Consider the following 57,671-nt stretch of genomic DNA (forward strand, 5'->3'; position numbering starts at 1 on the left):
TTATCGCCTTCGGTAAGAATAAAATAATTAAAATATCTATTCTTCTTTTCTGCCTTTGCAAGTTTCACAGGCAATTGATTTACTACATTATTTCTGTAGGCAAAGCAATCTATGTTTAAAGGGCAAATACTACACTTAGGCGATTTAGGTTTACACTGAATGGCGCCAAATTCCATAATGGCCTGATTGTACAAGGCAGAATCTTCTCTAAAAAGTAATTCATTGGCTAACTTAAAAAACTGTTTTTTACCTTCAGGGGTATTAATTGCCGTATTAATACCAAAATATCTTGCCAAAACTCTAAAAACATTTCCATCTACAACTGCCCTGGCTTCGCCTGATGAAAAAGAAGATATTGCTGCGGCAGTATACTCACCAATACCTTTAAGTTTAATTAAATCATCATGTAAAGTTGGAAAAGTGCCATTATAATTATTCACGACCAATTGAGCAGTTGCGTGCATATTCCTTCCCCTGGAATAATAACCCAGGCCTTGCCAAAGGTTTAGTACTTGGGCTTCGGTTGCTGATGCAAAATCGCTTACGGAAGGGAAATTTTCTAAAAAAGTATTAAAATAAGGCAATCCCTGTTCTACACGGGTTTGTTGTAATATAATTTCTGAGAGCCAAATGGTGTATGAGTCTTTAGTATGCCTCCAGGGCAAATCTCTTTTATTGATTAGGTACCAGTTTATAAGTTCGTTTTGGAATGTCATTAATGCAAATTACGGTGTAATTATTTGTTTAAAAAAAAACTTGCAATAGCCTGATACGACAACTAATAAAAAAATCATCTTTTATTTCCCTATCTCATTAAAAAGCAATACTTTTGCAACCCCAAAACACTGATAATTAAAATACACAATATATAATAAATAATAAAATATGACTAAGGCAGATATTATTTCAGAAATATCAACAAAAACCGGAATTGAGAAGGTTGATGTGCAGGAAACAGTTGAGGCATTCTTCAAGGTTATCAAAACCAGCATGATTGGCGGTGAAAATGTTTATGTTAGAGGCTTCGGAAGCTTTGTTGTTAAAAAGAGGGCTCAAAAAACAGCCAGAAATATCTCGAAAAACACTGCAATAATCATCCCAGAACATTTTGTTCCAAGCTTTAAACCAGCAAAAGTATTTGTTGATAAAGTGAAGAATAACTCAAAAAAAATCCAGGTAGAAGCTTAAATCAAATCAAGTGAACAGCAGCATCAGATTAAAACAAACCATCATTATCGGAGCGATTTTATTGCTTGTTGCCTTCCTGTTTACAAGAGATATTAAAGGTTTAGTAAAACCTACCGAAGAAAATGGTAAGATGCCTTCATCAGGTCAAGTACCGGAAACAGCATCAATTTCATCGGGTTTAAGCATTCAAACAACATCTGAAGCTGCTAAAAATGTAATTAATAAAAGTTTAGCCACTGATATTACAACCTTAGAAAACAGCTATAAAGGTGCAACAGGTGCAGAAAAAGTAGATTTGGCTCAACAATTAGCTCAGAAATGGGATGATGTTGAACAACTAACTCCATCAGCACTTTATTTAGAAATTGTTGCAGAAGCAAAACCATCACCATCAAGCTGGTTAGCATCAGGCAATAAATTCTTAAAAGCTTTTGAAAGCACACAAGATAGTTTAGCTCAACCTGCTTTATTGCAGAAAGCAAATACATCTTTTACAAAAGCACTAGCGTTAGACAAAGAAAATATAGATGCTAAAACAGGATTAGGGGTAACAATAGTGAATGGCTTAGGCGCTCCAATGCAAGGTATTGCAATGTTGCTTGAAGTTGTAGCTAAAGACCCTAAAAATATTAAGGCAAATATGAATCTTGGTTTATTCTCTATTAAATCAGGTCAGTTTGACAAGGCAATTCCTCGTTTTAATACGGTAATTGCAACAGCTCCAACGCCTGAAGCCTATTTCTATTTAGCTACGGCTTTAGAAAATTTAAACAAGAATAAAGAAGCCGTTGAGGCTTATTTAAAAAGTAAAAAATTAGCAGCAAATCCAACTTTAACATCTTTTATTGATAAAAAAATTGCTGAACTAAAGAATAAAAATTAATTAACGGATTAATAAAAACATTTAAAACTAAAAATTATGCCAAGCGGTAAAAAAAGAAAAAGACATAAAATGGCTACGCACAAACGTAAAAAACGTTTAAGAAAAAACAGACATAAGAAAAAATAGTTTCTTATCTTGATTTAGCCTTTTAAACCTCATAGTAAAAACACTATGAGGTTTAAAATATTTATATAAATTTTTATATGAACTTACGCTACATCAATGTTTCTTATTTACTATCCATTTGTTAATAGGCGAAAGCCTTAAATCTGTAGCTGTTGGTAAAAGAATTAATTATAAATTCGACTCCTGCCGGAGTTACCATAGCTTTGATTGAAGACAAACAACTTGTTGAGCTTCATAAAGAACAAATTAATAATAACTACGCCGTAGGCGATATTTATTTAGGCCGCATTAAAAAAATTATGCCAGGTCTGAATGCTGCCTTTGTGGATGTAGGTTATGAAAAAGATGCATTTTTGCATTATTTTGATTTGGGGCCTCAAGTACAATCTTTAATTAAGCTAACTAAGATCAAGCGTAATGGCTCGGTTACAGGCACATTATTAGATAATTTAAAGCTAGAAGCCGATATAAACAAGGCGGGCAAAATTTCTGATGTGCTAAGTAAAAACATGCTCCTTCCTGTACAAATTGCAAAAGAACCAATTTCTACAAAAGGACCTCGTTTAAGTTCCGATCTATCTATCGCCGGCAGGTATGTGGTACTGGTGCCATTCTCCAATACCATATCCATATCAAAAAAAATAAAAAGTAATACCGAACGTAATCGATTAAAAAAGATTATAGAAAGTATTAAGCCTCAAAATTTTGGGGTTATTATTAGAACCGTTTCAGAAGGAAGAGGTGTAGCCGAACTGCAAAAAGATCTTTTAGATTTAGTTGCTAAGTGGGAAAACTTTATTAAAAAACTTCCAACAGCTGAACCTTCAAAAAGGGTTTGGGGCGAAATGGACAGATCATCTACGTTAATTCGTGATATTCTGAATCCTGATTTTACGAATGTTTACGTTAGCACACCTGAGCTGTTCGATGATATCCGTTCTTATGTACATGATATTTCTCCAGAAATGGAAAAAATAGTTAAACTGTACAAACAAAAAGAACCAATATTTGAACATTTTGGAATTGAGAAGCAAATTAAAAATGCTTTTGGAAAAACGGTAAACTTACCCGGTGGTGCTTATTTAGTTGTTGAACATACTGAAGCATTACATGTAGTTGATGTTAACAGCGGTAACCGTACTGCCAGTAAAGAAAATCAAGAAGAGAACGCTTTACAGGTAAATAAAGAGGCGGCTAAAGAAATTGCCCGTCAATTGCGTTTACGCGACATGGGCGGTATTGTGGTAATCGATTTTATCGATATGCATAAACCAACAAACCGTAAAATGTTATTCGATTATTTACGTGAGCTGATGTTGTTAGATAGGGCAAAGCATACCATTTTACCTCCAAGTAAATTTGGTTTGGTGCAAATTACCAGGCAACGTGTTAGACCGGAAATGAATATTGTAACTGTAGAAAAATGCCCTGCATGCGATGGAACGGGTACAATAAAAGCAAGTATTGTTCTTATGGATGATATAGAAAATAACTTAAACTATATTTTAAGAGAGCAAAATGAAAAAGGAATTACACTTTGTGTTCATCCTTACATTGAAGCTTATATAACTAAAGGAATTTTCAACTTACAACGCCGTTGGTATTTTAAATATGGCCAATGGGTAAAAGTAAAAGAACAGTCTGCATATTACTTAACCGAGTTTCATTTCATTTCATCAAAAGATGAAGAAATAAAATTATAAATTATTTTATTTAAAAGGAAGCCTGATTTTTTAAAAAGTCAGGCTTTTTTGTGCATAAATGATTTAGCTTTTGCCACCTATAAAATCTAAATTCGTAAATCTAAAATCTAAAATCAATTGGCAAAAACTAAAACTGCATATTTCTGTCAGAGTTGCGGATATGAATCAGCAAAATGGCTGGGTAAATGTCCATCTTGTAATCAATGGAATACTTTTGTAGAAGAAATTGTAGAGAAAAGTCCTACAGCGATACCAACCTGGAAAAATGATTCTGCTCCAGCAAGAAAACTTAGCAAACCGAGTAAGGTTAATGAAATTCAAAGTTCACCAGAACGTAGAATGCTTACAGGTGATAAAGAATTAGATCGTGTTCTAGGTGGTGGCTTGGTTGAGGGATCTTTAATTTTAATTGGCGGTGAACCAGGAATCGGAAAATCCACACTGATGCTTCAGCTGGCTCTAAATTTAAAAGGCAAAAAGCTTTTGTATGTTTCTGGCGAAGAAAGTGAACAACAAATTAAAATGCGAGCTGAGAGGATTACCGAATCGCCATCTGCCGATTGTTATATTCTTACCGAAACGTCAACTCAAAATATTTTTAAACAAATTGAAATTCTCGAACCTGAAATCGTTGTTATAGATTCTATTCAGACTTTACATTCTGCACATATCGAATCTACACCTGGAAGTGTCTCTCAGGTGCGAGAGTGTACAGCAGAGCTTTTACGTTTCGCAAAAGAAACCGGCACACCTGTGTTTTTGATCGGTCATATTACCAAAGATGGTGCAATTGCCGGACCGAAGATATTAGAACACATGGTTGATACGGTACTACAGTTTGAGGGCGACAGACATCATGTTTACCGAATTTTGCGTTCGATTAAGAATAGATTTGGAGCGGCGGCAGAATTAGGAATCTATGAAATGCAGGGAAGCGGTTTAAGAGAAGTTTCAAACCCTTCAGAAATACTGCTAACCCAACGCGACGAACAACTTAGTGGTATTGCCATTGCAGCAATGCTAGAAGGAGCCAGACCTATGCTTATTGAAACACAGGCATTAGTTAGTACCGCCGCTTACGGTACACCGCAACGATCGGCTACAGGTTTTGATACCAAAAGAATGAATATGCTTTTAGCAGTTTTAGAAAAACGTTGTGGTTTCAGGCTAAGTACACAAGATGTTTTCTTGAATATTGCTGGTGGTATAAGAGTAGAAGATCCTGCGATTGATTTGGCTGTACTTATTGCAATTATTTCATCTCACCAGGATATTGCTGTTTCCTCAAAAAATTGTTTTGCAGCAGAAGTTGGTTTATCTGGCGAGATTAGGGCAGTTAATAGAATAGAGCAAAGAATTGCTGAAGCGGATAAATTAGGTTTTGAAACCATTTATATTTCAAAATATAACTTAAAAGGCATAAATATTGAAAAATATAATCTTGAAATTAAAGCAGTGAGTAAAATTGAAGAAGTTTTTGGCCTAATTTTCGGTTAAAACCGCTAAACAAACGGGGAATACTATCAACAGATTTCCACAATTAGCAGATTAATTTCCCCAATTCCCCAAGCGCTAAAACTTTAGTACATTATTTAAATATTTTTAATTAACTGTAAATCAATAAAATACAATACATTACATTCACATCAAAATTTTGGATTAACATTTGTCTAATACATTAATGTTGTACATCATGGGATGTGATCTATAACAATAGGGATGATTTTCCTCGTTAGTGAGAGCTAGCGAGGATTTTTTTGTATTCACTATTTATAAAAAAATTTAAATAACTTTGAAACAGATAATTACGGAAGTTCAAATTAATATAGTTTCTAAAAAATAAGGTTATGAAAAAAATCATTTTAAGCTTAGGATTTTGTTTAATAGCAGCATTCGCTTTTGCACAAACAGAATTTAGTGGTCAAAAATTTGGCGAACCTGTAGCACCCGGCGACATTAAACCAGCTGCCAAAATGGAAGCTGCAATGGGCGATAAAACCGCAGCTAATATGAAAATTGAAGGTAAAGTTGTTGATGTTTGCAAAAAAAAAGGCTGTTGGATGACTTTAGAAATGGCTAATGGCGAGCCAATGCGTGTTACATTTAAAGATTATGCATTCTTTATGCCAATGGATATTGTTGGTAAAAAAGTTGTTTTAGACGGTATTGCTAAAAAACAAACCATCTCTGCAGAGACATTACGCCATTATGCTGAAGATGCAAAAAAATCTCCTGAAGAAGTAGCCAAAATTACTGACCCTAAAAAAGAACTGGCATTTGAAGCTAAGGGTGTTGTTATACTTGATAAATAATAAGTTTAAAGCAAAATAACCCCCGATACAATTATGCATAGGAGGTTATTTTTTACTAATAGTTTTTATAATTTACAGAACCCAGTTCCAACCAAATTCATCAGGTGCCAGGCCATAACGTAAATCATTTAATTTTTTGGCGATACCATTAGAAATCGTTCTTGTTGAAGAATCAGTTAATTTATAAGTATTTCCTAAATAACCAATCTCACCAATTTGAGTTACAGTTGCAGCAGTTCCAGCAGCAAACGCTTCAGTTAAGCTACCATTTTCTATTCCTTCTATTACTTCTTTAACAGACACCCTGCGCTCCTCAACCTCTATTCCTGCAACATTTGCCAGTTTAATAATTGTATCTCGGGTAACGCCATCTAAAACGGTGCTACGAACTGATGGGGTAACCAATTTTCCATTAATTACAAAAATCAAATTAGCCGTTCCAGCTTCTTCAATATATTCATGATTGATAGAATCTGTCCATATTAACTGGTCAAAACCTTCTTTTTTTGCTTCCTCAAAAGGATATAGCGAACGGGCGTAGTTACCTGCTGTTTTAGCAAAACCAACACCTCCTTCATCTGCCCTTGTATACTCGGTCTCGATTTTAACTTTTAACGCCTTACTGTAATATGGGCCAGTTGGTGTAGTAAGCAATGCAAATTTGTATGTATCAGATGCCTTTACACCTAAATAAGGATCAGTTGCAAACATAACCGGACGAATGTACAATGCGTAATCTTCTTGAGAAGGCACCCATTTTTCATCGATGTTAATTAACGCAGCTAAGCCTTGCATAAAAAGCTCCTCTGGTATAGTTGGCATTGACATTCTCGTAGCTGATTTATTAAAACGTTCGAAATTCTTATCAGCACGAAATACACTAATTTTTCCATCAGGTTGGCGATAAGCTTTTAAACCTTCAAAAATTGCTTGCCCGTAATGAAGTGCAGAAATTGCCGGACTCATTAGAATTGGTCCATAAGGTAAAATTTGCAAATTTTTCCATTCGCCATCTTCAAAATCGGCGGTAAACATGTGATCGGTAAAAACTTTACCAAAAGGTAATTTCGAAAAATCAGTAACCGATAAACGTGTTTTATCAGCCTGGGTGATTTTTATATCTAAAGTATCGGTCATTTTTTAGGAATTTTGAATGAGTGATTGATAGAATGATTGAATGTGCATTACCACATTCTCTAATTCACTAATTCTATCATTAATTATTTTTCGCAAATTAAGAAAAAACCAGTTATTTTGGTAGCGTTTTAGAATATTAATCTTTGTTCTTTAGTGTTTTAAGCACACTAAGTACCCAACCTTTACCCCATTCTTCCATCTGTTCATCCGTCCACAAGAGAGGATAAAATATTCTTCTTTGAAAACGTGGTGGCAAATATTGTTGCCAGTTGGTTCCGCCTGTTGCAGCAACATCAATAGGATCCTTTTCTAAATAACGAACTGCAGATTTATAATGTGCTAGTGGCCATTCTACATTAACATACAAATCGAGTTTACGAAGCTCTTGCGCTAGTTCAGAAACATCGCAACCAGTTGTTTGAAACTGCTTGTACAAGGATGAGAAATTTGTTGTTATTCTATCCTTCGCCAGCTGCAGGAACTGTGCAGCATATTTTTCGATGAATTGCTTTAATGTTAAAGTTTGCTTACCTGATGCAAGTTCAGTTGCACCAAATTTCCAATAAATATTTTCAAACTGTTCTTCTAGCGTAGCTGTAATTAATTCAGCTCTTTTAGTTTTATCAACTAACTGAATAAAATCGGTAGCACAAATTTCTATCATTCTATATTGGCCGGATTGAAACCCACTCGCCGGCAAAAGCGACATCCTGAATTTTAAAAATTGCGCTTTCTCCATTCCATTAACCATAACCTCAAAAGAAGTAGTTAATGCGTTAAAATAAGCATTAATTCTTTTTATTCTGTCCGTAAAAAAATCAACCGTCAGGTTTTCATGCTCTGCAATTTGCTTGCATTCATGTAAAGCAAGCTTAAAGTAAAGCTCCGTAATTTGATGGTACATGATAAAAATTTCTTCATCAGGAAACGGCGTTTTCGGGCTTTGTAAGCTTAAAAGCGTATCTAAATGAATGTAATCCCAGTAAGTCAAAAAATCTGCATACAACAAACCATCAAGATAGGAAGCCATATCCTGCCCCATAGCTGTATATTTTTCCTGGAGTTGATTAAGTTTATCTTTTATTTCGGGTGTGAAATCCATATCACAAAGTTAATATTCCTAATTGATAAACAAATTTTGGTAGAAATAGTAAATTTTATACATTTGAAAGATGGCGATGGAGTACCGCCAAAACCGCCCAAACAGGCTGATGACTCCTACGATTTTTAATTAAAATTGATTTTCAATGCCTGTTAAAAAAATAATAGAAGGTTTTCTTCTGTCTGCTACCCAATTTATCAAGTTAGAATTTAATCTACTATTAAAGGATAGTTTGAAATGGTTTTTCTTTTCTGCTTTAATTGGGGTTGCTGTGGGCTCAGCTTCAGCATTATTTTTGGTAACTCTAAATCTGGCAACCGATTATCGAGAGCAACATTTATGGATAATTAGTTTTTTACCACTAGCGGGTTTATTAATTGGCCTTGCCTATCATTATTGGGGTAAAGATGTAGTAAAAGGAAATAATCTTTTAATTGAAGAGTTGCAAAGGCCTAAAAATGTTATTCCTTTAATCATGGCTCCTTTAATTTTTGCAGGAACTATAATTACACATTTATTTGGAGGTTCTGCAGGTCGAGAAGGAACAGCTGTTCAAATTGGAGGTGCTTTTGCCGATCAGTTTACGAAACTGTTTAAGCTTAAACCCAGAGACAGGAAAATTATTTTAATTTGTGGTATTAGTGCAGGCTTTGCTTCGGTATTTGGTACGCCACTAGCAGGCGCAATCTTTGGCCTTGAAGTTTTTATAGTAGGCAGTTTGATGTACAATGCCATTTTACCATCCTTTATAACCGCAATTATTGCCGATTATGTTTGTAAAGCCTGGGGGGTTGGCCATACACATTACTCTATATCCTCTGTACCACAAATAGATGGCATTAATCTTTTACTATCGCTTGGTGCCGGGATAATTTTTGGTTTAGTTGCCCGTAGTTTTTCTGCATTAAATCATGGTTTATCCAATATTTTCGGAAAAATTAAATATCCACCTTTACGCCCGGTAATTGGCGGTTTTATTTTGATAGGAATAATTTATTTACTTGGCACAACAAGATATATCGGATTGGGTATTCCTGTAATTTCTGAATCATTTAACACCCAGGAACCCATTTATACTTTTGCTCTTAAATTATTTTTAACTGCATTAACGTTGAGCGCAGGGTTTAAAGGTGGTGAAGTTACTCCGTTATTTTTTATTGGTGCAACACTAGGCAGCTTTTTGAGCTTTTTTGTGCCATTGCCTGTTGGTTTAATGGCAGGGATGGGATTCGTAGCTGTTTTTTCAGGAGCCGCAAACACGCCTTTAGCGTGTATTTTTATGGGTGTAGAATTATTTGGAACTGAATCGGGAATTTATATTGCGCTCGCTTGTGTAACCGCTTATTTATTTTCTGGTCACACTGGCATTTACCGCTCACAAAGTATTGGAAGTCCGAAGCATCATCTTTTAAAAAGACATCAGTTTTTTAGATAGCTGCAGGGCAATAAGCGCATTAAAGCTAATACAAAACCCGAAACTTTATGGTGTGCTCAATTTTTTTCAAAGCTTTAAATAGTTGCTTATCGTATTCTGCGTTGATGTCTGTAATGGCGTAACCAATTTCATGGTTTGTCATTAAGAACTGGCTCACAATATTGATGTTATGGGCCGCAAAAACAGTGTTAATTTGCGCCATAATCCCAGGTACATTTTTATGAATGTGAATCAGGCGATGGGATTTATCTATTTTGGGCAACTGTAAATTTGGAAAATTACTGCTTAAATACGTCGCTCCGGTATTCATAAAATCAGCAACACGTTTTGGTATAAAATCAATATTCCGAGGATTGCTTTTTTGATCATCAAAAATAACGATCCCTTGTTTTGTACAAAGATCAAAGTCGATTTTGTTCTTGGCACTTCCTAAATAACCTATGGTCTTCAATTTGGATGCATTTTTCAATTGCTGCCTGTCCATTTTTTCACCATCGGCAAAAAGAATTATTCCAACATCTTTTACATATTTTTCTTCAAAAGATGTTTTATGTCTGATTGATAAACCATCATTTTTAAGGATGGCTATACTTGTTGGATCAACATCGCCAATTACCAAACATAAAATTCGGTTTTTTGGATAAGAAATCGCTCTTGGCAGATCATTTACATATAAAAATTCATCAAAACTTGGCGTAACATGGTCGGCTTTTGAAACTATACTTTCGCGGGCAATATTTTCTGTAAAAGCAAAAAATTTATTAATCATTCCACTTTCCCGAAGCTGAAAATCTGAATAACCATCCCCGATTCCAAATAATTCGCCCTCTAATTTTAAATGCTGAAGCAGTTTTACTTTTCCCCCTTCTTCGCTTAACGGATTTGCATGATCGTAATCGATAATTTTCCCATCTCCTGTTGTTACAAAAGTATTAGCATAGATATTTTCTTTTTTAATATGATACTGGCTTACTACGGGTGTAATAAACTCCTTAAAACCACCTGAAACAATAAGAACTTCATCAGCATGTTTTTTAAAAAAATCGGCATTACGCGAAAACGACGTTGACACCTTTTTCTTTAAATGTTTTATAAGTTGCTTTAAATGGTCTTCATTTGCTTCGAGCAACCTAACCCGTTGTGCAAGGCTTTCAGAAAATGATAGTTTTCCTTCCATTGCCTGATTGGTATAATCCTCAATTTTTTGAAAAATAACTTCTTTATCAGGGTGTTTTTTTAACGAAATTCTGGCAAGCTCATCTAAAGCTTCAACTTGGGTGAAAGTGCTGTCAAAATCAATTATGTAGTAGGCTTTTTGCTTAGGCATTATTTTAAATATTGTATAATCTCTTGAATACTTTGTGCTACAGGTTTAAATCGAATACCTGTTTCATTAATTACTTTTTCGTTGTTGTAGTAGTTTAAAGACAAACTGCTCTTTGCTGCATCTTTAGTAATTGAAGGTTGACTGCCTGTAAAGATAGAAAAGAATTTAAGCGTTCTCCAGGCAATCGCAAGCATCCATGGTTTTGCTTCTTTTGTTGGCGGTTTAAGCGTAAAACCCAATGCAATTTCGGTAAATAAATCTTTATAGTGATAATTATCTGAAGAGATAATATAGCGTTCGCCACTAACTGTATATTCCATTAAAAGCATCATGGCCTTTGCTACATCTTCAACATCTACAAAACCCGAAGCACCATCTGTATAAAATGGAAAACCGCCCTTTACTAATTTAAAAATTGCTCCGCTACCTTCAAAACCCGCATTTCTACCAATAATTATTGAAGGATTAACAATCACAGCATCCAAACCTTCGGTAATGCCCCGCCAAACTTCCATCTCGCCTTCGTATTTTGATAAACCATAAGCGTGTGCTGTAGCATCATAAACCCAAAAGTTTTCCTCCGTAATTTGTTTTCCTTTCTTAGCCTCGCCTAGGGCAGCAACCGAACTGACGTGCAATAATCTGCAATTATGTTCTACACAAAGGTTTACAATGTTTGATGTTCCATCAATATTTACGTGAAAAAGTTGTTTCTTATCCTTGGGGTTAAGCGAAACAAATGCTGCACAATGAAAAACTTTGGTTATACCTACAAAAATATCTTCCAAAGTAGCAGGTTCATTTATATCGGCTTCAATCCAATCAATCAAATTACTATTTTCGATAATTGCAGGAATTATAGAAGTTTTTCGTTTCAATGCCCGAACGGCCAAACCGCTATCGGTTAACTGTTTTATTAATTCAGATCCTAAAAATCCCGTGCCTCCGGTTACCAGTATCATTTATTTTTTTCAAGCTACATGTGAAAATACGCATTCAAAAATAGATATTTGGGGCGATAGTTTTAAATATATGTCATTATCCGATTTCTTTTCTCCCTTAAATGCCGAGCAGTTTACACCTACAGATGGTTTTTATACCAGCCAGCTTGGTTTAAAAACACTATTCTACACCGAATCATTTCCTGATTTGGAAGAAAACAAGTTCGACATTGCTATTTTCGGTGTGCTTGATGGAAGAAATGCTATTAATAATGAAGGTTGTGGTATAGGTCCTGATTATTTCAGAGAAAAATTTTACAAATTAAACGAAGGCGCTTTTACCAGTCGCCTTGTCGATTTAGGGAATATTCGCCCTGGAGCAACTTTAGCCGATACTTACATCGCTGTAAAAATGGCTGTTTCCGAGTTAATAAAAAACAACATTATTCCGGTAATTATCGGCGGTGGGCAAGATATAACCTATGCTCAATATTTAGGTTACGAAGATTTAGAACAAAAAGTAGATTTAGTTATCGTAGATAACCAATTTGATATCGATGATGATAATAATGAAGGTATTGCAACGCGTTCTGATTGTTATTTGAATAAAATTTTCCTTCATCAGCCAAACTATCTTTTTAATTTCAGTAATATTGGCTATCAAACTTATTTTGTAGATCAGGAAAGTTTAAATGTTATGGATAAGTTATATTTTGATGTTCATCGCCTTGGTGAATTTGCCCAGGACATTACTTTGGCCGAACCAATTATCCGCAATGCGAACATGATAAGTTTTGATATTGGAGCAATTCGCTCTGCCGATGCCAAGGCAAATGCCAATGCAACACCAAACGGTTTTGATGGTGAAGAAGCTTGTAGAATTGCCCGTTATGCAGGCATGAATGATAAGTTAACATCAATAGGTTTTTACGAATTTAATCCGGCTTATGATAGCAACGGACAAACGGCTTTCCTCCTTGCAGAAATGGTTTGGTATTTTGTTGATGGTTTTTACGCCCGAAAAAAAGACTTTCCGCTTACCCCAAAATCTCAATATATTATTTACCGAACGAGTTTAAAAGATGGTTCAGGTGAGATGACTTTTGTTAAAAGCAAAAAATCAGATCGCTGGTGGATGCAGGTTCCATACCCGATAGGTCAATCTAAAAATGAGAGGTATCATCTTGTGCCATGCCGTTATGATGATTACCAGACAGCGGTTAATGGAGATATGCCCGACCTTTGGTGGCGAACTTATCAAAAGCTATCATAATTTTACACAACCTGTTACGTTTAAAAACTACAAATATTTACCTTTACTTTAACGATTAAATTAAGACCATGAAAAAAATACTCTTATCTGCAATGGCTTTGTTGCCTTTAGCAGCATTAGCTCAAAAGCCATTCACCATAAAGGGCGATGCAAAAGCATTAAAAACGGGTGAGAAAATATATTTTGTTTATACATCGAATAGCGAACGCAAAACAGATTCTGCTATTGTAGCTAATGGGAAATTCGAATTTAAGGGAACTGCCTCAGACCCCGTTATGGGAAATTTGTTTAAAAACATAAATCCATACATAAAAGGAACCAATACCCGCAATATGGATTATGCGAGCTTTTATGTAGAGCCTGGAGATATAATCGTAAGTTCTGTTGATTCAATTAAATCAATGTCAGTTAGCGGAACACCGGCAAATAACGATAACACAAAATTAAAGGCAAGCTTAAAACCTGTTGCTGATAAAATTGATGCAATTAATAAAGAATACGAAAAGCTTAGCCCTGAGCAGCAAAAAGATAAAGCTGTTGTTGCTGGCATAAGAGAAAGATACGGAAAAGCATCTGATGAGATGACTCCGATTTACCTTGCTTTTGCTAAAAACAATCCTAAATCTTACGTTAGCCTTATTTCCTTATCGCAGCTTGCCAGCGACCCTGATGCTGCTGCACAAGTTGAAACTTTGTATGCTGACTTAAGTGCTGAATTAAAAGCAACTAAAACAGGAATGAATTTAGGCAAAACTTTAGAAGCATCGAAAAAAACTGCTATTGGTGTAATGGCAATGGATTTTACTCAAAACGACGCAAACGGCAAACCAGTTAAATTATCTGATTTTAAAGGTAAATATGTTTTAGTAGATTTTTGGGCTTCATGGTGCGGTCCATGCAGAGCAGAAAACCCTAATGTTGTTGTAGCTTATAATAAATTTAAAGATAAAGGATTTACAGTTTTAGGCGTTTCTTTAGATGGTGGAACAACTAAAACGACAAAAGAAGCATGGTTAAAAGCTGTTGAAGATGATAAATTAACCTGGACGCATGTTTCAGATTTACAAGGATGGCGTAATGAGGTTGCCTTAACGTATGGTATTAACTCTATCCCTGCTAACTTTTTAATTGACCCAACTGGCAAAATCATTGCAAAAGGTTTAAGAGAAGAAGCATTACAAACTAAACTTCAAGAACTTTTAGGAAGTAAAACAAAATAATAAACACAAAAACAAAGCCCCGATTTTTTAAGTCAGGGCTTTGTTTTTTAAATATAAATTTTAACTTTCAGGTGCTAAAAAATCTAATACGTTTATAAAGTAGTTTTCTAGGCCTTCGTAATCATCCTCACCAGGAATCCAGGTAGCGAATTTCCAGTATTTCCAATCTGCATTTTCGATTATTGGGGGAATAAGCAAAAAATATTGCTCTTCGTTGATTCCACCAACTAAAATACTCCTTGATAGTTGAACAACGATATCGAAAGATTCATCATGAACCAGCCATTCTTCGATAATTTTAGGATCAATATCTTTCAAAAATCCTATTTCACTCGTTTTTGCAAATGAAGGCTCGACATGTTCATTAGGCGAAGCAAAGCCATTTGCAATCAGCAGAAATGCCTTATAATCTGAAGGCAGTTGAATGCCTAATCGTTCTTCAGCCTGTTTTATTTGCGCTTCGTTAGCAGGTTCATTACCTAACCATTTAGATTTTTTCTGGTCATCATTAAAGGTAAAAACTGCTTGACGAATTGCAGTTTCTGAAATCTTTTTAAGTATCTTTTTCAAATCGGTTTTCTTTAAAATTTAAATTAAATCGAAACCAATATCTTCTCTAAAGTATTTGCCGTCGAAATAGATTCTACCGGCATCAGCCGTAGCAGACTGTAATGCAGTAAACATATCCTCCTGTAAACTGGTAATTGCTATAACGCGGCCACCATTGGTTTTAACCACATCATTTTCTAATAAAGTTCCGGCATGGAAAGCATTTGAATGACGAAGATTTTCAATTCCTGAAATGGCTTTTCCTTTTAAATATTCTCCAGGATAACCTCCTGCTACAATCATAACTGTTGCAGCAGTTTGCTCAGAAATAACCAAATTTACCTGATTTAACTGTTTGTTAGCTGTAGCCATAAACAATTCAACCAAGTCATTTTCAATTCGTGGAATAACGCTTTCCGTTTCAGGGTCGCCCATGCGAGCATTGTATTCAATTACAAAAGGTTCTTCACCAACCTTTATCAACCCAAAAAAGATGAAGCCTGTGTAATCGATGTTATCTTTTTTTAACCCATCTACAGTTGGCTTAATTATTCTTTCTTCTACCTTGGCCAAAAATTCAGGTGTTGCAAAAGGAACCGGCGAAACTGAACCCATACCGCCTGTATTTAAGCCTGTATCACCCTGGCCAATTCTTTTATAATCTTTAGCCGAAGGAAGTGTAACATAATTTTCACCGTCAGTTAAAATGAAAACAGAAAGTTCTATTCCGCTTAAAAATTCTTCGATTACAACGGTTGCACCCGCAGCCCCAAATTTACCGTCAAGCATAAGTTTCAGTTCTTCCTGAGCTTCTATAGTTTCAGTACAAATTAAAACTCCTTTACCTGCAGCCAATCCATCTGCTTTTAAAACTACAGGTAGTGTATGCGTTTGTAAGTAAGCTAAACCATCTTCTAAGGTTTGAAGAGTAAAAGACTTTGAAGCCGCTGTTGGAATGTTGTGACGATCCATAAACTGCTTAGAAAAATCTTTACTGCCTTCTAATATTGCACCTTCTTTTTTTGGCCCAATAACAGGAACGTGAGCAATTGCTTTATCTGCAAGGAAAAAATCATGAATGCCATTTACTAAAGGTTCTTCAGGGCCAACAATAACCATTTCAATGTTTTCGGCAAGAACGATTTTTTTAATAGAATCAAAATCGTTTATACTGATGTTGATATTAGTACCAAAAGCACCTGTACCGCCATTTCCTGGTGCAATAATTAATTTATTACAATGTGAAGACTGGCTTATTTTCCAAGCGAATGCACTTTCTCTGCCACCTGAACCTAATAGTAAGATATTCATATCGGCAAAGATAATTAAAAATAGAAGATGGAAAATGGAAAAAGATGTACGATGGAAAGGTAATATGGAAGATGGGTTAGCGATCGAAAAATCTTACGCTTTTCAATCATCCATTTTACATCTTACATCATTTAGCACTTCTTGTCATTTGCTCCAGCATATCCCACATTTCGTTCGGTATAGCTTCCAAACCGTTCATTTGACCAGCACCTTGAAGCCATTCACCACCATCAATTGTTATCACTTCTCCATTAATGTAGCCTGAAAAATCGCTAACTAAAAAGGCTGCTAAATTTGCTAATTCCTGATGTTCTCCAACTCTTTTTAAAGGCACACGATTTTTAAAATCGAATTTCTTGGCTAAGTCTCCAGGTAATAATCTTTCCCAGGCACCTTTTGTAGGAAATGGTCCAGGCGCAATTGCATTTGTTCGGATGCCATATTTACCCCATTCTACAGCTAATGAACGTGTTAAAGCTAAAACACCACCTTTTGCACATGCTGAAGGTACAACGTAAGCTGAGCCCGTGAAAGCATAAGTTGTTATAATATTCAGAACCGTTGCGGTTTGTTTTTCTTTTATCCAGTATTTGCCAAAAGTTAATGTGCAATTCACGGTACCTTTTAAAACGATATCTATAATGGATGAAAAAGCATTTGCAGATAAACGTTCGGTTGGTGAAATAAAATTCCCTGCGGCATTATTCAGAAGTACATCAACCTGCCCGAATCTTTCAATCGTTTTTACAAGCACATTTTCTACCTGCTCAATTTCGCGAACATCACAAGCAACGGCCAAAACCTTACCGCCAGTTTTTTCTTCCATTTCATCAGCAGTTTTCTGCAAAACATCTTGCTTACGACTGGTAATAACGAGGTTAGCACCTAATTTTAAGAAATAAATGCCCATAGCTTTTCCCAGCCCTGTTCCGCCACCAGTAATTACTATGGTTTTACCTTCTAAGGAACCATCTCTAAGCATGGGTTGATTGAATGCGAACATAATATCTGGTTAATTTTAATGGTTAATTATTGGAATTGATTAATTGTTTAAACTCGTTAATTGAAAATTATAAACTATTAACCGATTATTTCCTCTGAAGATTTTCTAAAATGGTTTTCAAAATATGTCGTGTTGCAGGCGACCACCATTGCTTAAGCATCTTATCTAAGGTTGCTGATTGATCTGCAGATACGGCCGCGATTAATTCTTGGCGAATATTTAATTTACTCTGCGACCAAGTGTTGCTTTCCAACTCCATAAACTTTTTTATTTTTCTTTCTGCAGTAGTTAACAAACTTTCGCCCTTTACCAATTCATCAATTAAACCAACTTTTAAAGCATCTTCCGGCTTATACAATTTTCCTGTAAGTAAACTTCGTGTAGCTTCGGCTTTACCTATCCAAAAAGAATATAATTGAAAAATGCTGTTAGGAACGATGATGCCAACAGGAACTTCGTTTAAACCAATTATATACGAGCCTTCTGCCATTACACGATAATCGCAAGCTAAAGCCATAACGCAACCCCCTGCCGGGCTATGCCCGCTAATTGCAGCAACAATTGGTTTTTTAAATGCAACTATGTTAGCCGTAAAGCCTAAAAATAAATGCCAGAATGATTTAACTTCATCTTCATTATAATTATAAAGTTCTACCAAATCTAAACCTGCAGAAAAAAATGGCGTGGTTCCTGTTAAAATTACCCCACCAATATTGTCATCGGCAGAAATATTTTTAAGCATATCATCCAATTCGGTAACCAATTCTCGGTTAAGGGCGTTTGATTTTCCTCTTTCTAATGTTATGGTTGCCAGCCGATCTTTTACACTAACTTTTATTGTATTCATGTTTAATAGTATCTAGATTTGAGTATTAGCAGCAAGCACACTAAAGATTAATAAATTATGCTTGCATACTAATTCAAATTTATTTATTTTTTCCTATTTAACATCATAAGTGTAAACTTTCCTAGCCAAATGCCCTTCAACATCTATTCCCTCAATTACTATTCGATAAGTTCCCGCTTCATCAGCATTATAAAAATCAAATTTCGCTTTACCGTCTTCACCCGAAACAACCTGTGGATTCCAATAAATGGTGCTTCGGTAATCGCCTTTATTATTGGTTGTTTGAGCATCGTATTTAGGCGAATAAAAATCTCTTGATGCAGAAAAACCAATCTGATTAACCACTACAACACCAGGAGCGTAATTATTATAAGAAACACCGCTTCCGCCGCGCTTGGTTGTTATTACTAAAACACCGCTACCACCCTGACTTCCGTATATTGCAGTATTACCTGCAGATCTTAAAACTTCTATAGTTTCTACATCATTTGCATTTATATTATCTAAAAATTCTGCTTCTACTTGCATGCCATCAAGTATAATTGTCATTGGTGTATTAGGACTCCGAGTGGAATAGGGAACACCGTTTCTAAATAGCACAAAAGGAATGCGTCCGTTTAAACATTGAGAAAGCACAACGCAATTGGATAAATCTTTGGCGGCTAGCACAAAATCAGCATTACCGGCACCATTTAGGTTTGATGAATTTTTTGCAATGTTTCTTTTTTCGGTAATAACAACTTCATCCAATTTAATAGTTCTTTCCAAAAGCCCTAACCTTGTCATTTCGTTAAAATAATTATCGCTTTCTTTAATGTATTTCATTAATGTATTGTTAACATTTACATCTATATCAGCTCCATTTTTATTTTTTGTTACAATTTGATAAGGAACCGCATCAACCTTAATATCAACAAATTTTCTATCAGCTTTTGTTCTAGCCTGAACAACAAATTTTGTACTATCGTTAAATACCAGGTTATCGAAATTAAATTTCCCTTCAGCATTTGTTACCGTATCCATTACAAAAAAGCCACCCTTAGTAGACATAAGCATAACTTTACCATTAGGAACGGGCTTACCTCCTTTTGTAATAGTTCCGCTAATTGATGTAGATTGTTCGGGTTTGTAGGTAATAACAGGGCCAACTTCACTTATTACGTTTTTCCATAAAAATCTTCTCCAACCCTGAGTTAGCATGAGGTTATCAAGTTCCCTAGCTGTTTTTAAATCCTTGCTAAGAAAGTAATGATTTGGTTTTTCGACATAACCTGCCAAATCTGACGTAAGCCATAAATTAGCGAAAATATTGCTTTCATTATCTTCATCGGGCGATACTTTGTTGGCATTTGTTACGGCTACTGAAAAACTTCCGACTATGGGTTTCTGGTTATTTGATGCTTCAAAAGTAAAAATCGAATTACCCTTCTTAACACCAGATTCGCCTGATGAATTTAATTTTAAGTCTATAACATCAACATTCATTTTATTGAAAATTAATCGCTCGGCTACTGGCAAATTTGCTGCCGAAAATAAAGTAAACTGGATGATACCTGATGGCAATTTACTTTTAGGGATTGTTGCGATTAATACTTGCTTATCAACTTTTGCTTTTGATACGTAATAAATATTACCGCCTTGCTGTGCAACAATTTTTAATTCATCACTATTGGTTAAATTGGCGCTTGTCAATATTTTAACTACAACGTTCCCGGTATCCAAACTATTAACAGATAAAGCATATCCACTTTTTTGCGCTTGAGGAAGTTTAAAATCTTTTTCAGAGCCATCTTTGAATTTAATTTTAGCTGTATAAGTTTTTCCTGGCTGTGCATTCAATGTAAAATTCCCCATGCCCAGGTATGTGGTTTCAATATTTAAAATTTCAGCACCACTTTCATCTACAATTTTACCTGATATATTTTCTCCATTTCCTGAACCATTTAAAGCCTTAAGCCCAACTTTTTGAGGTAATTCTTCAACTAAAGTTCCACTTTCCGGCAAAAACTGAACATCTATATCATTGCTGGTTGAAGTAATTGGAATTAATTTAACAATTTTCTGTTTATTACCGACAGTAATTGTTGCTATAATTTTTCCTTTTTTATTTAAGAAAGACTGATTATTTGTAAAGCTGACTACAGCATCACCCTTTAAATCTGTTTTGGTTTTACCTTTGGCAACGGTTCTAAAATCTAACTGAACTTCATAACTAACTTCGCTTTCTTTGTAAGCCACACCATTTTTATCTTCGAAATGAATAGTTGCAGTAACTTTTTCGGCATTGTTTTCTTTGGTATATTTATAATCGGTAAAAGTAAAAACCTTATTTGCCCAGCTGTTTCCAATCTTTATCGTTTTGTCAAAGAAGAAATCTGTACCAAAGTTTCGCATATAATTTGTATACGCCCTAATGCGGTAGTTTCCTTCTCCTAATGAGTCGGTAAGTTTAAAGTCGCCCCAGGTTATGCCTCCCATTATTGGCAGTTTCACCAACCTTTTTAAAGAGTCTTTTTCATTAATTAGCTCTACATATAATATTTTACTAATATTGGATGGAGCTTGCGTTTTACTGTTTAAAACATAAGCCTTAAACCAAATATCATCACCAATGGCATAATAAGGTTTATCTAAATGGAGGTAAACTTTTTCCTGCTGATATTTATTGGTGTATTCATCTAGCTTTTTAAGAATCTGAGCAAAAGGATCGTCATCTATTTTAAAGGCAGCAAAACCTATAAGTACGGCGAGAAAACTCAGTAGGAGAGTAATTTTGGATTTCATTTGGCGTATGGTAAAAGTAAATATGCCTCAAGGTACGAAACCCGAGGCATATTTTTATGAAGATAAAATGAATTATTTATGTTAGAAAACGTTCTTCCACATCATACTTTCAACGGGCTTTGTGGTTTTGTTGTTGTATTTGGCATTGTCTTTTCTATTGTACATGGTTTCTATACTTCCCTCTACAACGAAATAAATTAACTGACCGATTGGCATACCTGCATAAATTTTTACTGGTTGAGCCACAGATATTTCTAAAGTCCAGGTGTTGCAAAAACCAACATCGCCTTTTCCTGCCGTTGCGTGTATATCAATACCCAAACGGCCTGTACTACTTTTGCCTTCTAAAAAAGGAACATGACTATGTGTTTCGGTATACTCTAAAGTTACGCCTAAATACAATGTACCAGGATGAAGCACGTAACCATCCTTTGGAATTTCAAAATGCTCTATTTCATTATGTTTCTTTGCATCCAAAACCCTGCTTTTATATGTTGCAAGATATTTCCCCAGGTGCACATCGTAAGAGTTTGTACCTAAGCAAGAGCTGTCAAAGGGTTCTATTATAATTGTTCCTTTCTCTATTTCCTCCAAAATCCTTTTATCTGATAATATCATTATTATGCGTATTTTTGGCCTAAATTATCATTTATTTAAGATAATTTTGCATGCAAACCTCAATTTTATAAATGCCTGTAGTTTATAATAAAAATATTGATGAGCATTCGGTTTTAGCAATCTGGAAAATTGAAGAAACAGAAGCTGAATTGCTTGCCGGCTTACAACTTAAGCAGCATGAATGGGATATTATCTCTTCTTTTAACAATGGAAAAAGAATGTTGCATTGGCTAAGTACTAGATTGTTATTACGCACCTTACTTAACACAGCAGAATATATCGATTGTCAATTTGACCCGGATGGGAAACCATACCTTACCAATTCGGATTACAAAATTTCTTTAAGCCATTCTTATGATTATGCTGCCGTAATGATTAGTAAAGATAATGCGGTAGGTGTTGATATTGAGTTAATTAAGCACAAAATAAAAAGCATTAAACATAAATTTTTGAATGATGTTGAACTTGCTCAAAGGCAAATTGGCGATAATACTGAAGGATTGTATGTTTGCTGGTGTGCAAAAGAAGCAATATACAAATGGCATGGAAAAAAGGGATTGGAATTTAAGCAGCACATCCACATCAAGCCTTTTAAGCTAAAAAACGAAGGAAGTTTAAATGCTTTAGTTGAACTACCAACAGGAACCCGAGAACTCACTGTAAATTATTTTAAAACTAAAGATGGCTATATGTTGGGTTATGTGCAGGCGCCTGAAGTGATAGCTAAAAGGTAGGCAGCAAATAGTGCTCAATAACACAATTCTAGAAGATGATTATACATAACGTTAACAGTGAAAACTCAAGTTTGCCAGTAGTAGCTTCAGCAATTAAGATACCTACCCAATTTGTTGATTGGGGTTTAACCGATTACCAGCAAGCTTGGGATAGGCAGGAAGATTTATTGAATAAAACGGTAGCCATCAAAACCAATAACCGGAACAACGGAACAAACTTACCGACACCAAATTTCCTTATTTTTAATGAGCATCCACATGTTTATACTTTGGGAAAAAGCGGGCATCAAGAAAATTTACTTCTCGATGAAGAAGGATTAAAAGATAAACAAGCTACTTACTATAAAATTAATCGTGGTGGCGATATTACCTACCACGGACCAGGGCAAATTGTTGGCTACCCGATATTAGATTTGGATAATTTTTTTACGGATATTCATTTATATCTAAGAACTTTAGAAGAGGCTGTTATACTTACTTTGAAAGATTATGGCATAGCCTCGGGGCGTTATCCTGGTTATACAGGTGTATGGCTGGATGCAGATAACCATAAAGCCAGGAAAATATGCGCAATGGGTGTTAGATGTAGTAGGTGGGTAACCATGCATGGTTTTGCTTTTAATGTAAATGTAGATTTAGACTATTTTAAAAACATTGTTCCATGTGGTATTGATGATAAGGCAGTAACCTCTTTAGAAAAAGAATTAGGCTATAAGTTAGATATTAAAGAAGTGAAGGGAAAACTAAAAAACTACATTGCTGATTTATTCAAAATGGAGCTGATTTAATGAAAAACGTACCGCTAATCATTTTTCTTTTTTGCTGTTCCTTTTCCTTTGCACAAAACGTTGATGATATGGTGAATTTTATTAAGAATAATCCTCAAAAATCATCCATCGTGATAAACGAAAATGGCAAGGAGACTTTAAATTGTCGTGGCAACCAGCTTATGCCTTTGGCAAGTGCCGCTAAAACAATAATTGCTTTAGAATTTGCCAATCAGGTTGCTTCAAAACAGATAAATAAAACCACCAAAATAGCAGTTAAAGATATCAACAGATACTACATTCCTTTTACTGATGGAGGTGCACATCCGGCTTGGTTAAAATCTTTGAAAAAGACTGTTAACGATAGCGTAACTTTATTGGAAACTGCCAAAGGTATGATTAGATTTAGCTCAAATGCAAATACGGAATACCTTCAAGATTTGCTAGGCATGGATAAAATAAATGCCAATCTAAAGGAGCTGAAAATTAAAAATCATTCTCCATATTATTACTTCACGGCGGGTGCTTTAATGACTTGCTTAAACCCGGATAATATTGAAAAAGATGTTTGGTTAAGCAAATTAAAGAACCTTAATGATGCTGAATATCGAAAACTCTGTGCACAAAATCATCAAAAACTTAAAGTAGATACCAACTTTATCAAGCAATTCAATTTCAAAAATTTACCAATTGAAATACAAAAAATTTGGTCAAATAAAATAGTAGCTTCTACAACCAAAGAATATGCCGAGCTATTGAAAAAAATTAATAGCGAAAACTACTTTAAACCCGAAGTTCAACAGGTTTTACAACAAATTATGGAATGGCCAATGGAATATGCAAGCAACAAAAGCAACTTTCTTCATTTAGGGCAAAAAGGTGGCTCAACGAGTTTTGTTTTAACAGATGCGTTTTACCTGACGGATTTAAAAGGTAATAAAATAAGTTGCGCATTTTTTTTTAATGATCTTTCACCAAGCGAACAGCTATTGATCAATAAAAACTTTAGTAATTTTGAATCGAGCATCATAACCAATTCAAAATTTCGGGAGCGTTTGGTTAAAGAACTAAATTAAAACCAAGTTGTAGCATAATCCGTAAATTGGTTATGAAACTTTTATTCGGTATCATTTTATTTTGTTCTTTATCTTCGGGCTGTACTAAAGAAAATAATATGCCTGTTGTAGAAAACACAGCTAATCCTATCATTACACCTAATAAAACAGGTAACTTCAGCTATTTAGCTTTAGGCGATTCTTATACTATTGGCGAATCAGTTGCTCAGGCAGAATCTTTCCCTTATCAGCTACAAGCCAATCTTAAAAAGAACGGTATTAATGTAGAAAGTCCAAAAATTATTGCCGTAACCGGATGGACAACAGATGAACTTCAAGGTGCAATAACTCAAGCAAAAGTTACAGAAAAATTTGATATTGTAACTTTGTTAATTGGTGTAAATAATCAATACCGTGGATATCCTTTAGACACCTACAAAAAAGAATTTTCTGAATTATTACAAACGGCAATTGTTTTTTCTGGTGGAAGAAAAGCAAGGGTTTTCGTAGTTTCAATTCCAGATTGGGGCGTTACACCTTTTGCAAAAAACAATTCGAAAAGTGCCCAGACCACTGCCACAGAAATTGATACTTTTAATGCCGCGGCAGAACAAATTACTACAGCAGCTGGCGTTAGTTTTACCAATATTACACCAGACTCGAGAATGGCTGCAAATGATGTTTCACTAATTGCAAGTGATGGATTGCATCCAAGCGGCAAAATGTACACGAATTGGGTTAATGCACTTGCGCCAAAAATAATGGATGTAATTAAATAAAAAGCTTACGCATACTTTGTTATTAATCAAAAAGTTATAATTTTAGTTCAAACTATCTAATGTTTAACTAAAATAAAAAATTATGAATGAGTATGAATCAAGCGGGATAGCCGCAGGAATTGGAGCAGGTGTAATATTTGCTTATCTGGCTGTAATTGTTGTTGCAGTTATAGGAATGTGGAAGACTTTTGAAAAAGCAGGCAAACCCGGCTGGGCTGCCATAGTTCCAATTTACAACATAATCATCCTCTTAGAAATTGTTGGCAAACCAATGATTTGGATTCTTTGGCTAATTATACCTTGTGTTAATCTTGTTTTTTCTGTTTGGCTTTATAATTTAGTTAGTAAAAGCTATGGCAAATCCGAAGGTTTTACTGTTGGATTAATTCTTTTACCATTTATTTTCTGGCCTATTTTAGGTTTTGGCGATGCAAAATATTTAGGCCCCTCTGCCGCTGAAGCACAAAATGGTTTCGGAAACAACCCTTTCAACAACCCAAATAATCCATTTGGCAATCAAAATAATCCTTTTAACAATCCAAACGACACGCCGCCAACACCGCCTGTAGTTTAATGTTATCAATAATATTTTTACAAAATTTTTGCAGCTCAATCTTTTTATTTGATTGGCTGCAAAATAATTTAATACCCTGCCCTTTTAAAGCTTTAATGGGATTTGATTGTCCTGGTTGCGGCTTTCAAAGGGCTTTTATTTTTCTAATTGAAGGCGATCTAAAGCAAAGTTGGAATATGTATCCACCAACAGTTCCGTTGATTTTTCTGTTTCTATTTGCTGGTTTTTCTTATCTGGTTCCGTTTAAAAACCGTTCAGTATCCATTCAAATCCTGGCAATTATTATAGGGAATTTTATACTTTTTTCTTATTTATATAAGTTATTTATCAAATAACTCATCAACTTAGTTAACAGTGTTTGCAGTTAAATGATTATAATCTTTAATTACCGTTTCTAAAAACTGTAACTCATTCATACCTGCTGGAATAGTAGCTGAAATATGCTCCTTCGTTTTAGCTGCCATTGCATAAATAAGTTCTGGGTTACCTGTTTGATAAAAGCCTTTTAAAACTTCATAAACCAATTCAGCTTCCCTATCGCTTAAATACAATACCTCTTTAAAAACAGGTTGATAATCATCAGGCAAAGAAAAACTAAATGCAACATTATCTATTTTAGTTCTTGGTACAGTTTTAATCAATATTGTTTTAGCAAGCATATCTCCAATTCGCTGATGGTTTTTTGAAACAGCTACACAAATCAAAGCAATTACACCCCAGCCAAAAATAAATCCAAAATCTATAATTCTAAAAATCCAACGCATTAAATATTGGCCAAAGGTAGGTTGCCCGCCATCAAAGCTAATTACCTTTATTTTCATAATTTTTTTACCAAAAGATTGGCCATCCATAGTCATCTCACATACTAGATCGTAGAAAAGAAAAATCACCAAAAATATAACTACCAATACAACAACTATTGTTTCCGAGCGACTGATTGATGCAACAATCATCAATATTATAGCCACGATATAGAGTACCAGAAATCCGGCCAAATCAATTAACCTTGCTACAATGCGTTCGCCTAAGCCCGCAACTTCGTAATCGATATCTACATTTTGAGCTGTGCTAATTCTGATGGTTTCCATATTTCAAACATAATTTTTTTTAGCCACAATGGAGTTATTTAGCATTTAAAAAGTTATCGCTTTATCCATCTTTTTAAATTTATATCTTTTGCATGCAATTTTTTGTAACCATAAAAAATTAAACTATTTTAACCCAAGATTTGAATAATTAATGAGAGAAGCCTTATTTGTAAAACAGAATACAGAAAAGTGGAAACGCTTTGATGAAATACAATCTGCAAATCCTGATGAACTTGCAGATCGTTTTACAGAGATTACAAACGATTTAGCTTATTCAAAAACCTTTTATCCAAATTCAAAAACCACAGCCTACCTTAATGGTTTGGCTTCGAAATTGCATTATTCGCTTTATAAAAACAAGAAAGAAAAATCGAACAGATTTTTATATTTCTGGCAAAGCGAACTTCCGTTGCTTTTCTTTGAGCATAAAAAGCAAATTATTTACGCACTTGCATTTTTTTTAGTGTCTTGTGCAATTGGTGCTATATCAGCCAAATATGATGATACTTTTATTCGTTTAATTTTAGGCGATGGGTATGTGAACATGACAAATGATAATATTTCGAAAGGCGATCCTTTTGGCGTTTACAAACAAGAAAATCCATTTTTAATGTTTATTAGAATTGGCGCTAATAATATTTACGTTTCGCTGTATACTTTTGTTTTGGGTGTTATTTTCTCTTTCGGCTCGATTACATCGCTTTTCAGAAACGGCGTTATGCTTGGCTCGTTTCAATACTTTTTCTTTAGCAAGGGTTTAGGTTTGCAATCTGTTTTAGTAATTTGGATACACGGAACTCTTGAAATTTCTGCCATAGTTTTGGCAGGCGCCGCCGGATTGGTTTTAGGCAATAGTATGTTATTTCCAAAAACCTATACCAGAAAAGCTTCTATTTTAAAAGGTGCAAAAGATGGATTAAAAATTGTTTTAGGCCTTATACCAATTTTTATTATTGCAGCATTTTTTGAAAGTTTTATAACCCGACATACTGAAATGCCTATGTGGCTAAGCGGCTTTATTTTAACAGCTTCGGCAACATTTATTATTTGGTACGTATTTATCTACCCCATTCAAATTAATAAAAAAACACTCATCTAAATATTATGCTTTTAAAAATAGAGTTTAAAAAGATACGAGACTTTGGTCAGATTATAAACGATACATTCACATTTATTCGCCAGAATTTTAAGCCTTTGGTTAAAAATTATTTCATCTTTTGCGGACTTTTTGTTTTAGGCGGTATGCTATCTATGCTATTACAGCAATACAAAACCGTTAACATGATTAATAGTATTGATTCGAATACAGCAAAAGATGTATTTGGTTTCGCTACGCTTTATGGAATAGAATATTACCTGGCTATTCTATTTTCACTTGCTGGCTATGCCAGTACAACAGTGGTTACACTATCTTATATCGCAGTTTATGTGCAAAAAGGAAATGAAACACCAACAATTGATGAAGTGTGGGGGTATTTTAAGTATTATTTCTTCAGGGTTTTTGGGAGCTCTATCCTGCTGATCTTGCTTCTAATTTTCGGCTTTTTATTTTGCCTGGTTCCGGGTTTTTGGTTGTTCCCATTTATAGCGATGATTTTTCCGATTATGATAATAGAAAATGGTACTTTAAGTTACTCCTTTACCAGAAGTTTTAAAATTATTAAAGATAATTTCTGGTTAACCTTTGGCACCTTAATTATCATTTGGATTATTGTTTATGCTTGCATGTCGATTGTGGTTTTACCAACTACCCTATTTAGTATGATTGGTATGTTTGCATCTAAAAAACCGCACATGTCTTTAACCTTCACTATGCTTACAACCGTTTTACAATATCTTTGCCAGGTATGTACCGTCATTCCGATTGTTACAATAACTTTATCGTACTTCAGTTTGGTTGAGCAGAAAGAAAGTACAGGGTTAATGGAGCGTATTTCTAATTTTGGTATAACAGATAAACCTGCTGATACAAGACCTGAAGAATATTAAAATGCCGAAGTTTTTGTTTAAATTTTTGATGCTTTTTATTTTGCTTTTTGCTTCATCGAATAGTTATGCTCAAAATTTAAAATCACAAACTAAAAAGGTTATTAAAATCGATAGTAGCCAAATAGTACCTAAAAAGTTTGATAAGCAAGCTTTAGAAGATTATGCAGAACAAAAAGAATTTCAATATGATGAAGCTATAACCAGAGATTTATCACTTTGGGATAGATTTTGGATGTGGTTTTGGAATATGATTGGCGATCTTTTTAAAGGTGCAGCTTCTAATCCTGTTTCCAAATATTTCTTTATAGGTATTGGTATAGCCATCCTTTTTTACATCGTTATTAAAGTAGTAGGTGCCGAAAATATTTTTAGTAAAAAATCTAAAGAAACTATTTTACCTTACGATATTTTGAATGAGAATATCCACGAAATTGATTACGAAACAGAAATTCAACGTTTAATTGAACAAGGAAAATATCGCCTTGCAGTTCGTTTATTATATTTAAGAACATTAAAAAAATTAAGTGATTCCGAAATTATCCAATGGCAGCCAGAAAAAACCAATTACAACTATTTAACTGAAATTTCTAGGCCAGAAATTAAAAACGAATTCAGCGTATTGACACATCAATTCGATTACATCTGGTATGGAGATTTCCCAATAGACGGGCAAAAATTCGAACCGATTAAACAATCCTTTAACCATTTTAATTCGCAAATTAAATGAAAGGATATAAAATTTATTTTGCAATCGGCCTCACACTAATATTAGTTTATCTTGTTGCACAATTTAACAAACCAACCCCAACAGATTGGTCTCCATCTTATCTAAAAAAAGATAAGATACCTTACGGCACTTTCATTCTTTACAACAGGATAAAAGATGTACTGCCAAAAGCCAAGGTTAAACCTTCAGTGCTGCCAATTTATAATACCGTTAAAACTCAAAACTTTAAAAATAGCGCATATCTAATCGTGGCGCCAATAATTGATATCAATAAAGTTGATTTCGAGCAATTAAAAAAATACATGCTTGCAGGAAATAAGGTATTTATTGCAAGCTACGATTTAGGTAATTATACAAGAAAAGCCTTAAAATTAAAGGTTGCTACGAGCTTTTCACAAAATGGAAGTTCACTAAATTTCACAAACCCAAATTTAAAAACCGTTGTGAATTATGGTTTCGAAAAAGGAATTGGAAGTAATTATTTTAGTGAAATTGATAAAGATAAAGCAACCATTTTAGGTATTGATGCCAACAATAAACCAAATTTTGTACGATACGATTATGGTAAGGGATCTCTTTTTTTGATAGCAGGACCTGGCTTTTATAGCAACTTTAACCTTCTGGATAAATATGGTGCTGAATATGCGGCAAAAACCTTAAGCTATATTCAAGGTTCGGAAAACTTAATTTTTGACGAATATTTTACCATAGCTAAAACAGGAGAAACCTATATTTTAAGGGTTTTCTTTAAACATCCCGAATTGCAATATGCCTATTACCTGTGCATCTTTAGTTTGTTACTTTTTGTTTTTTACGAAATTAAACGCAGACAAAGGATTATACCAATTTTGGATCCTTATACAAACACATCAGTTGCCTATGCACATGTTGTAGGAAGCGTTTATTATCACCAAAGAAATAATTTAGATATCGCTATAAAGAAAATCAATTATTTAATGGAGCATTTACGCAGCAGATATTACCTAAAAACCAACGATATACAAAAAGACTTCTCAGAAACATTGAAACTAAAAACAGGAATTAACGAAACACTTGCTAAAACATTAACTAGGTATTTTATGCATGTGCCAAACTTAACCGAGTTTAGTGATGCAGATTTAATCGGCCTTAATGATATTATAGAACAATTTTACAAAAACACTAAACCTAATGGAGCAGGAACAGGAACAATTTAACCAACGAACAGATTTAAGTGCATTAAATGAAGCCGTAACTCAGATTCGGAGCGTACTTGGCAATATCATTATCGGTCAAAAACAGGTTATCGATTTTTTAATTGTCGGCTTGCTTGCCGATGGCCATATTTTAATTGAAGGTGTGCCAGGCGTTGCAAAAACTTTAAGCGCTAAATTGCTTGCAAAATCTATCGATGCTCAATTTTCAAGAGTGCAATTTACACCCGATTTAATGCCATCCGATGTTTTAGGAACGCCAATCTTCAACACAAAAACTGGTGATTTCGAATTTAGAAAAGGCCCGATTTTCGGTAATATTATCTTGGTTGATGAAATTAATCGTGCCCCAGCAAAAACACAATCAGCTTTATTCGAGGTAATGGAAGAGCGACAGGTTACTATTGATGGCACAACTTATATAATGGATGAGCCATTTATGGTTTTAGCCACTCAAAATCCAATTGAACAAGAAGGAACTTATCGTTTACCTGAAGCACAACTGGATAGATTTTTATTCAAGATTGAGGTAAAATATCCATCATTGGAAGAAGAAACTGAAATCTTATTGGCGCAACATTCATTGGTTAATAAAACACTTTTAAACGATGTTAAACCAGTGCTTTCGGTTAAACAGATTCAGGATGCGAGGAGTATTATTCGCAACTTACATGTTGAGCCAAAATTACTGGAGTTTATTGCAAAAATTGTTAACGAAACACGCAACAACGCATCACTTTATTTAGGTGCTTCGCCAAGGGCCTCGCTTGCAATTGTGCATAGCGCTAAAGCTCTTGCAGCTATTAAAAATAGAGATTTTGTTACGCCTGATGATATTATTACAGTTGCCGTACCGGTTTTAGTACATCGTATTTTACTATCTCCCGAAAAAGAAATGGAAGGGTTAACAACAACCGATGTAGTAAATCAAATTATTAAAAGAATAGAAATACCAAGGTAGAACTGTGAACAATTTTCAATTTAGCAATTCGAACAATTAACCAAATCAACTTACTTGAAAAAAATATTTCAGCGATATTACACCAACTTATTTTTAACCGACCGTTTATTTACAGCGCTAGGATTCTGTGTGTTGCTTTTTATTTTAAAGTTCTTTTTTAAATGGCTGGGCGATATCCCTGAAATTGTAACAGGCCTTGTTTTTCTTTTATTCCTTTTAGATGTTGTTATTCTTTACCGAAATAAAAAAGGCGTTGAAGCGCATCGAATTACATCGAAAAGGCTGAGTAATGGCGATGATAACCCGATTCAAATAGAGCTTAAAAATCAATATGGCTTTGGTGTTAAACTTCATGTTATTGATGAAGTTCCATTTCAGTTTCAACTCCGTGATAAAGATTTTAAGCTGCAGTTACAATCGGGTAGTATAAAATCCATTCACTATAATTTGCGCCCAACTAAACGTGGCGAATATGATTTTGGATTTATAAGGGTTTACACCGGATCGCCCATAGGTTTGGTTAATAGAAGGTATAATTTTGATGGGGCGAAAGTATTGCCGGTGTTTCCATCTTTTATAAATTTGGGACAATATGAATTGATGGCCATTTCACATCATTTAACTGAATTTGGCATTAAGAAAATTAGAAAAGTTGGACAAAGCGTCGAATTTGATCAGATTAAAAATTATGTTGGCGGTGATGATATCCGAACAATAAACTGGAAAGCCACTGCCCGAAAAGGCGGATTAATGGTGAATACCTATACCGATGAACGCTCACAAAATGTGTATTGTATTATCGACAAATCGCGTGTTATGCGAATGCCTTTCGAGAGCTTAAGCTTGTTAGATTATGCCATAAATGCAAGCGTAGCTTTATTAAAGGTTGCCATGCTGAAACAAGATAAGGCTGGTTTAATTACGCTTTCGGAAACTATTGGTTCTGTTATACTTGCAGAAAGGAAACCTGCTCAATTAGGCCACATCATGCAGGTTTTGTATAAAGAAAAAACACGCTACCTCGAAAGCAATATGGAAGCCTTGTACAGCACCATTCGCTCGGTAATAAAGCAAAGGAGTTTGGTTGTTTTCTTTACCAATTTCGAAAGTTTATCTGCTTTGCAAAGACAACTGCCTTACCTTAAAAAGATTTCAAAATACCACCTTTTGGTTGTTGTATTTTTTGAAAATACTGAGCTTAAAAGTTTAAGTATTGAGCCAGCCAAGGATGTTGAAGGTATTTACCACAAAACCATTGCTGAGAAATTTATTTACGAAAAAAAGCAAATGGCGCTTGAACTGAATAAATATGGCATTCTATCAATTCTTACATCGCCGCAAAAACTAACCATTAATGTAATTAATCAGTATCTGGCATTAAAAGCGCAACAGCGAATTTAGTTTGTAAATTCAATTGCCAGTTTGAACCGAAAATTACAAACTGTTAATTATCTACTCTTCCTCTCCATTTCCTCGGTCTGTGTCCTCACAGAACGAAAGATTAATAAAACTCATCTCTTAAAACAAATCCTCGGTCTGTGTCCTCACAGGCAGAAAGATTAATAAAATTCATTTCTGTAATCTGTTAGAAAGCCAAAATTATCAAAACCAGTCATGTAAAAATTTGCTGAAGAGTAAGGATAATTTTCCGGACTCTCACACAAACTCCACTTTTCTTGCAAAGGATTTCGATGGATATAATCAATTTTTTGCTCAACCTTAACTTTAGAATCCATTAAAACTGCTAGTGGATCTCTTTGCCATAAACGAAATTTCCTTTCTTGATCATCTACTTTAAAACTCATTAATTTACTCATGCTTTTAGATTTCATATCTTCAAAAATTTTGTGAGAGGTGAATTTATTAAAGCTTGCATAAGGCATCTCTTTTCCATTCATTTGAACCATTTTCCAAACGATATGAAGATGATTTGGCATAATTACAAAAGCATAAATAATGACTTTTTTTCGTTCTACCAGTTCTTTCATTGTATTCAATACTACTTGCTTATATAATGGGTTTTCAAAAACACAATACCAATCTTTAATAGTATCAGTCCAAAAATATACTTCACCTTCAATCATTTTTGAATTGCGTTCCTGCTTAAAAATATTTTCAATCATCATAATTAAAAATATAAAAATATTAATGGAACACAATTTTTTCGGTGTGAAGGAGATTTCAACTAATAGTTCATGTTTCGGTATGTGGGGACACAGACCAAGAAGAAGATCAAAATCAAATCACACTTTAATCCATGGTCTGTGTCCGCATAGACCATTATTACCAATCGTTCATGTTTCTGTATGTGAAGACACACCGAGGAGTAGATGAGAATAAAATTAAATTCAACTATAATATTACCCGTGCTCTGTGTCCCCACAAACCATCGTAACAAATCGTTAATGTTTCCGTCTGTGGGGACACAGACCGAGGAGGATTCAAAAACTAACCATTAATGTAATTAATCAGTATCTGGCATTAAAAGCACAACAGCGGATTTAGTTTGTAAATTCAATTGCCAGTTTGAACCGAAAATTACAAACTGTTAATTATCTACTCTTCCTCTCTAAAATAAACCTTGTAGTAATTCATAGATTTATCATCGTCATAACCTTTTTCAATCATATCCTTGTTTCCATGAATATAAATATGAAAATTCTTATCCAACTTTAACACACTTTTATAAGCCCGGGCTTGCTTTTTTACGGCAGATTCAGCAATTTCAAAAGAATCAGCAATTGGCGATTCGTATTCCTGCTCGTAATTTTTCTTATAGCTTTTAAACGATTCTATACCTTCAGCGTTACCAATCACTTCGTTGCCAAATTCCTCAATATCGAAGGTTTCTTTCTCTTTAAAATACTTCATAGAACGATTAAGCAAATCAATTTTATCGGCTTTGCTTATCTCGTATTCATCATCCATTTTTTGAGTTACAAAGCTTTTATAAACACCTAAAACATTATTGGTTTGGTTATAGCTATCGTTGCGGATTTTGAGTTTTAAAAATTCATCCTTCCAATAAACTGCGCTATCATTACTACTCTTTGCTTGATCAAAAACAACAACTTTGTAACCTTCTGTTTTATCAACACTAAAAATTAAACAGCCTTTATCTAACTTATTTATACTAATTGCATCCTGCTCATAACTCATCCCAAAACCATCTTGCTCAGGATAAACTTTTAGATAAGTATCTTTTGTTTCAGATTTAAAAATACCAATAACATCCAACTGTTCGCCTTCAATCTGCACTTTTTCGAAATAAGCCACATAAAGCTCACCTGATTTAATTTTCGGATGATTGGCTACATCATATAAATATTTCACCAATTGCTGAGAATCTTCGTGGAAAAGTTCTTTGTTTTCGAAAATTTCATTTGCAAAGTGAAAGACTTCATTAAGCTGAAGATTATCATTTGGATGATAAAAACGATAAACCTCATTAACTTTTTCGAAAGGTTTTAAAAAAAATTGCATCAATAAATTACCAAGTAATTCATCTTCAATTTTTAAAGGCGAATCAGATAACTTATAATATTCTTCAACTAATTTATTGCCCGTATGGTGGATGGAAAGTTGCTTAAGAGAAGCCTCGAAAAATGAAATCATAGCAACAAAAGTAAGTAAATAATAGGCTTTCTCAGGAAGCAGTTTTCAACTATTCTTTTATTTAAATTAGTTCGCCACTATCAATTTATTCAAAAATTCACCAAATTTTTCATCTGAATAGTTTGCAATTCCTTCATGCTTAAAAGATATTCTTCCTTGCTTATCAAAAATTAATGTTGTGGGTAAAGAACCTGTAAAAATCTGTTCAGGCACATTACTTTCGACTTTGTAAACTGGTAATTCGAATTTCTTATTTAACATAAACTTGTTTGCCTTTGTCAAATCGCCATCCGCATCTACGAAAATAAAAACCACATTTGGGTCGTTTTTAAACTGTGTGTAAAGTTTATTTATAGATGGAAATTCTGCCCTGCAAGGTGGACACCAGGTTGCCCAAAAATTTAAAAAAACAACCTTGCCTTTCAAATCTCCTAAATCAATCACTTCTCCTTTTGAATTGCTAAATTTAATACCTCTAAGATTAACAGCCTCAACTTTACTTTCCTCTATGTTGGGCGAATAGAAACCAATTTCCATTAAACCTTTCAAAAAGACTGCTTTCGCATCGGGTACAAAAATAACCACCAGTAATAAAATGATGAAGATTGTGTTTAAGATGTTCTTTTTAATGAGTTTCATTATCTTTAATAATACCATCGCAATTAATTAATTTCAAATTCTAGTTTTAAAATGGATTTTAAGTACTATAAAAGCAATGTTACCTTACAAAGATATATAATTGGATAGTATTTGTTACTTTTGGAATATTGAAAAAGCATAAGCAAAATATTAACCGGTTATTATCAGCCCTATTGCTGATGGTTTTTGCCATTGCTTTAACACCCTGGAATCTACTACATTATCATCAACCCGTTCCGGTTGTAGCAAAAGAAATTAACTGTAAGCACTTAAGTCATGTTCAGGCACATGCCGATAATTGTTTAATTTGTAATGCAGGTTTTGAAAAAAACTACGTTCAAACTCATCACCTTTATAAAATTTTCCTTTCGGTCAAAATATTCGGACAAACAGATCCGGTGCTTAAAAGTTCTTACACCGAAATTAAGCGCACAAGTTTACGTGGCCCGCCTTTAGCATAATTTTTTCAGCTCAAGTGCCTTTTGCACTTAACAAAATTGTTTATTAATTATGAGATACTAAGGCAAAGCTGCTATTAATTGCTATTGCCTTGGCTACTCGATACGATATAAAATACGCATATCATGAAAAAATTACAGCTCATAGGCTTAGTAATTCTATATACATTATTGAGTACAACAGCTTTCGCCAATGTACTTAAAGACCTAAAGGGTAAAGTTATTGATGCCGAAACCAAACAAACTTTGCCAGGCGCAACTATATTTATTCCCGATTTAAAAGTTACAGCGGTAACCAATAATGACGGCGAATTTGCTTTAAACAATCTGCCATCGAAAGGAACATATATTGTAGAAGTTCATTATATTGGTTATAAAACGGCAACTCAAATCGTAAATTTCGCTACAGCAGGGAACCTGGAATTTACATTAAAATCTACCGCGATAGAAACCAAAGAAGTTGTTATTACTGGTAGTTTAATCAGTAGTACCAGCAAACGAAATAGTGCTTCATCTGCAGTTTTGGGCAAAGACCAACTGCTACAACCTTCTTCTAATTTAATAGATGCACTAACCAAAATTCCGGGTGTATCTCAAATAACTACTGGTCCTTCAATCTCTAAACCTGTTATTAGGGGTTTGGGATATAACCGAATAGTAACCTTAGATGATGGAATTAAACAGCAAGGACAACAATGGGGCGATGAACATGGTATAGAAATCGATCAATTTAAATCAGACAGAATTGAAGTTTTACGAGGAGCAGCTTCTTTAATGTACGGTTCTGATGCGCTTGGTGGAGTTATCAATTTATTAGAGCCAAGTACAGCGCCCGAGGGCCAAGTAAAAGGAGAATTGATTACAAATTATTCTACAAACAATGGTTTATCAGCAAACTCATTAATGCTAAATGGGAATGAAAATGGATTTGTTTGGAGAGCCCGTGGAACTTATAAAAATGCCTACTCTTTTAAAACACCTACCGGATATTTTCCAAACTCTGGTTTTAATGAAACGGATTTAAGTGGAATGGTTGGTTTAAATAAAAGCTGGGGTTATACACATTTAAACGTTTCAAGTTTCCGAAATAACATTGGTTTTTATGAGCCGACTTTAGATGCTGCAGGAAATTTTGTAAAAGAAGATGGTAGCCCTTTTGAAACATCTGACTATAAAAGCAGAGATTTGGAATATCCTCGTCAGGATATAAGGCATTTCAAAATTGCTTTAAATAACAACTTCATTATTGGCAATGGTAATTTAAAAGCAGATTTCGGCTTTCAGCAAAATCAACGTCGCGAGTTAGAAGATGGGCCTGATCCATCATTATTTTTCGACCTAAAAACATACAATGCCGATTTAAAATATTACATACACGAAACCAATGGATGGCAACCGGTATTCGGTTTTAGTGCCGACGCAGGTAACAGTAAAAATAAAGGTATCGAATTTTTAGTTCCAGCTTACAGTACTTATGGTGTTGGCGTTTTTGCTTATGCAAAGAAAAACTGGGAAAATAGCACTTTTAGCTTAGGTGCCCGTTACGATTTCCGTAAAAACACAGGCGAACAATTGTTTGTTGATGGCGATGAGCAATTTGTACCATTCATAAATAAATCTTCTAATGTAAGTGGTGCCCTAGGCTTTACACATCAGTTTAACGAAGAATGGAATTTCAAAGCAAATGCCGGTTCTGCGTTTCGTGCACCAAACCCTGCAGAATTAGGCTCTAATGGTGTACATGAAGGTACATTCCGTTACGAAATTGGAAACTCCAACTTAAGTCCGGAACGTAGTTACCAAGTGGATGCTGCTTTAGAATATGAGGGTAAGATTGTAAGCGCAAGTGCAAGTGTGTACAATAACTATGTTCATAATTTCATTTATGCATCTAACAATGGCGAAACCATTACTGCCGAAGGTGATGAATACCCAGTTTATCGATATGGACAGGTAAATGCAAACCTTTATGGTGCCGAGGCGAGCTTAACCATTCATCCGGTTTCTTTTATTCACTTCGAAAATACCTTCGGTTATGTACATGCGCAAAATAACACTTTGGGCAGACCATTGGCATTTATCCCCGCCGGAACACTAAGAAATGAGTTGCGTTTTGAGCCTAAACTAAAAGGCACAAATGATGCCTATTTATCGGTAGGAATAAATTCTGCATTCAAGCAAACCCGTGTTGATGATGTTTTTGAAACCCCAACAAGCGGTTATACATTATTAAATGCCGGTATTGGCGCTACATTTAATTTAGGTAAACAACCGGTAAAACTATCGGTATCTGCAAATAACTTACTAAATCAAAAATATTACGATGCTTTGAGCAGATTTAAACCAGGCCGTTTCGATTATGAAAACCCTAATTTAGGTGTTTACAACGCAGGCAGAAATATTACTTTCGGTTTATATCTACCTTTTACTTTAGTGAAATAATCCATTATAAAAATAGCCACAGATTTGCAGATTATTGATATAAATTAATTTGCGAATCTGTGGCTAAATTTTAAACTTACTTTTTAAAAGTCTCTCTTTTTGCCCTTACATATTGACTAGGCCATTCAGTATCATCGCCCAAAATCTGTGCTGCGTGTGTAGGGAAATATGCATCGCGTAATGATTCCCGAGCAATGAAAATTAAATCGGCTTTATCATTTTGCAAAATTTCTTCTGCTTGGTTTGCATCAACGATTACACCAACAGCGCCTGTGTAAATGCCAACTTCATTTCTAATTTTGTCGGCAAAAGGAACTTGATAATTTGGTCCAGCAGGAATTTTAGCATCCGGAACATTTCCTCCCGAAGATGCATCTATTAAATCGACACCTTTATCTTTCAGTACCGCTGCAAGCTGAACAGAATCCTCTTCGTTCCATCCACCTTCTGTCCAGTCGGTAGCAGAAATGCGGACAAACAAAGGCAAATTTTCTGGCCAAACAGACTGGACTGCTTCTACAATATCTATCGTTAAACGAATTCTGTTTTCAAAACTTCCGCCATAAACATCTGTACGTGTATTACTTAAAGGACTAAAAAACTCATGTAACAGGTAGCCATGTGCAGCATGAATTTCAACAACTTTATAACCTGCATCTAAAGCTCTTTTTGCTGCAGCCCTAAATGCAAATACGATATCCTGAATTTCTTTAATGCTCAACTCATGAGGCATTACTTGTCCGGCTTTGAACGGTATTGGAGAAGGACCAACTGGTAACCAACTATTTTCACCTTCGGCAATTTGTTCGCCACCTTCCCATGGCAAATCACAGCTTGCTTTTCTACCAGCATGCGCGAGTTGGATACCTGCAATTGCACCATTATCGTGAATAAAAGAAACGATTTGCTTAAGTTTTTCAACTTGCTCATCTTTCCAAATCCCTAAATCTGCATGTGTTATTCTGCCTTCAGGCACAACAGCAGTAGCCTCTTGAATAATTAATCCGGCACCACCAACTGCCCTACTTCCTAAATGTACCAGATGCCAATCATTGGCAAAGCCATCAATTGCTGAATACTGGCACATTGGTGAAATTACAATTCTATTTTTTAAAGTAACATCCTTTAGTTTTAAAGGAGAAAATAATTTTGACATATTCGATTTAGATTTACCACAAAGAACGGCAAGATTGACGCAAAGCAAAATAAGCATTTTGCCTTCGTGTTCGTTGCGAGTTACTCATATCCTTTGCGATTAATTAATTTAAAATCCTGCGTTTTTTAACTCTGTATTTATAAATTGGATTTCTTCTTTGCTCAATTTAACATTAATTGCTTCAGCATTTTGAACCGCTTGCTTTTCGTTTCTTGCTCCAACTAAAGCGATTGTAATTCCTGGGCGCTCTATTGTCCATCGCAAAACCAATTGAGATAAAGTTGCATTCTTTTCATCAGCCAAAGGCTTAATTTTCGCCAAAAATGCATTTGTTTTTTCGATACTTTCTGGGGTGAAGAATTTATTTCCCTGGCGATGGTCGCCTTCTTCAAACTTATAATCGGCTGTCATTTTACCTGTTAATAAACCTCTTTCCATCGGACTGTAGGCTAAGACAGATTTATTATTTTCTATACAATAAGGCACGGTATCATCCTCTACACCGCGATTAACCATACTAAAGGGAATTTGATTAGATACGATTTCTAAAGTTTCACCCGCTTCCTTTAATTGTGCTACATTATAATTACAAACACCGGCATAACGCACTTTTCCTTGCTCAATTAGTTTGCTAACCGCTTCAAATGTCTCGCTAATTGGTGTTGTTAAATCGGGCCAGTGTATTTGATATAAATCGATATAATCAGTTCCTAAACGTTTTAAAGATTGCTCGCATTCATAAATAACACTTTCTTTACCAGCATATTTATAAACATCAATATCTTTACCATCGTTATTTTTTGATTTCATTGCCAGTTCGCCTTTGGCTAAATCCCAGCGCATACCAAATTTAGTTACAATTTGAAGTTTATCCCTGGAAATTCCTTTAATTGCATCGCCAACAATTTCCTCGCTATCGCCCTGTCCGTAAATTGGAGCAGTATCTATAGAGGTTACTCCTAAATCGAAACCAGCTTGAATCGCTTTTATTGCATCATTTCTATCCGCGCTTCCCCACATCCAACCTCCGGCTGCCCAAGCGCCAAAAGTAATTGCCGAAAGCTCTAAATCTGAATTTCCTATTTTTCTGTATTCCATAATTATTTTTTTAAAAGTTTATCAACCGCGTAACTATTAAGCGGCAAGTTTGCTAACAATAAGGATAAAAATGCAACATGAATAAGTTGTGATGGCAGGGCTTCCCAGTTTTCTATCATTGTTGTACCAAAAATTAATGCTAAAGAGATAATGCCAGCAAGCAATAAACCTTGTTTTGTAAACAAGCCTATCAAAATTAATAACCCGGCTGCAAATTCTAAAATTGGTAAAGCGTAACTAAAAGGTAGAACCAAAAAATCTGGCAATAGCGATTTAGAAAATTGTCCCATCATCCAGTTGCTAAAACCTTGCAATTTGGGTAGCCTAACCAAACCATGCCCGAAAAAACTTAAACCAATTGCCAACAGACTTAATAAATATGCCCAATTTTTATCCATAAAAATGTGTTAACACAGTATAATACAAACACAATGTTAATGATGTTTTAGTGCATAAGACATTAAATTTAGATTTTACAAAGAGGTTATAAAAATCAGCCAAATAAAAAATAATTAAGAAATAATTTGGAGGTTATCAAAACGAATTATACTTTAGTGTATTATTTAACTAATACAGTAGGCATGATAAAAATTAACAATCTAAATTTTGGTTACAGCAAGCATAAACCATTATTTAAAAATATGAGCATGCAGTTGAGCAATGGTCATATTTATGGTTTGCTTGGAAAAAACGGTGCAGGTAAATCCAGCCTATTAAAAAACCTGGCAGGCTTGGTTTACGCTCAAAGCGGAACCTTAGAAGTTATGGGCTTTACCCCTGCAAAACGCCAACCCGCTTTGTTAGAACAGATTTGCTTTATACCTGAAGAATTTTATTTACCATCAGTTAAAATAGATTCTTACGTTAAAGCCAATGCGCCATTTTATAAAAATTTTAACCACAGCTACTTTTTCGAGCTTTTAAAAGAGTTTGATATCCCGGCAAACAATAAACTTATTGATATGAGCTATGGGCAAAAGAAGAAATTTATCATTGCGTTTGGTTTAGCTACCGAGGCAAAATTGGTTATTATGGATGAGCCAACAAACGGTTTAGATATTCCATCGAAAGCGCAGTTTAGAAAAATTATGGCTTCAGCTTTAACGGATGACCGTTGCATTATCATTTCTACCCATCAGGTACGAGATTTAGATAACTTAATTGATACTGTAATTATGCTTGATGAAAATGATGTGGCTTTAAAAGCTTCGGTTGAAGAAATTACCAACAAACTAACCTTTAAAAAAGTAAAAGAATTGGATGAAAGCATTATTTATGCCGAACCATCTTTATCAGGTTATAATGCCGTTATGCCAAACTACCATAACGAAGACAGCAAGCTAGATATGGAACTTTTATTCAATGCAATCCTGGCAGAAAAAATCAAATTTAAACCCTTATTTAACTAAGCGATGAATAATACATTTAACATAAACAGGTTTGGCTTATTACTTAAAAGACAATGGCTGGATTTCGGAAAAATCTATTTGATAAGTCTTTTGGTGGTAGCAGGTGTTTTAATTGGGTTTTACTTTTGGAATACACCTTCACTAATAAAATACAAAAACTTTAACAACGTGATGCAATTCCGCTATGGTCTATTTTTAACACTTGGTTTCATTTTTATAAGTGTTGTTGCTAGCAGCTATTTTGCCTTATTGGGTCAAAAGGCCAGAGCCACATTAGAACTGATGACACCTGCTTCTACATTTGAGAAATTTTTAGGAGGTGTATTTTATACAGCAATAATTAGTGTGGCAACTTATTTAGTATTATTTTATGTGATAGACTTATCTTTTGTGAAATATATTAATGCCCATCTTACAGAATTTAAGCTAGATGGAGATAATAATTCTTTAGTAAAACCTGCTGAAAGCATTACTGCAGATATTCTAAATGATGAAAATCATTTAAAATACTTTCTACATTTTATCGCTGTACCTTTTTTAATTACAAGTATTTTTCTACTTGGCTCGGTGTATTTTAATAGATTTCATTACATCAAAACAGCCATTTCAGTAATGATATTTTCTGGAGTTGCGACCTATGTAACTTATAAAACTGCAAGTATTTTAACACAAGGCTTGGTCTATGTTCATCACGAAGGAAATCAAAACAATAGAGATTCAACACTTTTATTCATTCTATTGATTACATCTGCGTTAACATTAATTTTTTGGACGATAGCTTACATTCGCCTAAAAGAAAAAGAGGTTTAATTTTTTAATTGGTATAGAAATGGAATTTAGAGATAATAAGGCAATATACCTACAAATAGCAGATTATGTTTGCGAACATATTTTGCTAGGAAAATGGAAAGCCGACGAAAAAGTGCCTTCAGTTAGAGAACTCGCTGTAGAAATGGAAGTTAACCCAAATACGGTAATGCGTACCTACGAGCTGTTACAGAATAAAAACATTATTAACAATAAAAGAGGCATCGGATTTTTTGTAGATGAAAATGCTACTGAGCACGTAAAAACTTACAGAAAAATTCAATTTATAGATGATGAACTGCCTGTAGTATTTAGAAACATCTATTTATTAAACATTGGCTTTGATGAACTTGAAGCCAAATACAAAACATTTGTTAAAGAAAATTTTAACGCTTAAAATATGAAAACAAGTAATAAACTATTGATATCGCTTGCCATCTCGCTGATATTAATTCCAATAATTGTGATTGCTGTAAATGTTAAAACGAACTACATTCAGGCTGATAAACTAACTCAAAATAATAAAAATTTAGAAGACTTTAATATAGCTTCACCTAATTTTGTTCTTCATAAGTTGGATAAAAGCTTTGATAAAATAAATATAATTGCTTCAAAAAAAACAATCTTAAAAGTCACAATAGTAGAAAATCCTAATACAGGATTAAAGATTTCTGATAATGAAGAAAATAATACTGGGGCTTTTGTTGATAAAAATGGCGTTTTGCAGATTTCGAATAAAAATTTAAAAGATAATCAAACGGTCTTTCTAAGCTTAGTGATCTTCTCGCCAAAAATTAACCAATTATCAATTAAAGATGCACTGCAGTTAGAGTTCCACGCAACGGCTAAACAGCTTAACCTAAATCTAAAAAATTTACAAAGCATGTTTTTTCAGAATACAAAAATTAGCCAACTCAATATAATTGGAGATAACTTAAAGAATTTTTTTCAAGATGATAACAATATTGATAAACTATATTTGAATTTGAACAATAGCCAATTCAAAGCAAGTAAAGTATCTTATAAAATATTGGATATTGTTTTAACGGGAAATTCTAAAATTTCAATCGAAGGAGATGAGGTTAATAAAGAAAAATACAAAATTGATAGTCTTTATATTAATACCAAAGGTAAATCTGATTTGAAATTAGAGAATATAAAAGTAAATAAATCTTCCGGCAACTTATCCGATTCTACAACGGTAAATATGTCGGCCGCTGTTTTAAAAACAATGTTTAAATAAAATTATTCTGCGGTTTATTACGGCAAACCGCAGAATAAAATTAAGGTGATAACTTGCTTAAAAACCAATGATTTAAAATACAATTGCGTTCAAGGTTCACATATAAACTTATTTAAATAAAACCTGCTTTTCTTGAACCAAAATTTCAGGCATGGTTTTTAACCTATTCTCTTCAACCAAATCGAATTAATTATTATTAATTTCGCGAGGTTACCAAAATATTTTAAAATGAAGAGATTTTTAATTCTAGTTACCCTTTCGTTATTATCATTTACAGCTTTAAAGGCGCAAAAAATTGATACGCTATCCATCACTTTAGAAAACATAAAATATCCATATCCTATAAAATTTTTACCCATCAATGTTGAAGGTCAGGATGTTAGAATGGCTTATATGGATGTGCCTCCAACGATTGCCCCAAACGGAAGAACAGTGATGCTTTTTCATGGCAAAAACTTTGGTGGCTATTATTGGAGCCACGTAATAAGAGCCTTAGCCGGAAATGGTTACCGGGTTTTGGTACCAGACCAGATTGGATTTGGACGTTCATCTAAACCGATTATTAACTATAGTTTTAAGCAATTGGCTCAATGGAATAAAAAGTTACTGGATACTTTAGGCATTCAAAAAACTTCAATTTTAGGACATAGTATGGGCGGCATGTTGGCAACACGATTTGCATTAATGTTCCCAGAACGGATGGATAAACTTTTACTGGAAAACCCAATCGGCTTAGAAGATTACAAAACTTTTGTACCGGTTTCTACCGTGGAAGAGCAGTATCAACGAGAACTAAAAAACACCGCAGAAAGCATTCGCCAATATTATAAAAGCTCTTATTTTACAGTATGGAAACCCGATTATGAAAGTTTAGTAAATGTTGCTGCAGGCGTAACGTTTAGTGCCGATTTCCCACGATATGCCAAAGTTGCTGCGCTAACCTATAACATGATTTACGAACAACCTGTTGTAGATGAATTTAAAGATTTAAAAGTTCCAACCATTCTTTTCATCGGCAAAGAAGATAAAACGATCGTTGGCAAAGGTTTACTTTCTGAAGATCAACAAGCCATTCATGGCCTGTACAGGTTTTTAGGAAAAAATACAGCACTCAAAATACCGGGTTCAAAAATTGTTGAATTCGAAGCATGCGGACATATACCACATATAGAAATTATGACCGAATTTTTGGTTGCGCTAACGGGTAGTTTATAGCTAATTGATTTCTTTACCTGTAACCTTATTTATTCCCTCCAAGTTAAAATCTACGGATTGCTCGGCAACTTTCATTTTACCATATAACTCTAAACGGGTATGCGTATTTAATACCATACCTGTTTTTAGGTCAATTTGTGCATCGCCGATGGTCATGCCCTTTAAATCGGTTTCCATTTTGCTGCCCAAACTTTCAAATGCTCCTTTTGAAACAAGTGTACCTTTGATTGCAAGGGTTGCAATTCCGTTTTTTACTTCTTTAAGTGTATAAGTTACCGCAGATTCAATTGGCATTGTAATTACAACTTTGGCATTTACTACCCAACTCTCCCCAATTTTTACTGCTTTATCTGGAAATATTTTTAACGAAGATTCTATTGATTGTTTTATAACTTCAGCATTAAACTGTTTACTAAGAGAAGTTTTAATCTGATTCAGTTGCGCTGTATCTGTTGTCATTTTAGCAGCCATACTATCCACCATTTTATCAATCCCCGATATTGATTTTACTCCACCGTTTGGTGCCATTACCATATTAAATGTTGCATTCCTTAAACCTGCAAATGGATTAGGTTTACCTATTTCTTCTTTATCAGAATCTAAAATCAATTCGTTGCCAGCTCCAACTGATTTGATATTCAATCGTTTGTAAATGACCTTTATATTTTTATCACCAGCCTTTGCTTCCGAAATATCAAAAGTGTAATCGGTACCAACATTTTGTATGTAGTCCAACTCTTTTCCATCTACTTTTTGACTAATAATTTGGTCGGAATTAAATGTATAGCTGTATTTCTTCCCAACCGGATAATTCTGTTTAAGCGAATAAGTTTGCTGAGCAAGAGTGTTTATGGAAGTTAAGCAAAAAGCTAACCATGCAATTATTTTGATCTTTTTCATTTCAGTATTTTTAATTATCCCGCAGGTTGTTGTGCAAATATTTTACTCAACTGATGATACAAATCAGGATGCTTATCTTTTAACAATTCTGGTTTTTCAAAAAAGTATTCTGATACAACTGCAAAAAATTCTGCCTGATTCGTAATTGCATAAGGATTAATATCAGATTTGTTATCTTCAATCTGCTTCATTTCTTCGTGCATCATTTTTATCCACGGCAGGGTATATTCATGGCTCATCAAATTTTCCGGAACGCCGTCCGTAGCCCCGTCAGATTTATCCAAAAGATGTACAAATTCGTGAATCGCTGTATTCTCTTTCCCGGCGCTTTTAGAAAAACCCTGACGTAATGCAGACCGAGATAGAATCATTTGTCCATTCATGTAACCACTTCCAACCATACCCATAATGTTTCTTTCACCTCCTTCAAATTGAAAATCGCTGTTAAAAGTATCAGGATAAAGCAAAACGCTGGTCAGATTTTTATATTGCCAATCTTTAAATCCAAAAATTGGTATAACAGCACTAGAAGCAATTAATAACTCATCTAATGTTGTCATTTCTAATTCAATGCCTTCAATTTTTACGGTGCTGAAAAATTCCGCGACTTTTTGCTCAAACATCAATTTATTTGTAGAATCTAAATGATGATAATAACCAACGTAATCGTTTAAAATTTGTTTATCAGTTTCTGTTAATGGCTCAATAGCTTGCTTCTTTTTTCTTAAGATAAAATAAAGCGCTAGTAGAAATATCGGGATTAAGTAGGCAAAAGGTAGTGAACTCATGAATGGATATACTCGGATTATTTATATTGTTTTGTTTACTTACTTTCTAAAATTTCTAACTGGATTAGCACATCTGCTCTCGTTACGGGATAAGCGATATTTTCGGTTAGCGCCATATGAACCGCATCAAAAAGCGGCAAATAACTTCCTTTTTCTGATGCTATCGCTTCTTCTGTTTTCAAACCTTCGCTATCGATTGTGGTTAATAAGCCATCTTTGCCTTTAGGTTCAATTCCATAACCTTCATCAGTTAATTTCATTCCTGCAAGCAGCTGCTCTTCCTGGCTATCCGCTCTATGCTTGATAAAACTGCCATTAACGCCATGTAGCACAAAAGCTGCTTGTGGATTTACCACCAACATACTTGATGTTACAAACACATTAACGCTATCTTCATAATTTAGTTGAATCGAAAAATAATCATCAACTGCGGTGTCTTTTCTATTCTTCCCTAAAATTTTATGATAACTTAAGGGTTTTCCAAAAACGCTAATCACCTGATCCAATAAATGCGGGCCTAAATCGTATAACAATCCGCTTGCCTCTATTGCCTTTTCTTTAAAAGCTTTCGGACCAATCACGTTTCTGTATCTATCGTAACGTAAATGCATCTCATTCAATTTACCCAATTTGCCGCTTGCCAATACTTTTTTTACCGAGGCAAAATCACTATCCCAACGGCGATTTTGATAGAAGAAAATTTGCTTTCCAACGCTATCTGCTAAATCAAATAATTCTTTTGCCTGGGCTGATGTTGCGGTGAAGGGCTTTTCTACCAAGATATGTTTTCCCTTTTCTAAAGCACCTTTAGCATGTTCGTAATGAAGATTATTTGGGGTATTAACAACTACCAATTCTATTGCAGCATCATTTAGAAGTTCATCAACACTATCATAGCTTATAATATCAGGGTAATCAGTTACTGCATTTTTATTGCTTCGTTCTACAACAGCTTTTAAATTAAAACCATTGTGGGCATTTAAAAAAGGAGCGTGGAAAACTTTCCCCGACATGCCGTATGCCAATAAACCAACAGTAATTGTTTTATTTGAATTTGTAATCATAGGCTATAAATGTAACCAAAAATACAATAATGACATAAGTCTACCACTTAAACCCTATGCCTTTTGCATTATGCCATAAACCTTTTTACACTATCTTTGCAAACATGAAACCGTCGGAGATTAACAGCAAATGGAAAATTTTACAGGAGAAAATTTCTCAGGAATTTGATTCAGATTTCCCTGATTTAAAAGTTATGCTTTTTCTGATTGGCGTTCAGGAATTAGGAAAAGGCCCAAAGAAGTATAGCAAGCGCCAAAAAGAAGAACTAATGCATATTGCTACTTGCCGTTTATTAAGTGAAATGGGTTTCTACGAATTAGAAGGTTTAGACCAGGATGATTGGCCACACTGGAAACTAATTAAAGCGATTCCACCTTACACCATGCTGGAGCAAGAACTGCTAATGAAATCGTTAGTGGTAAGCTATTTTGAAGATATTTATTCTTAGCTTAAATCGTCATCTTAAGGCAAAAAAGAATCTACTTTACAGAAAGGATACTTCATGCTTTACATTGTCGGCAAAAACAATTTTAAATAAAAAACCCCGATGCAAAACATCGGGGTTGGATATATAATGACCTCATAGGTAGAGGGAATTTACAAATACTATCCTTGTTTTTGTGCTGTGCTTTTTAATGCATCATTAGCAACAATAACAATTTCTACACGACGGTTAGCTGTACGACCTGCGTCTGTTTCATTATCAGCAATTGGCTCAGAAAAACCTTTACCAATTGTTACCAATCTAGAAGAAGGAACACCTTGAGAAACGGCATAAGCTTTAACAGCTGCTGCTCTTCTTTCTGATAAACCCATGTTATATTGCTCAGTACCACGGCTATCTGTATGTCCAATTATTTTAATGTCTGTATCAGGATATTGGTTTAATGAGGCAGCCAAACTTTGAACATTTGTTTTCGCAGCATCTTTTAATGCAGTTTTATCAAAATCGAACAAAATGCCACTATCAAATTTTACAATAATACCTTCACCTTCGCGAATAACTTCTGCATTAGGAATTGCTTTTTGAATTTCAGCTGCTTGTCTGTCCATTCTACGTCCAATAAATGCACCTGCCGTACCACCAACAGCACCACCAATCAATGCACCAACTGCAGTATTACCAGCCTTTTTACCGATTAACGCTCCAATTACACCACCTGCTGCTGCACCAATACCTGCCCCTTTTTGTGTTTTAGTTAAACTATCACAACTTTGAAATGCCATTGAACCAACCGCTAATCCTATGCTTAATGTTGCTACTCTTACTTTTGAAATACTCATAATAATTTAGGTTTAATTTCCTGAAGTTCTTTATTCAAACACAATGCCAAAAATTCTTGTGAACATATTTTAAGTTAAATAGCCATCAATAGAGCTAAAAAGAATATTCTTGGAGCAAAAAAAAGCATCCTAATTAGTGAGATGCTTTAATTGTATTATTATTAGTACAAAACACTACGCAGAAAAGTAACTTTCTAATTCCTTAAGGGTGTTTTCATCAGTTTTGAAGTCTTTAATCACGTGTCCCTTTTCCACTAAAATAATTCTGTTACACACATCAGTAACATGATTCAAATCATGACTTGAGATAAATGTTGTCATGTTGCCGGGATGTTCTTTTAAGAGCTTCTTTAAACGTATTTGAGTTGTTGGGTCCAGATTTGCAAAAGGTTCATCAAGAATTAAAATTTCGGGTTTCTGCATCAATGCGGCAGCAATGCCTACCTTATTTTGGTTTCCTTTACTAAAATCGCGGATGTATTTCCCACTGTTTAATATTTCACCGTTAAAGAATTCTGCATATTGAGCTAAATAAGCAGAAACATCGGCAACACTTAAATCGTGCAAACTGCCAATGAAAATAAAATACTCTTCAGGTGTTAAATAATCAATCAGGAAACCTTCATCTAAAAATGATGCAGTATAATTTTTCCAATCATCTTTTAACATTACATTTTCACCTTTTGATAAAACTTCTCCTTCTGTAGGACGAATCAAATCTAAAAGCATACGAAAAAATGTAGTTTTACCTGCTCCATTGTTACCAACTAAACCTATGGTTTCACCTTGTTCAATTTGTACATGTTCTATGTTTACAACGGTTTTATCGCCATAAACCTTTTTCAAATTTTTAATTTCTAAAATCATAATTATTCTCTAAAGCCTTCGGCTATTTTATAACGTTGTTTTTCAAATTTTGCAGTAATCACATCTACCCAAAAACCTCTCATCAAAAGCATAGCTAAGCCAAATATGGCAACTACAATTAAACCCCAATATGGCATATCCATCATCCCAAAAGGAACATACAATAGTATTGGTGTTAGTGCATAAGGAAACATCAATAAAAACTGAGTTGCACTTGTACCTTGATAATTAAAGCTTGCAGCCTTAGTAATATCTAACCGCTTTTTATTAAGTGTTGCCAGATAAAGAACGATAACAGTACCAAAACCAATGTTGTATAAATATGCTGCCAGTTGTAATAAAAGCAACTTCGGACTTAAAAACCCATAAAAACTTGCCAACAATGTTATAATGCTAGATGCTATAGTGAACAGTAAAAATTTTGCTTTAATAAAATCTTTAAAATTAATTTTAGCACTCAACAAACCATCGAAATGTGCGCTTTGCCACGCGAACATGAACTGCCCGTAAATGATGATGGAAACGCCCGTCATAAAAATAGCACCGAACATCATTTGTCCGAATTTATCACCATCAATAGCTGGCGTTTTGTAAAAAAGGAATCCATAAAGCAAAAAGAAGAAACCCAATATTACTGATGAACGCGAACGCTTATGGCGTAAAATTAATTTAAGTTCTAATGCTGCAAGTTCGCCAACTTTACCGAAACGATTTAAGAAAGCATAATCGGTACTCCCTTTTTTCTCTTGCTTACTGCTTAATTCTTCTGTGTAAAGATTTTTCCGAAGGAAATCTGAATTGATTTTAAAGATTAAAAAAGCTGCAATTGTAAAAGCAAATCCAATGTAAGGATGTAATGCTACTGCCTTAAAAACAAAATCGGAAGCAGCCATTATAGATATGACCTTATAATATTCTAAAGCCGCAAAACCTGCAATAATTATTAAGCCAACAGCGGTATAAAGCACATTACTAATGGTTTTTCTTTTGATGTATAATACCAAGTAGTTATTAAAAATGGCAATAGAAAATATTGCGATTATGTACATAATGGTCGCAAATGCGCCATAAGTGGGTGCAATTCGCATAAAAATAAATGGCAGAAATAAAAAGAACGGCCAGAGGTTAAATGCAGAAAACAATGATTTTACATTCAGAAAGGAAATTATCTGACTACGTTTTATCTTTAAATGCAGATAAGGAATTATACTTAACGTTGGTAACTCTTGCAATTGCAAACGCATAATAAAATCAAGTGCAAAGTAATACAGAATTAATCCGTTAAAACTGGTGATTACATTTTGGTTAGCAAAAATTTTAGGCAATAAATATGGCATGCTAAAACCTGCTCCAACCGCCAACACCAGGAAATAGAGCATAAAAAAACCTAGAATAATTTGAGTGGCAATGCTACTGCCTTTGTTTCGCGATCGCCAAAAGGATTTCGATTGATGGCTTAAAAAAGTTTTCAGCATAAATAGTTTTGATTTAGTTCTTTTAGTTAGTGTTCGTTTTTATTGAAATGTTACATCAATACTTGTATTTTTCTTTCCAGTTTTGCCTAAGTTTTTCTCTCAGCTTTTCTTCTGCCGGATTTTTCCCAGGGTCGTAAAGCTTAGTGCCGCTCAATTCGTCAGGAAAATATTCTTGCGCCTCAAAATTGCCTTCATAACCATGCGAATATTTGTAATCCTTACCATAACCTATATTCTTCATTAGCTTAGTTGGCGCATTTCGAATGTGTAATGGAACAGGTAAATTACCCGTTTGCTTAACCAAAGCTTGTGCCTGATTAATGGCCTCGTAAGATGCATTACTTTTTGGCGAACTGGCTAAATAAGTTACGCATTGCGATAAAATAATCCTTGCCTCGGGATAGCCGATAACATTAACCGCAGTAAAACAATTATTGGCCAAAAGCAAGGCGTTCGGATTGGCATTTCCGATATCTTCAGATGAAAGAATCAATAATCTGCGGGCAATAAACAAAGGGTCTTCACCGCCTTCAATCATTCTGGCTAACCAATACACCGCAGCATTTGGATCGCTACCACGGATGGATTTTATAAAAGCAGAAATGATGTCGTAATGTTGCTCGCCAGCTTTATCGTAAAGCGCTAAATTTTGTTGAGCATGTGCTAAAACATTCTCATTGGTTAGTATGATATTATCTCCGCCTATCCCATTGATGGCAATTTCGAGTACATTTAAAAGTTTACGGGCGTCGCCACCACTCAATCGAATTAAAGCCTCATGTTCTTTTATGGTAATTTTCTTTTGAGATAAGAGAACATCTTTTTTTACAGCTGTTTGCAGCAAACCAGCCAATTCTTCTTCGGTTAGAGATTTTAAAATATAAACCTGGCAGCGGGAAAGTAAAGCAGAAATCACCTCGAACGATGGATTTTCTGTTGTGGCACCGATTAGCGTAACTAATCCCCGTTCTACAGCACCAAGCAAGCTATCTTGCTGCGATTTGCTGAAACGGTGAATCTCATCAATAAACAAAATCGGCAAACCCAAAAAGCTGTCTTTCAAAGCTGCTGCCTTATCAATTACCTCACGGATATCTTTAACACCACTGTTGATTGCACTAAGGTTAAAAAACGGTCTGTCTAAAGTTTGAGAAATGATATAAGCCAAAGTGGTTTTCCCTACGCCAGGCGGCCCCCAAAAAATCATTGATGGCAGCTGACTGCTCTCAATCGCCTTGCGTAAAACAGCACCAACGCCTACCAAATGCTTTTGTCCTACATATTCATCAAGATTTTGAGGACGCATTCTTTCGGCTAACGGGGCTTGATTGAGCATAATGGTAAATATAGAAAAATATCTTTTGCCATGGAAATAGGATTTCAATGGGTTGTTTTAACCACAGATTAACATGGATTTTTTTGCCAAAGAAACACAGTTATGCTAGACTTTATGTTCCCCGTAATAATCTTAAAATCCAGCAATCCTTAAATCCTAGCTTAATCCTGGTCAGTCTTCTATTTTCGAGTGATGCTTTGTATCCTTCATTGTGGTATATAAAATCAAGGAAATTAAAATACAGCCAGTAACATACCAGTAAAAGTAATTTTCGTGACCTATATTTTTAAACCAAAGCGCTAAATATTCTGCCGTTCCACCGAAAATGGCAACAGTTAAAGCGTAAGGCAAACCGACACCCAATGCTCTGATTTCTGCAGGAAACAATTCTGCTTTAACAACTGCATTTATACTGGTATAGCCACTTACAATAATCAACGCAGCAATCATCAGTAGAAAAATTATCGTTGTATTGGTTTCATTTGCTAAACCAGTTAAAATGGGTACGGTACATAAAGTTCCTAAAATACCAAAGCTAATTAATAGCGGCTTACGACCGATTTTATCTGATAATAACCCAAATAATGGCTGCATAATGGCAAAAACCAACAGTGAAACGAACGATAATGTTGTAGAGGTCTCCTTACTTAAATGAACGGTATTTACCAGAAATTTTTGCATGTAAGTGCTGAAGGTATAAAATGCAATTGTTCCACCCAAGGTTAAACCAACCACAGTAAAAACCTCTTTCGGATATTTCATCAACACAGAAACTCCACCTTTCTTGTCTTCTTTGTTTTTCTTAAATGCGGAAGTTTCATCAATATGTCTTCTTAAATATAAGGCTATAAACGATAGAATGGTACCAATAAAGAAAGGGATTCTCCATCCCCAGGCATGTAATTCGGCTGGTGTCAGCAACCAGTTTTGCAAAATTAATTGAATGCCCAAAGCCAGTAATTGTCCGCCGATTAAGGTTACATACTGAAAACTTGAATAAAAGCCTCGATGCTTTTTGGTTGCCATTTCACTTAAATATGTTGCCGAAGTTCCATATTCGCCACCCGTGCTTAAGCCTTGAATTAATCTGGCAAAAACCAACAGTAAAGGCGCGAAAATCCCGATTTGTTTATAGCCTGGTGTTAAGCCAATAATTAAAGAACCAATTGCCATAATGAATACCGAAAGCCCCATGGATTTTTTCCTTCCTTTTTTATCGGCGATGCTGCCAAACAGCCAGCCACCAATTGGCCGCATTAAAAAACCCACAGCAAATATTCCGGCTGTATTTAAAAGCTGTGCGGTTGGATTGCTATTCGGAAAAAATACAGGTGAAAAATATAAAGCAAAAGCCGAGTAGGTGTACCAATCGTACCATTCTACCAAGTTACCAACCGAACCACCGAAAATAGATTTTAATCGATATTTAACGTCGTCGATTTCCTTTGGCGTAAAATCATTTTCAGTTGGATGCATGGTTTGGTCTTAATTTCTAATATGAATTTAAACACAATTGTGTTCTCATTGTTTATTGATCTAAATTAGGTAATATCAGAATAGATTACTGAAAAATATCATTGCTAAAGTATCGAAGTTTAATTGTTAAAACATGAAAGATAACTTTTCCACCCAGTCTGCTGAGTACGCCATTTACCGACCAACTTATCCTCAAGAATTGTATGATTATCTATTAAATCTAATCGATAATAAAGATGCGGCCTGGGACTGTGCCACCGGCAATGGACAAGTTGCAAGAGTTTTGGCACAACATTTCCAATCAGTTTATGCTACGGATATTAGTGAGAAACAACTGAGTCAGGCTTTAAAAATGCCAAATATTTTGTACGATGTAGCACCTGCTGAAAAGATAAATGTTCCGGATGGCAGTTTTGATTTGATAACCGTTGCACAAGCCATCCACTGGTTTAATTTTGAAGATTTTTACAGTGAAGTAAAACGAACTTTAAAGCCTGATGGCGTTCTGGCTGTAATTGGTTATGGCTTGATGTTTATTGATAAGAAAGTAGATAAAGCTGTTCACAAACTTTACGAAGATATTCTTGGAAAATATTGGGATAGCGAACGCAGGTACATTGAAGAAGGCTATAAAACAATTCCATTTCCCTTTGATGAAATTGTTGCGCCACACTTTCAAATTAAAACGACCTGGAATTTTAACCAGATGATTGGTTATCTAAATACCTGGTCATCCTTACAACACTACAAAAAAGCCAACGACAGAAATCCATTAGAATATATGTTTACCGAGTTGAAAGAGGCATGGGGAAATGATGCAGAGAAAGATGTACATTTCCTGATTTTGTTAAGGATTGGGCGTTAGGATTTAACGACAAAGAAATGAAGAAAAGCTTAAGGTTGGGTATTTAATTCTACCACAGAGCACACAAAGTTTAAGGCTAGCGTTTGTTCGAGGGAAAAAGAAAAACATTTAATTCTCTATTTTCCTCTGTGAAAACCTAAGTGCACTCTGTGGTTAAAAATTGAAAACCTAAATGAAGGCTCTAATCATTGCGCAGATTGAAGAAAAATATTTCAAATCCTCGCTTCGGAAAGTCTAAATCCTCAATTTACTCTGTGAAAGCCTCGGTGCGCTCTGTGGTTAAAAATTGAAAACCTAAATGAAGGCTCTAATCATTGCGCAGATTGAAGAAAAATATTTCAAATCCTCGCTTCGGAAAGTCTAAATCCTCAATTTACTCTGTGAAAGCCTAAGTGCACTCTGTGGTTAAAAATGGAAGCCTTACTTCAGCAAATCCAAAATACCTAATACGGCTAGCTTTTTCTGTTCACCGCTTTTCATATCCTTTATCGTTAACTCCCCACTTGCAATTTCATCACCACCTATTAAAACTACATAAGGGATGTTCTTCGCATCGGCATACGCCATTTGTTTTTTCAACTTTGCTGATGATGGATATAATTCAGCAGAGATTCCTGCATTTCTAAATTGTTGTAAAATGGGTAAAGCATATTTTTCGGCTTCTGCATCGAAATTACTGATTAAAACTTTCGTTCCAACTTCTGCCGATGCAGGGAAAAGATTTAACTCTTCTAACACATCGTAAATTCTGTCGGCACCAAATGAAACCCCAACGCCGGTTAAACCTTTTAAACCAAACATTCCGGTTAAATCATCGTAACGACCACCACCACCGATACTTCCCATTGCAACTTCGTTGGTTTTAACCTCGAAAATACAACCCGTATAATAATTTAAACCGCGAGCTAAAGTGATGTCTAATTCCAGTTTTGCGGTTAATGGCAAACCGTAAGAGATTAAGCTTTCTACATATTCAAAAACCTGTTCAATTTCTGCTACACCTTTCAAACCCGTTTCAGAAGCTGCTAACACGTCTTTTAAGCTACCTAATTTTTCTTCGTTAGTCCCTTCCAATAAAATAACCGGACGAAGTTTTTCCAAATCGTCTTCTGTAAAACCACGCTCTAACAATTCTTTACTAACGCCATCCAAACCAATTTTATCTAGTTTATCTATGGCAACCGTCATGTCGATTATCAAATCAGGCTTACCTATAATCTCAGCGATGCCTGATAGAATTTTTCTATTATTAATTTTAACGGTAAAATCTTTTAAGCCTAATTTAGCTAAGGCCTCATTGTAAATGAGGATAAATTCAGCCTCATTCAATAAACTTTCAGAACCTACCACATCCACATCGCATTGATAAAATTCACGGTATCTGCCTTTTTGCGGTCTGTCAGCTCGCCAAACAGGTTGAACCTGAAAACGTTTAAATGGTAAAGTGATTTCATGCTGGTGCATCACTACGTAACGAGCAAAAGGAACTGTTAAATCGTAACGAAGGGCTTTTTCGGAGATATCTGTAAGAACAGTTTTACTGACATTTTTATAAAGAGATATTGCTTGTTGTAGTTTAGCATACTCTTCATTATTTCCGAATACCACAGAGGCATTGCCACCTATCACTATTTTATCAGGATTAGAGTCATCATTTTCAGCAAGGTATCCCTCTGCTTCTTCAAATTGTTTTTTAAGATGACTAACTTTATCTAAAACTTTTTGGCTCAAATATTCTCCACTATTCAAAATTTTAAAAATCAATTTATCACCCTCATCCCCATATTTTCCGGTTAAGGTAGAAAGGTTTTCAAAACTAGGTGTTTGAATTTCTGCGTAACCATATTTTTTGAAAACCGTTTTAATGGTGTCGTAAATAAAGTTGCGTTTTACCATTTCAACAGGCG

The 57,671-nt window shown here is 34.7% G+C and carries 56 protein-coding genes and 1 riboswitch (2 of these 57 only partly in view); of the genes, 29 read left to right on the forward strand and 27 right to left on the reverse strand.

Annotated features, from left to right (window positions below; all coding sequences use genetic code 11):
* On the reverse strand, positions 1-716 hold the 5' portion of the coding sequence (mutY, locus tag IEV50_RS02590) for an A/G-specific adenine glycosylase (protein ID WP_188411675.1). It extends 328 nt beyond the left edge of the window; only the first 716 of its 1,044 coding nucleotides appear in the window; its start codon is at positions 714-716; its stop codon lies off the left edge, out of view.
* Between the two features lie 169 nt (positions 717-885).
* Between mutY and IEV50_RS02595 the strand changes: the two genes are divergently transcribed.
* From IEV50_RS02595 to IEV50_RS02615, 5 genes are all read left to right on the forward strand, one after another.
* Complete coding sequence (locus IEV50_RS02595) at positions 886-1,188, forward strand: HU family DNA-binding protein (RefSeq protein WP_056093708.1); 303 nt, start codon at positions 886-888, stop codon at positions 1,186-1,188.
* 10 nt (positions 1,189-1,198) lie between these two features.
* The gene (locus IEV50_RS02600) at positions 1,199-2,071 is read left to right on the forward strand and encodes a tetratricopeptide repeat protein (protein WP_188411676.1); all 873 of its coding nucleotides are present in this window, start codon (positions 1,199-1,201) and stop codon (positions 2,069-2,071) included.
* Positions 2,072-2,349: 278 nt separating this feature from the next.
* On the forward strand, positions 2,350-3,900 hold the full coding sequence (locus IEV50_RS02605; RefSeq protein WP_188411677.1) for an Rne/Rng family ribonuclease: 1,551 nt from the start codon (positions 2,350-2,352) through the stop codon (positions 3,898-3,900).
* 117 nt (positions 3,901-4,017) lie between these two features.
* Complete coding sequence (radA, locus tag IEV50_RS02610) at positions 4,018-5,397, forward strand: DNA repair protein RadA (RefSeq protein ID WP_188411678.1); 1,380 nt, start codon at positions 4,018-4,020, stop codon at positions 5,395-5,397.
* A gap of 350 nt (positions 5,398-5,747) precedes the next feature.
* On the forward strand, positions 5,748-6,212 hold the full coding sequence (locus IEV50_RS02615) for a DUF4920 domain-containing protein (RefSeq protein ID WP_188411679.1): 465 nt from the start codon (positions 5,748-5,750) through the stop codon (positions 6,210-6,212).
* Between the two features lie 72 nt (positions 6,213-6,284).
* On the opposite strand, the gene IEV50_RS02620 is transcribed toward IEV50_RS02615, so the two are convergent.
* Complete coding sequence (locus tag IEV50_RS02620; RefSeq protein ID WP_188411680.1) at positions 6,285-7,349, reverse strand: branched-chain amino acid aminotransferase; 1,065 nt, start codon at positions 7,347-7,349, stop codon at positions 6,285-6,287.
* A gap of 136 nt (positions 7,350-7,485) precedes the next feature.
* Positions 7,486-8,451, reverse strand: coding sequence for a tryptophan 2,3-dioxygenase family protein (locus IEV50_RS02625; protein WP_188411681.1), 966 nt, complete (start codon positions 8,449-8,451; stop codon positions 7,486-7,488).
* A 63-nt stretch (positions 8,452-8,514) separates the two neighbouring features.
* Positions 8,515-8,577: riboswitch (Fluoride riboswitch) on the forward strand.
* A gap of 19 nt (positions 8,578-8,596) precedes the next feature.
* On the opposite strand from IEV50_RS02625, the gene IEV50_RS02630 reads away from it, so the two are divergent.
* Entirely contained in the window at positions 8,597-9,886 is a 1,290-nt protein-coding gene (locus IEV50_RS02630) for a voltage-gated chloride channel family protein (protein WP_188411682.1), read from the forward strand.
* Between the two features lie 25 nt (positions 9,887-9,911).
* On the opposite strand, the gene IEV50_RS02635 is transcribed toward IEV50_RS02630, so the two are convergent.
* Together IEV50_RS02635 and IEV50_RS02640 are read right to left on the reverse strand one after the other, a co-directional pair.
* Positions 9,912-11,213, reverse strand: coding sequence for an HAD-IB family phosphatase (locus IEV50_RS02635; protein ID WP_188411683.1), 1,302 nt, complete (start codon positions 11,211-11,213; stop codon positions 9,912-9,914).
* Positions 11,213-12,175, reverse strand: coding sequence for an NAD-dependent epimerase/dehydratase family protein (locus IEV50_RS02640; protein ID WP_188411684.1), 963 nt, complete (start codon positions 12,173-12,175; stop codon positions 11,213-11,215). The genes IEV50_RS02635 and IEV50_RS02640 overlap by 1 nt, the downstream gene beginning before the upstream one ends.
* Before the next feature lie 70 nt (positions 12,176-12,245).
* Here IEV50_RS02640 and IEV50_RS02645 point away from each other — a divergent pair, with 70 nt between their 5' ends.
* Both IEV50_RS02645 and IEV50_RS02650 read left to right on the forward strand, forming a co-directional pair.
* Positions 12,246-13,427, forward strand: a complete 1,182-nt coding sequence (locus IEV50_RS02645; RefSeq protein WP_188411685.1) for a formimidoylglutamase — start codon at positions 12,246-12,248, stop codon at positions 13,425-13,427.
* 68 nt (positions 13,428-13,495) lie between these two features.
* The gene (locus tag IEV50_RS02650; protein ID WP_188411686.1) at positions 13,496-14,647 is read left to right on the forward strand and encodes a TlpA disulfide reductase family protein; all 1,152 of its coding nucleotides are present in this window, start codon (positions 13,496-13,498) and stop codon (positions 14,645-14,647) included.
* 60 nt (positions 14,648-14,707) lie between these two features.
* Here the strand turns inward: IEV50_RS02650 and IEV50_RS02655 are convergent, their stop codons facing one another.
* From IEV50_RS02655 to dcd, 6 genes are all read right to left on the reverse strand, one after another.
* The gene (locus IEV50_RS02655) at positions 14,708-15,217 is read right to left on the reverse strand and encodes an SMI1/KNR4 family protein (RefSeq protein ID WP_188411687.1); all 510 of its coding nucleotides are present in this window, start codon (positions 15,215-15,217) and stop codon (positions 14,708-14,710) included.
* A gap of 18 nt (positions 15,218-15,235) precedes the next feature.
* Positions 15,236-16,507, reverse strand: coding sequence for a phosphoribosylamine--glycine ligase (gene purD / locus IEV50_RS02660; protein WP_188411688.1), 1,272 nt, complete (start codon positions 16,505-16,507; stop codon positions 15,236-15,238).
* Positions 16,508-16,634: 127 nt separating this feature from the next.
* The gene (locus tag IEV50_RS02665) at positions 16,635-17,510 is read right to left on the reverse strand and encodes an SDR family oxidoreductase (protein ID WP_188411689.1); all 876 of its coding nucleotides are present in this window, start codon (positions 17,508-17,510) and stop codon (positions 16,635-16,637) included.
* Positions 17,511-17,595: 85 nt separating this feature from the next.
* A complete protein-coding gene (locus IEV50_RS02670; RefSeq protein WP_188411690.1) occupies positions 17,596-18,357 on the reverse strand; it encodes an enoyl-CoA hydratase/isomerase family protein in 762 nt (253 codons plus the stop codon).
* A gap of 93 nt (positions 18,358-18,450) precedes the next feature.
* The gene (locus tag IEV50_RS02675) at positions 18,451-21,141 is read right to left on the reverse strand and encodes a carboxypeptidase-like regulatory domain-containing protein (protein WP_229746595.1); all 2,691 of its coding nucleotides are present in this window, start codon (positions 21,139-21,141) and stop codon (positions 18,451-18,453) included.
* Positions 21,142-21,222: 81 nt separating this feature from the next.
* Positions 21,223-21,759, reverse strand: a complete 537-nt coding sequence (gene dcd, locus IEV50_RS02680; RefSeq protein WP_188411691.1) for a dCTP deaminase — start codon at positions 21,757-21,759, stop codon at positions 21,223-21,225.
* 71 nt (positions 21,760-21,830) lie between these two features.
* On the opposite strand from dcd, the gene IEV50_RS02685 reads away from it, so the two are divergent.
* The 6 genes from IEV50_RS02685 (at position 21,831) to IEV50_RS19875 (ending at position 26,003) form a co-directional block, all read left to right on the forward strand.
* Positions 21,831-22,493, forward strand: coding sequence for a 4'-phosphopantetheinyl transferase family protein (locus tag IEV50_RS02685; RefSeq protein WP_188411692.1), 663 nt, complete (start codon positions 21,831-21,833; stop codon positions 22,491-22,493).
* A 35-nt stretch (positions 22,494-22,528) separates the two neighbouring features.
* Positions 22,529-23,281, forward strand: coding sequence for a lipoyl(octanoyl) transferase LipB (gene lipB, locus IEV50_RS02690; RefSeq protein WP_188411693.1), 753 nt, complete (start codon positions 22,529-22,531; stop codon positions 23,279-23,281).
* Positions 23,281-24,336, forward strand: coding sequence for a serine hydrolase (locus IEV50_RS02695; RefSeq protein ID WP_188411694.1), 1,056 nt, complete (start codon positions 23,281-23,283; stop codon positions 24,334-24,336). Before lipB ends, IEV50_RS02695 begins: the two co-directional genes overlap by 1 nt.
* A 32-nt stretch (positions 24,337-24,368) precedes the next feature.
* Positions 24,369-25,094: an SGNH/GDSL hydrolase family protein gene (locus tag IEV50_RS02700; protein WP_188411695.1), complete on the forward strand. Its 726-nt coding sequence runs from the start codon at positions 24,369-24,371 to the stop codon at positions 25,092-25,094.
* Positions 25,095-25,176: 82 nt separating this feature from the next.
* Complete coding sequence (locus tag IEV50_RS02705; RefSeq protein WP_188411696.1) at positions 25,177-25,668, forward strand: DUF5684 domain-containing protein; 492 nt, start codon at positions 25,177-25,179, stop codon at positions 25,666-25,668.
* Positions 25,668-26,003: a DUF2752 domain-containing protein gene (locus tag IEV50_RS19875; protein WP_371870260.1), complete on the forward strand. Its 336-nt coding sequence runs from the start codon at positions 25,668-25,670 to the stop codon at positions 26,001-26,003. The genes IEV50_RS02705 and IEV50_RS19875 overlap by 1 nt, the downstream gene beginning before the upstream one ends.
* Before the next feature lie 9 nt (positions 26,004-26,012).
* Here the strand turns inward: IEV50_RS19875 and IEV50_RS02715 are convergent, their stop codons facing one another.
* Positions 26,013-26,756, reverse strand: coding sequence for an RDD family protein (locus tag IEV50_RS02715; protein WP_188411698.1), 744 nt, complete (start codon positions 26,754-26,756; stop codon positions 26,013-26,015).
* A 151-nt stretch (positions 26,757-26,907) separates the two neighbouring features.
* On the opposite strand from IEV50_RS02715, the gene IEV50_RS02720 reads away from it, so the two are divergent.
* From IEV50_RS02720 to IEV50_RS02745, 6 genes are read left to right on the forward strand one after another with little or no spacing between them, the layout of a single operon-like run.
* A complete protein-coding gene (locus IEV50_RS02720; RefSeq protein WP_188411699.1) occupies positions 26,908-27,855 on the forward strand; it encodes a stage II sporulation protein M in 948 nt (315 codons plus the stop codon).
* 5 nt (positions 27,856-27,860) lie between these two features.
* Positions 27,861-28,745, forward strand: coding sequence for a hypothetical protein (locus tag IEV50_RS02725; protein WP_188411700.1), 885 nt, complete (start codon positions 27,861-27,863; stop codon positions 28,743-28,745).
* A 1-nt stretch (position 28,746) separates the two neighbouring features.
* A complete protein-coding gene (locus IEV50_RS02730) occupies positions 28,747-29,472 on the forward strand; it encodes a DUF4129 domain-containing protein (protein ID WP_188411701.1) in 726 nt (241 codons plus the stop codon).
* Positions 29,469-30,668 carry a DUF4350 domain-containing protein gene (locus tag IEV50_RS02735; RefSeq protein WP_188411702.1) on the forward strand — a complete coding sequence of 400 codons (1,200 nt, stop codon included), beginning with the start codon at positions 29,469-29,471 and terminating at the stop codon, positions 30,666-30,668. The genes IEV50_RS02730 and IEV50_RS02735 overlap by 4 nt, the downstream gene beginning before the upstream one ends.
* Positions 30,643-31,626 carry an AAA family ATPase gene (locus IEV50_RS02740; protein ID WP_188411703.1) on the forward strand — a complete coding sequence of 328 codons (984 nt, stop codon included), beginning with the start codon at positions 30,643-30,645 and terminating at the stop codon, positions 31,624-31,626. The genes IEV50_RS02735 and IEV50_RS02740 overlap by 26 nt, the downstream gene beginning before the upstream one ends.
* Before the next feature lie 54 nt (positions 31,627-31,680).
* Positions 31,681-33,027, forward strand: coding sequence for a DUF58 domain-containing protein (locus IEV50_RS02745; protein WP_188411704.1), 1,347 nt, complete (start codon positions 31,681-31,683; stop codon positions 33,025-33,027).
* A gap of 158 nt (positions 33,028-33,185) precedes the next feature.
* Here IEV50_RS02745 and IEV50_RS02750 read toward each other — a convergent pair whose 3' ends face one another.
* From IEV50_RS02750 to IEV50_RS02760, 3 genes are all read right to left on the reverse strand, one after another.
* On the reverse strand, positions 33,186-33,752 hold the full coding sequence (locus IEV50_RS02750; protein ID WP_229746596.1) for a transposase: 567 nt from the start codon (positions 33,750-33,752) through the stop codon (positions 33,186-33,188).
* A gap of 430 nt (positions 33,753-34,182) precedes the next feature.
* Positions 34,183-35,241, reverse strand: a complete 1,059-nt coding sequence (locus IEV50_RS02755; RefSeq protein WP_188411705.1) for a nucleoid-associated protein — start codon at positions 35,239-35,241, stop codon at positions 34,183-34,185.
* 66 nt (positions 35,242-35,307) lie between these two features.
* Positions 35,308-35,880: a TlpA family protein disulfide reductase gene (locus IEV50_RS02760; RefSeq protein ID WP_188411706.1), complete on the reverse strand. Its 573-nt coding sequence runs from the start codon at positions 35,878-35,880 to the stop codon at positions 35,308-35,310.
* Positions 35,881-36,008: 128 nt separating this feature from the next.
* Here IEV50_RS02760 and IEV50_RS02765 point away from each other — a divergent pair, with 128 nt between their 5' ends.
* Positions 36,009-36,341, forward strand: coding sequence for a hypothetical protein (locus tag IEV50_RS02765; protein ID WP_188411707.1), 333 nt, complete (start codon positions 36,009-36,011; stop codon positions 36,339-36,341).
* A gap of 123 nt (positions 36,342-36,464) precedes the next feature.
* On the forward strand, positions 36,465-38,780 hold the full coding sequence (locus IEV50_RS02770; RefSeq protein ID WP_188411708.1) for a TonB-dependent receptor: 2,316 nt from the start codon (positions 36,465-36,467) through the stop codon (positions 38,778-38,780).
* Between the two features lie 76 nt (positions 38,781-38,856).
* Here IEV50_RS02770 and namA read toward each other — a convergent pair whose 3' ends face one another.
* The 3 genes from namA to IEV50_RS02785 all read right to left on the reverse strand — a co-directional run bounded on the left by namA (position 38,857) and on the right by IEV50_RS02785 (position 41,432).
* Complete coding sequence (namA, locus tag IEV50_RS02775; RefSeq protein ID WP_188411709.1) at positions 38,857-39,936, reverse strand: NADPH dehydrogenase NamA; 1,080 nt, start codon at positions 39,934-39,936, stop codon at positions 38,857-38,859.
* A gap of 108 nt (positions 39,937-40,044) precedes the next feature.
* Complete coding sequence (locus IEV50_RS02780) at positions 40,045-41,034, reverse strand: aldo/keto reductase (protein WP_188411710.1); 990 nt, start codon at positions 41,032-41,034, stop codon at positions 40,045-40,047.
* 2 nt (positions 41,035-41,036) lie between these two features.
* On the reverse strand, positions 41,037-41,432 hold the full coding sequence (locus tag IEV50_RS02785) for a DoxX family protein (RefSeq protein WP_188411711.1): 396 nt from the start codon (positions 41,430-41,432) through the stop codon (positions 41,037-41,039).
* Positions 41,433-41,615: 183 nt separating this feature from the next.
* Between IEV50_RS02785 and IEV50_RS02790 the strand changes: the two genes are divergently transcribed.
* The 5 genes from IEV50_RS02790 (at position 41,616) to IEV50_RS02810 (ending at position 45,708) form a co-directional block, all read left to right on the forward strand.
* Positions 41,616-42,443 (forward strand): ABC transporter ATP-binding protein, encoded by an 828-nt coding sequence (locus IEV50_RS02790; RefSeq protein WP_188411712.1) that lies wholly within the window; start codon positions 41,616-41,618, stop codon positions 42,441-42,443.
* Positions 42,444-42,446: 3 nt separating this feature from the next.
* A complete protein-coding gene (locus tag IEV50_RS02795; protein WP_188411713.1) occupies positions 42,447-43,253 on the forward strand; it encodes a hypothetical protein in 807 nt (268 codons plus the stop codon).
* Positions 43,254-43,272: 19 nt separating this feature from the next.
* Positions 43,273-43,647, forward strand: a complete 375-nt coding sequence (locus IEV50_RS02800) for a GntR family transcriptional regulator (RefSeq protein ID WP_123207575.1) — start codon at positions 43,273-43,275, stop codon at positions 43,645-43,647.
* A 3-nt stretch (positions 43,648-43,650) separates the two neighbouring features.
* A complete protein-coding gene (locus IEV50_RS02805) occupies positions 43,651-44,493 on the forward strand; it encodes a hypothetical protein (RefSeq protein WP_188411714.1) in 843 nt (280 codons plus the stop codon).
* A 228-nt stretch (positions 44,494-44,721) separates the two neighbouring features.
* Entirely contained in the window at positions 44,722-45,708 is a 987-nt protein-coding gene (locus IEV50_RS02810; RefSeq protein WP_188411715.1) for an alpha/beta fold hydrolase, read from the forward strand.
* Here IEV50_RS02810 and IEV50_RS02815 read toward each other — a convergent pair whose 3' ends face one another.
* The 3 genes from IEV50_RS02815 to IEV50_RS02825 are packed head-to-tail and all read right to left on the reverse strand — an operon-like array spanning position 45,709 to position 48,460.
* Positions 45,709-46,608 carry a DUF6263 family protein gene (locus IEV50_RS02815; RefSeq protein ID WP_188411716.1) on the reverse strand — a complete coding sequence of 300 codons (900 nt, stop codon included), beginning with the start codon at positions 46,606-46,608 and terminating at the stop codon, positions 45,709-45,711. It lies immediately after the preceding gene.
* A gap of 14 nt (positions 46,609-46,622) precedes the next feature.
* Positions 46,623-47,396, reverse strand: a complete 774-nt coding sequence (locus IEV50_RS02820; protein WP_188411717.1) for a M90 family metallopeptidase — start codon at positions 47,394-47,396, stop codon at positions 46,623-46,625.
* A 35-nt stretch (positions 47,397-47,431) separates the two neighbouring features.
* On the reverse strand, positions 47,432-48,460 hold the full coding sequence (locus tag IEV50_RS02825) for a Gfo/Idh/MocA family oxidoreductase (protein ID WP_188411718.1): 1,029 nt from the start codon (positions 48,458-48,460) through the stop codon (positions 47,432-47,434).
* A gap of 104 nt (positions 48,461-48,564) precedes the next feature.
* Here IEV50_RS02825 and IEV50_RS02830 point away from each other — a divergent pair, with 104 nt between their 5' ends.
* Positions 48,565-48,909 carry a hypothetical protein gene (locus tag IEV50_RS02830; protein WP_188411719.1) on the forward strand — a complete coding sequence of 115 codons (345 nt, stop codon included), beginning with the start codon at positions 48,565-48,567 and terminating at the stop codon, positions 48,907-48,909.
* Positions 48,910-49,067: 158 nt separating this feature from the next.
* Here the strand turns inward: IEV50_RS02830 and IEV50_RS02835 are convergent, their stop codons facing one another.
* From IEV50_RS02835 to IEV50_RS02855, 5 genes are all read right to left on the reverse strand, one after another.
* A complete protein-coding gene (locus IEV50_RS02835) occupies positions 49,068-49,745 on the reverse strand; it encodes a YiaD family glycine zipper/OmpA-like lipoprotein (protein ID WP_188411720.1) in 678 nt (225 codons plus the stop codon).
* Between the two features lie 174 nt (positions 49,746-49,919).
* Positions 49,920-50,612: an ABC transporter ATP-binding protein gene (locus tag IEV50_RS02840; protein ID WP_188411721.1), complete on the reverse strand. Its 693-nt coding sequence runs from the start codon at positions 50,610-50,612 to the stop codon at positions 49,920-49,922.
* A gap of 2 nt (positions 50,613-50,614) precedes the next feature.
* Complete coding sequence (locus IEV50_RS02845) at positions 50,615-52,087, reverse strand: DUF5687 family protein (RefSeq protein ID WP_188411722.1); 1,473 nt, start codon at positions 52,085-52,087, stop codon at positions 50,615-50,617.
* Between the two features lie 55 nt (positions 52,088-52,142).
* Positions 52,143-53,423 (reverse strand): replication-associated recombination protein A, encoded by a 1,281-nt coding sequence (locus IEV50_RS02850; RefSeq protein WP_188411723.1) that lies wholly within the window; start codon positions 53,421-53,423, stop codon positions 52,143-52,145.
* A gap of 171 nt (positions 53,424-53,594) precedes the next feature.
* Positions 53,595-54,899, reverse strand: a complete 1,305-nt coding sequence (locus IEV50_RS02855) for an MFS transporter (protein ID WP_188411724.1) — start codon at positions 54,897-54,899, stop codon at positions 53,595-53,597.
* Positions 54,900-55,032: 133 nt separating this feature from the next.
* On the opposite strand from IEV50_RS02855, the gene IEV50_RS02860 reads away from it, so the two are divergent.
* Positions 55,033-55,764: a class I SAM-dependent methyltransferase gene (locus IEV50_RS02860; RefSeq protein WP_188411725.1), complete on the forward strand. Its 732-nt coding sequence runs from the start codon at positions 55,033-55,035 to the stop codon at positions 55,762-55,764.
* 420 nt (positions 55,765-56,184) lie between these two features.
* On the opposite strand, the gene hisS is transcribed toward IEV50_RS02860, so the two are convergent.
* Positions 56,185-57,671, reverse strand: the 3' portion of a protein-coding gene (gene hisS / locus IEV50_RS02865; RefSeq protein ID WP_188411726.1) for a histidine--tRNA ligase. Its footprint extends 46 nt past the window's final position; the window shows 1,487 of its 1,533 coding nt (coding positions 47-1,533); the start codon falls outside the window, past its right edge; it ends in the stop codon at positions 56,185-56,187.

The organism is Pedobacter mendelii, assembly GCF_014635725.1.
Taxonomy (GTDB): domain Bacteria; phylum Bacteroidota; class Bacteroidia; order Sphingobacteriales; family Sphingobacteriaceae; genus Pedobacter; species Pedobacter mendelii.

Coding starts and splice junctions, on each gene's coding strand:
- IEV50_RS02770 (WP_188411708.1), top strand. CDS start 36,465: ATGAAAAAATTACAGCTCATAGGCTTAGTAATTCTATATACATTATTG.
- IEV50_RS02620 (WP_188411680.1), bottom strand. CDS start 7,349: ATGACCGATACTTTAGATATAAAAATCACCCAGGCTGATAAAACACGT.
- IEV50_RS02780 (WP_188411710.1), bottom strand. CDS start 41,034: ATGGAATACAGAAAAATAGGAAATTCAGATTTAGAGCTTTCGGCAATT.
- IEV50_RS02845 (WP_188411722.1), bottom strand. CDS start 52,087: ATGCTGAAAACTTTTTTAAGCCATCAATCGAAATCCTTTTGGCGATCG.
- IEV50_RS02630 (WP_188411682.1), top strand. CDS start 8,597: ATGCCTGTTAAAAAAATAATAGAAGGTTTTCTTCTGTCTGCTACCCAA.
- IEV50_RS02735 (WP_188411702.1), top strand. CDS start 29,469: ATGAAAGGATATAAAATTTATTTTGCAATCGGCCTCACACTAATATTA.
- IEV50_RS02695 (WP_188411694.1), top strand. CDS start 23,281: ATGAAAAACGTACCGCTAATCATTTTTCTTTTTTGCTGTTCCTTTTCC.
- IEV50_RS02810 (WP_188411715.1), top strand. CDS start 44,722: ATGAAGAGATTTTTAATTCTAGTTACCCTTTCGTTATTATCATTTACA.
- IEV50_RS02760 (WP_188411706.1), bottom strand. CDS start 35,880: ATGAAACTCATTAAAAAGAACATCTTAAACACAATCTTCATCATTTTA.
- IEV50_RS02685 (WP_188411692.1), top strand. CDS start 21,831: ATGCCTGTAGTTTATAATAAAAATATTGATGAGCATTCGGTTTTAGCA.
- IEV50_RS02720 (WP_188411699.1), top strand. CDS start 26,908: ATGAGAGAAGCCTTATTTGTAAAACAGAATACAGAAAAGTGGAAACGC.
- IEV50_RS02755 (WP_188411705.1), bottom strand. CDS start 35,241: ATGATTTCATTTTTCGAGGCTTCTCTTAAGCAACTTTCCATCCACCAT.
- purD (WP_188411688.1), bottom strand. CDS start 16,507: ATGAATATCTTACTATTAGGTTCAGGTGGCAGAGAAAGTGCATTCGCT.
- lipB (WP_188411693.1), top strand. CDS start 22,529: ATGATTATACATAACGTTAACAGTGAAAACTCAAGTTTGCCAGTAGTA.
- IEV50_RS02700 (WP_188411695.1), top strand. CDS start 24,369: ATGAAACTTTTATTCGGTATCATTTTATTTTGTTCTTTATCTTCGGGC.
- IEV50_RS02625 (WP_188411681.1), bottom strand. CDS start 8,451: ATGGATTTCACACCCGAAATAAAAGATAAACTTAATCAACTCCAGGAA.
- IEV50_RS02595 (WP_056093708.1), top strand. CDS start 886: ATGACTAAGGCAGATATTATTTCAGAAATATCAACAAAAACCGGAATT.
- IEV50_RS02835 (WP_188411720.1), bottom strand. CDS start 49,745: ATGAGTATTTCAAAAGTAAGAGTAGCAACATTAAGCATAGGATTAGCG.
- IEV50_RS02820 (WP_188411717.1), bottom strand. CDS start 47,396: ATGAGTTCACTACCTTTTGCCTACTTAATCCCGATATTTCTACTAGCG.
- IEV50_RS02725 (WP_188411700.1), top strand. CDS start 27,861: ATGCTTTTAAAAATAGAGTTTAAAAAGATACGAGACTTTGGTCAGATT.
- IEV50_RS02850 (WP_188411723.1), bottom strand. CDS start 53,423: ATGCTCAATCAAGCCCCGTTAGCCGAAAGAATGCGTCCTCAAAATCTT.
- IEV50_RS02750 (WP_229746596.1), bottom strand. CDS start 33,752: ATGATGATTGAAAATATTTTTAAGCAGGAACGCAATTCAAAAATGATT.
- IEV50_RS02675 (WP_229746595.1), bottom strand. CDS start 21,141: ATGAAATCCAAAATTACTCTCCTACTGAGTTTTCTCGCCGTACTTATA.
- IEV50_RS02740 (WP_188411703.1), top strand. CDS start 30,643: ATGGAGCAGGAACAGGAACAATTTAACCAACGAACAGATTTAAGTGCA.
- IEV50_RS02825 (WP_188411718.1), bottom strand. CDS start 48,460: ATGATTACAAATTCAAATAAAACAATTACTGTTGGTTTATTGGCATAC.
- IEV50_RS02805 (WP_188411714.1), top strand. CDS start 43,651: ATGAAAACAAGTAATAAACTATTGATATCGCTTGCCATCTCGCTGATA.
- IEV50_RS02800 (WP_123207575.1), top strand. CDS start 43,273: ATGGAATTTAGAGATAATAAGGCAATATACCTACAAATAGCAGATTAT.
- IEV50_RS02615 (WP_188411679.1), top strand. CDS start 5,748: ATGAAAAAAATCATTTTAAGCTTAGGATTTTGTTTAATAGCAGCATTC.
- IEV50_RS02640 (WP_188411684.1), bottom strand. CDS start 12,175: ATGATACTGGTAACCGGAGGCACGGGATTTTTAGGATCTGAATTAATA.
- namA (WP_188411709.1), bottom strand. CDS start 39,936: ATGTCAAAATTATTTTCTCCTTTAAAACTAAAGGATGTTACTTTAAAA.
- IEV50_RS02830 (WP_188411719.1), top strand. CDS start 48,565: ATGAAACCGTCGGAGATTAACAGCAAATGGAAAATTTTACAGGAGAAA.
- IEV50_RS02670 (WP_188411690.1), bottom strand. CDS start 18,357: ATGAATACAATAAAAGTTAGTGTAAAAGATCGGCTGGCAACCATAACA.
- IEV50_RS02665 (WP_188411689.1), bottom strand. CDS start 17,510: ATGTTCGCATTCAATCAACCCATGCTTAGAGATGGTTCCTTAGAAGGT.
- IEV50_RS02795 (WP_188411713.1), top strand. CDS start 42,447: ATGAATAATACATTTAACATAAACAGGTTTGGCTTATTACTTAAAAGA.
- IEV50_RS02715 (WP_188411698.1), bottom strand. CDS start 26,756: ATGGAAACCATCAGAATTAGCACAGCTCAAAATGTAGATATCGATTAC.
- IEV50_RS02730 (WP_188411701.1), top strand. CDS start 28,747: ATGCCGAAGTTTTTGTTTAAATTTTTGATGCTTTTTATTTTGCTTTTT.
- dcd (WP_188411691.1), bottom strand. CDS start 21,759: ATGATATTATCAGATAAAAGGATTTTGGAGGAAATAGAGAAAGGAACA.
- IEV50_RS19875 (WP_371870260.1), top strand. CDS start 25,668: ATGTTATCAATAATATTTTTACAAAATTTTTGCAGCTCAATCTTTTTA.
- IEV50_RS02635 (WP_188411683.1), bottom strand. CDS start 11,213: ATGCCTAAGCAAAAAGCCTACTACATAATTGATTTTGACAGCACTTTC.
- IEV50_RS02645 (WP_188411685.1), top strand. CDS start 12,246: ATGTCATTATCCGATTTCTTTTCTCCCTTAAATGCCGAGCAGTTTACA.
- IEV50_RS02650 (WP_188411686.1), top strand. CDS start 13,496: ATGAAAAAAATACTCTTATCTGCAATGGCTTTGTTGCCTTTAGCAGCA.
- IEV50_RS02855 (WP_188411724.1), bottom strand. CDS start 54,899: ATGCATCCAACTGAAAATGATTTTACGCCAAAGGAAATCGACGACGTT.
- IEV50_RS02860 (WP_188411725.1), top strand. CDS start 55,033: ATGAAAGATAACTTTTCCACCCAGTCTGCTGAGTACGCCATTTACCGA.
- IEV50_RS02705 (WP_188411696.1), top strand. CDS start 25,177: ATGAATGAGTATGAATCAAGCGGGATAGCCGCAGGAATTGGAGCAGGT.
- IEV50_RS02785 (WP_188411711.1), bottom strand. CDS start 41,432: ATGGATAAAAATTGGGCATATTTATTAAGTCTGTTGGCAATTGGTTTA.
- IEV50_RS02790 (WP_188411712.1), top strand. CDS start 41,616: ATGATAAAAATTAACAATCTAAATTTTGGTTACAGCAAGCATAAACCA.
- IEV50_RS02815 (WP_188411716.1), bottom strand. CDS start 46,608: ATGAAAAAGATCAAAATAATTGCATGGTTAGCTTTTTGCTTAACTTCC.
- IEV50_RS02840 (WP_188411721.1), bottom strand. CDS start 50,612: ATGATTTTAGAAATTAAAAATTTGAAAAAGGTTTATGGCGATAAAACC.